Origin of the sequence: Arcticibacter eurypsychrophilus (assembly GCF_001730525.1) — a bacterium.
In the GTDB taxonomy this organism is placed as follows: domain Bacteria; phylum Bacteroidota; class Bacteroidia; order Sphingobacteriales; family Sphingobacteriaceae; genus Arcticibacter; species Arcticibacter eurypsychrophilus.
Genome location: NZ_MDFN01000002.1, coordinates 115,344 through 173,014, shown reverse-complemented (window position 1 = coordinate 173,014; position 57,671 = coordinate 115,344). Strand labels below are relative to the sequence as shown.

The 57,671-nt window shown below is 38.4% G+C and carries 48 protein-coding genes and 1 pseudogene (2 of these 49 cut by a window edge); 40 read left to right on the top strand and 9 right to left on the bottom strand.

The features are described from left to right. The 3 genes from leuS to BFL47_RS02335 all read left to right on the top strand — a co-directional run. On the top strand, positions 1-922 hold the 3' end of the coding sequence (gene leuS / locus BFL47_RS02345; protein ID WP_069658184.1) for a leucine--tRNA ligase. Its footprint begins 1,874 nt before the window's first position; only the last 922 of its 2,796 coding nucleotides appear in the window; the start codon falls outside the window, past its left edge; the stop codon is at positions 920-922. A 180-nt stretch (positions 923-1,102) separates the two neighbouring features. After that, on the top strand, positions 1,103-2,173 hold the full coding sequence (locus BFL47_RS02340) for an outer membrane beta-barrel family protein (protein WP_069658183.1): 1,071 nt from the start codon (positions 1,103-1,105) through the stop codon (positions 2,171-2,173). Positions 2,174-2,205: 32 nt separating this feature from the next. Then, positions 2,206-2,700: a substrate-binding domain-containing protein gene (locus BFL47_RS02335; RefSeq protein WP_069658182.1), complete on the top strand. Its 495-nt coding sequence runs from the start codon at positions 2,206-2,208 to the stop codon at positions 2,698-2,700. Here the strand turns inward: BFL47_RS02335 and BFL47_RS19975 are convergent. After that, positions 2,697-2,849 (bottom strand): hypothetical protein, encoded by a 153-nt coding sequence (locus BFL47_RS19975; protein WP_211480912.1) that lies wholly within the window; start codon positions 2,847-2,849, stop codon positions 2,697-2,699. The genes BFL47_RS02335 and BFL47_RS19975 overlap by 4 nt on opposite strands. Before the next feature lie 161 nt (positions 2,850-3,010). Between BFL47_RS19975 and namA the strand changes: the two genes are divergently transcribed. Beyond that, complete coding sequence (gene namA / locus BFL47_RS02330) at positions 3,011-4,078, top strand: NADPH dehydrogenase NamA (protein ID WP_083256951.1); 1,068 nt, start codon at positions 3,011-3,013, stop codon at positions 4,076-4,078. Here namA and BFL47_RS02325 read toward each other — a convergent pair. Next, the gene (locus tag BFL47_RS02325) at positions 4,075-4,896 is read right to left on the bottom strand and encodes a murein L,D-transpeptidase catalytic domain family protein (protein WP_069658180.1); all 822 of its coding nucleotides are present in this window, start codon (positions 4,894-4,896) and stop codon (positions 4,075-4,077) included. The two genes, namA and BFL47_RS02325, sit on opposite strands and share 4 nt — an antisense overlap. A 138-nt stretch (positions 4,897-5,034) precedes the next feature. Next, positions 5,035-6,513, bottom strand: coding sequence for a glycine--tRNA ligase (locus BFL47_RS02320; protein WP_069658179.1), 1,479 nt, complete (start codon positions 6,511-6,513; stop codon positions 5,035-5,037). A 66-nt stretch (positions 6,514-6,579) separates the two neighbouring features. Here BFL47_RS02320 and BFL47_RS02315 point away from each other — a divergent pair, with 66 nt between their 5' ends. From BFL47_RS02315 to BFL47_RS02275, 9 genes are all read left to right on the top strand, one after another. After that, positions 6,580-7,299, top strand: a complete 720-nt coding sequence (locus BFL47_RS02315; protein WP_069658178.1) for an ATP-binding cassette domain-containing protein — start codon at positions 6,580-6,582, stop codon at positions 7,297-7,299. A gap of 411 nt (positions 7,300-7,710) precedes the next feature. Then, entirely contained in the window at positions 7,711-8,220 is a 510-nt protein-coding gene (locus tag BFL47_RS02310; RefSeq protein WP_069658177.1) for an outer membrane beta-barrel protein, read from the top strand. A gap of 8 nt (positions 8,221-8,228) precedes the next feature. Continuing rightward, entirely contained in the window at positions 8,229-8,957 is a 729-nt protein-coding gene (gldF, locus tag BFL47_RS02305; RefSeq protein ID WP_069658176.1) for a gliding motility-associated ABC transporter permease subunit GldF, read from the top strand. After that, positions 8,951-10,630 carry a gliding motility-associated ABC transporter substrate-binding protein GldG gene (gldG, locus tag BFL47_RS02300; protein ID WP_069658175.1) on the top strand — a complete coding sequence of 560 codons (1,680 nt, stop codon included), beginning with the start codon at positions 8,951-8,953 and terminating at the stop codon, positions 10,628-10,630. Before gldF ends, gldG begins: the two co-directional genes overlap by 7 nt. Positions 10,631-11,078: 448 nt before the next feature. Further along, positions 11,079-12,203: a DNA polymerase III subunit beta gene (dnaN, locus tag BFL47_RS02295; protein ID WP_069658174.1), complete on the top strand. Its 1,125-nt coding sequence runs from the start codon at positions 11,079-11,081 to the stop codon at positions 12,201-12,203. A 284-nt stretch (positions 12,204-12,487) separates the two neighbouring features. Continuing rightward, entirely contained in the window at positions 12,488-13,180 is a 693-nt protein-coding gene (locus tag BFL47_RS02290) for a DUF4397 domain-containing protein (protein WP_069658173.1), read from the top strand. Positions 13,181-13,321: 141 nt separating this feature from the next. Continuing rightward, positions 13,322-14,047, top strand: coding sequence for a DUF4397 domain-containing protein (locus tag BFL47_RS02285; RefSeq protein ID WP_069658172.1), 726 nt, complete (start codon positions 13,322-13,324; stop codon positions 14,045-14,047). Positions 14,048-14,150: 103 nt separating this feature from the next. Next, entirely contained in the window at positions 14,151-14,849 is a 699-nt protein-coding gene (locus BFL47_RS02280; RefSeq protein WP_069658171.1) for a DUF4397 domain-containing protein, read from the top strand. 81 nt (positions 14,850-14,930) lie between these two features. Continuing rightward, positions 14,931-15,548 (top strand): DedA family protein, encoded by a 618-nt coding sequence (locus BFL47_RS02275; RefSeq protein ID WP_394332400.1) that lies wholly within the window; start codon positions 14,931-14,933, stop codon positions 15,546-15,548. Here the strand turns inward: BFL47_RS02275 and BFL47_RS02270 are convergent. Further along, positions 15,519-16,406: a zinc dependent phospholipase C family protein gene (locus tag BFL47_RS02270; protein WP_245681277.1), complete on the bottom strand. Its 888-nt coding sequence runs from the start codon at positions 16,404-16,406 to the stop codon at positions 15,519-15,521. The two genes, BFL47_RS02275 and BFL47_RS02270, sit on opposite strands and share 30 nt — an antisense overlap. A gap of 160 nt (positions 16,407-16,566) precedes the next feature. Between BFL47_RS02270 and rpsT the strand changes: the two genes are divergently transcribed. Then, entirely contained in the window at positions 16,567-16,821 is a 255-nt protein-coding gene (gene rpsT / locus BFL47_RS02265; protein WP_016197073.1) for a 30S ribosomal protein S20, read from the top strand. A gap of 121 nt (positions 16,822-16,942) precedes the next feature. On the opposite strand, the gene BFL47_RS02260 is transcribed toward rpsT, so the two are convergent. Next, positions 16,943-17,701, bottom strand: coding sequence for a GntR family transcriptional regulator (locus BFL47_RS02260; protein WP_069658170.1), 759 nt, complete (start codon positions 17,699-17,701; stop codon positions 16,943-16,945). 342 nt (positions 17,702-18,043) lie between these two features. Here BFL47_RS02260 and BFL47_RS02255 point away from each other — a divergent pair, with 342 nt between their 5' ends. From BFL47_RS02255 to BFL47_RS02175, 17 genes are all read left to right on the top strand, one after another. Next, the gene (locus BFL47_RS02255) at positions 18,044-19,816 is read left to right on the top strand and encodes a class I mannose-6-phosphate isomerase (protein WP_069658169.1); all 1,773 of its coding nucleotides are present in this window, start codon (positions 18,044-18,046) and stop codon (positions 19,814-19,816) included. Continuing rightward, positions 19,813-21,198, top strand: coding sequence for a sugar porter family MFS transporter (locus BFL47_RS02250; RefSeq protein WP_170827249.1), 1,386 nt, complete (start codon positions 19,813-19,815; stop codon positions 21,196-21,198). The genes BFL47_RS02255 and BFL47_RS02250 overlap by 4 nt, the downstream gene beginning before the upstream one ends. A 113-nt stretch (positions 21,199-21,311) precedes the next feature. Next, on the top strand, positions 21,312-24,338 hold the full coding sequence (locus BFL47_RS02245) for a SusC/RagA family TonB-linked outer membrane protein (protein WP_245681276.1): 3,027 nt from the start codon (positions 21,312-21,314) through the stop codon (positions 24,336-24,338). Between the two features lie 48 nt (positions 24,339-24,386). Further along, the gene (locus BFL47_RS02240) at positions 24,387-25,976 is read left to right on the top strand and encodes a RagB/SusD family nutrient uptake outer membrane protein (protein ID WP_069658167.1); all 1,590 of its coding nucleotides are present in this window, start codon (positions 24,387-24,389) and stop codon (positions 25,974-25,976) included. A gap of 80 nt (positions 25,977-26,056) precedes the next feature. Further along, the gene (locus BFL47_RS02235) at positions 26,057-27,376 is read left to right on the top strand and encodes a glucosidase family protein (RefSeq protein ID WP_069658166.1); all 1,320 of its coding nucleotides are present in this window, start codon (positions 26,057-26,059) and stop codon (positions 27,374-27,376) included. Then, positions 27,373-30,540, top strand: coding sequence for a GH92 family glycosyl hydrolase (locus tag BFL47_RS02230; protein WP_069658165.1), 3,168 nt, complete (start codon positions 27,373-27,375; stop codon positions 30,538-30,540). Before BFL47_RS02235 ends, BFL47_RS02230 begins: the two co-directional genes overlap by 4 nt. A gap of 77 nt (positions 30,541-30,617) precedes the next feature. Then, positions 30,618-32,981: a GH92 family glycosyl hydrolase gene (locus tag BFL47_RS02225; protein WP_069658164.1), complete on the top strand. Its 2,364-nt coding sequence runs from the start codon at positions 30,618-30,620 to the stop codon at positions 32,979-32,981. A 142-nt stretch (positions 32,982-33,123) separates the two neighbouring features. Next, complete coding sequence (gene radC, locus BFL47_RS02220; protein ID WP_069658163.1) at positions 33,124-33,822, top strand: RadC family protein; 699 nt, start codon at positions 33,124-33,126, stop codon at positions 33,820-33,822. Positions 33,823-33,876: 54 nt separating this feature from the next. Continuing rightward, positions 33,877-36,276, top strand: coding sequence for a phenylalanine--tRNA ligase subunit beta (gene pheT / locus BFL47_RS02215; RefSeq protein WP_069658162.1), 2,400 nt, complete (start codon positions 33,877-33,879; stop codon positions 36,274-36,276). A gap of 49 nt (positions 36,277-36,325) precedes the next feature. Next, positions 36,326-36,634: a hypothetical protein gene (locus BFL47_RS02210; protein ID WP_069658161.1), complete on the top strand. Its 309-nt coding sequence runs from the start codon at positions 36,326-36,328 to the stop codon at positions 36,632-36,634. Positions 36,635-36,657: 23 nt separating this feature from the next. Then, on the top strand, positions 36,658-36,948 hold the full coding sequence (locus tag BFL47_RS02205) for a cell division protein ZapA (RefSeq protein WP_069658160.1): 291 nt from the start codon (positions 36,658-36,660) through the stop codon (positions 36,946-36,948). Between the two features lie 232 nt (positions 36,949-37,180). Continuing rightward, positions 37,181-38,734, top strand: a complete 1,554-nt coding sequence (rny, locus tag BFL47_RS02200) for a ribonuclease Y (protein WP_069658159.1) — start codon at positions 37,181-37,183, stop codon at positions 38,732-38,734. 49 nt (positions 38,735-38,783) lie between these two features. After that, positions 38,784-39,293 carry an Mpo1-like protein gene (locus tag BFL47_RS02195; RefSeq protein ID WP_069658158.1) on the top strand — a complete coding sequence of 170 codons (510 nt, stop codon included), beginning with the start codon at positions 38,784-38,786 and terminating at the stop codon, positions 39,291-39,293. Between the two features lie 103 nt (positions 39,294-39,396). Continuing rightward, positions 39,397-42,240, top strand: a complete 2,844-nt coding sequence (locus BFL47_RS02190; protein WP_069658157.1) for a TonB-dependent receptor — start codon at positions 39,397-39,399, stop codon at positions 42,238-42,240. A gap of 81 nt (positions 42,241-42,321) precedes the next feature. Continuing rightward, on the top strand, positions 42,322-43,674 hold the full coding sequence (locus tag BFL47_RS02185; protein ID WP_069658156.1) for a hypothetical protein: 1,353 nt from the start codon (positions 42,322-42,324) through the stop codon (positions 43,672-43,674). A gap of 1,444 nt (positions 43,675-45,118) precedes the next feature. Then, the gene (locus tag BFL47_RS02180) at positions 45,119-45,436 is read left to right on the top strand and encodes a hypothetical protein (RefSeq protein ID WP_069658155.1); all 318 of its coding nucleotides are present in this window, start codon (positions 45,119-45,121) and stop codon (positions 45,434-45,436) included. Positions 45,437-45,466: 30 nt separating this feature from the next. Continuing rightward, positions 45,467-46,354, top strand: coding sequence for a hypothetical protein (locus tag BFL47_RS02175; RefSeq protein WP_069658154.1), 888 nt, complete (start codon positions 45,467-45,469; stop codon positions 46,352-46,354). A gap of 352 nt (positions 46,355-46,706) precedes the next feature. On the opposite strand, the gene BFL47_RS19685 is transcribed toward BFL47_RS02175, so the two are convergent. Further along, positions 46,707-46,967, bottom strand: a complete 261-nt coding sequence (locus BFL47_RS19685) for a hypothetical protein (RefSeq protein ID WP_170827248.1) — start codon at positions 46,965-46,967, stop codon at positions 46,707-46,709. Between the two features lie 151 nt (positions 46,968-47,118). On the opposite strand from BFL47_RS19685, the pseudogene BFL47_RS02170 reads away from it, so the two are divergent. Then, positions 47,119-47,394 (top strand): annotated as a pseudogene (locus BFL47_RS02170) (ATP-binding protein); the annotation flags it as partial. A gap of 62 nt (positions 47,395-47,456) precedes the next feature. Here BFL47_RS02170 and BFL47_RS02165 read toward each other — a convergent pair. Next, positions 47,457-47,693, bottom strand: a complete 237-nt coding sequence (locus BFL47_RS02165) for a hypothetical protein (protein ID WP_069658153.1) — start codon at positions 47,691-47,693, stop codon at positions 47,457-47,459. A gap of 374 nt (positions 47,694-48,067) precedes the next feature. Here BFL47_RS02165 and BFL47_RS02160 point away from each other — a divergent pair, with 374 nt between their 5' ends. Genes BFL47_RS02160 through BFL47_RS02150 form a run of 3 tightly spaced genes read left to right on the top strand, consistent with a single transcriptional unit; the run spans position 48,068 to position 50,688 of the window. Then, positions 48,068-48,901 (top strand): LiaF transmembrane domain-containing protein, encoded by an 834-nt coding sequence (locus BFL47_RS02160; protein WP_069658152.1) that lies wholly within the window; start codon positions 48,068-48,070, stop codon positions 48,899-48,901. A 9-nt stretch (positions 48,902-48,910) separates the two neighbouring features. After that, the gene (locus tag BFL47_RS02155) at positions 48,911-49,948 is read left to right on the top strand and encodes a sensor histidine kinase (protein WP_245681275.1); all 1,038 of its coding nucleotides are present in this window, start codon (positions 48,911-48,913) and stop codon (positions 49,946-49,948) included. Then, positions 49,945-50,688, top strand: coding sequence for a LytR/AlgR family response regulator transcription factor (locus tag BFL47_RS02150; RefSeq protein WP_069658151.1), 744 nt, complete (start codon positions 49,945-49,947; stop codon positions 50,686-50,688). The genes BFL47_RS02155 and BFL47_RS02150 overlap by 4 nt, the downstream gene beginning before the upstream one ends. 136 nt (positions 50,689-50,824) lie before the next feature. Here BFL47_RS02150 and BFL47_RS02145 read toward each other — a convergent pair whose 3' ends face one another. Beyond that, positions 50,825-51,349, bottom strand: coding sequence for an NADPH-dependent FMN reductase (locus BFL47_RS02145; protein ID WP_069658150.1), 525 nt, complete (start codon positions 51,347-51,349; stop codon positions 50,825-50,827). Between the two features lie 168 nt (positions 51,350-51,517). Here BFL47_RS02145 and BFL47_RS02140 point away from each other — a divergent pair, with 168 nt between their 5' ends. Genes BFL47_RS02140 through lepB form a run of 5 tightly spaced genes read left to right on the top strand, consistent with a single transcriptional unit; the run spans position 51,518 to position 56,132 of the window. After that, positions 51,518-52,324, top strand: coding sequence for a ParA family protein (locus BFL47_RS02140; RefSeq protein ID WP_069658149.1), 807 nt, complete (start codon positions 51,518-51,520; stop codon positions 52,322-52,324). After that, positions 52,321-53,223 (top strand): ParB/RepB/Spo0J family partition protein, encoded by a 903-nt coding sequence (locus BFL47_RS02135; protein WP_069658148.1) that lies wholly within the window; start codon positions 52,321-52,323, stop codon positions 53,221-53,223. Before BFL47_RS02140 ends, BFL47_RS02135 begins: the two co-directional genes overlap by 4 nt. Positions 53,224-53,259: 36 nt before the next feature. Next, positions 53,260-53,916 (top strand): DUF5683 domain-containing protein, encoded by a 657-nt coding sequence (locus tag BFL47_RS02130; RefSeq protein WP_139125729.1) that lies wholly within the window; start codon positions 53,260-53,262, stop codon positions 53,914-53,916. 25 nt (positions 53,917-53,941) lie between these two features. Beyond that, positions 53,942-54,685 carry a 4-hydroxy-tetrahydrodipicolinate reductase gene (gene dapB / locus BFL47_RS02125; protein ID WP_069658146.1) on the top strand — a complete coding sequence of 248 codons (744 nt, stop codon included), beginning with the start codon at positions 53,942-53,944 and terminating at the stop codon, positions 54,683-54,685. A 10-nt stretch (positions 54,686-54,695) separates the two neighbouring features. Then, positions 54,696-56,132, top strand: a complete 1,437-nt coding sequence (gene lepB, locus BFL47_RS02120) for a signal peptidase I (RefSeq protein ID WP_069658145.1) — start codon at positions 54,696-54,698, stop codon at positions 56,130-56,132. A 503-nt stretch (positions 56,133-56,635) separates the two neighbouring features. Here the strand turns inward: lepB and BFL47_RS02115 are convergent. Further along, a protein-coding gene (locus tag BFL47_RS02115; protein ID WP_069658144.1) for an Ldh family oxidoreductase crosses the window boundary here: on the bottom strand, positions 56,636-57,671 show its 3' portion. The gene runs 53 nt beyond the window's last position; the window shows 1,036 of its 1,089 coding nt (coding positions 54-1,089); its start codon lies off the right edge, out of view; the stop codon is at positions 56,636-56,638.

The following is a 57,671-nucleotide window of genomic DNA, read 5'->3' as shown; positions in this document are numbered from 1 at the left end:
CCAGGGAAGATCTAACTTTATTTATCGCGTTTTAAACGACGACGGTGGGGATACCGACACTTTTGTCTCTCATGGACTAAAAGAGCAGTATAAAACTAAAGCCTTACACGTTGACGTGAATATTGTGGAGAACGATATGCTCGATCTGGAAAAGTTTAAAACATCCAGAGCAGAATACAGCACGGCAGAATTTATCCTTGAAAACGGGAAATATAGTTGTGGTGTAGAGGTAGAAAAAATGTCTAAGTCTAAGTTCAATGTGGTGAACCCGGATGACATCATTGAACGCTACGGAGCGGATACACTTCGACTTTATGAAATGTTCCTCGGCCCGCTTGAACAAAGTAAGCCATGGAATACCAATGGAATAGAAGGTGTGTTTAAGTTTCTGCGTAAATACTGGAAGTTGTACCATAACGATCAGTTTGAGTTTCAGGTATCTGATGCAGAACCTACGAAAGCGGAGCTCAAGGCCTTGCATAAAATTATCCGTAAGGTGGAGGATGATGTGGAACGTTTCTCCTTCAATACCTCCGTTTCCAGCTTTATGATCTGCGTTAATGAACTTACCGATCTCAAATGTAATAAAAGGAGCATCTTACAGGATCTTGTTATCGTGCTTACTTCTTATGCCCCGCATATTACTGAAGAGCTGTGGACCTTATTAGGAAATACAGAAGGAACGCTTTCTTTTGCAAAATTCCCCGAATTTGTTCCAGCTTACCTGGTAGAGGATGAGTTTGCCTATCCGGTTTCTGTGAATGGTAAAATGAGAATGAACCTGACATTTTCGCTATCCCTGGAACCTGCTGATGTAGAACGGTTGGTTTTAGAAAACGCTGATGTTCAAAAATACTTAGCGGGTAAAAGCCCTAAAAAGGTGATTGTGGTTAAGGGAAGAATCGTAAATATTGTAGTGTAATATACACGAGCTGCTGAATCGGTTTCTCTCAGCAGCTCGTGTATTTAAGACCTTCCTTTTAATCCCGCCAATTTGTTTCGCATGTAGCCTTGCATCCTGTACTGTGCGCAAAATGTTACAATTCTTTACATGTAACAAAATCGCCTTTTCAGACTTCTAGCGTTGAATAAAAATTTATTAATGAAACTTCTATCTAACCCTTTATTATCAAACACCTACGTGTACAACCAGGATGTTCTATCAGGCTATGCCGTATTGAGTATTCAGGCAAGTAAAAGCGTAGGTCTGCAAGTAGGTGGAAGAATGGAGCATACCAACATTGATGGTAATTCAGGTGCAGGAAACGCTGAGCAATTATCTGTAAAGAATAATTATACCAACTTTATTCCAAGTTTTGCTATCTCAAAGAACCTCTCTCCAGTGCAAACCTTGCGTTTAAGCTACAGTAAAAGAATTCAACGCCCTAGTTTACAATACTTAAATCCCTTCAAAGATATAAGCAATGACCGTTTCCAAAGACAAGGAAACCCAAACTTATCTCCTGAAATATCTCAAACAGTGGAGCTTGGTTTTTCTACCATGATTAAAAAGTCGATGATCAATACCTCCGTTTATTTCCGCCATACCACGGATATCATCGAAAGTATTGCCCGTCCCGATACCTATGAAGGAAAGCCGGTTACGCTAACTACCTTCGACAATATCGGGAACAATAATTCCATTGGCACCAGTTTATTTGGATCTATTGTTCCGCTTAAAGGGGCAACCCTAAGAGGGAATTTTGATATATTTACCTATAAGCCTAGTACAGGAAGCTCTTTTACCGAACTTGCAGGTGAAGCGAAAACCTATGCCTTATATAAAGCATTCGTCAGTGGTTCATTTACATTGCCTAATAACTTAATTGCGGAGACCTTTTTTATATTGAACTCTCCCCGAAGAACCTTTCAGGGTAGAAATCCTTCCTTTAATATGTGGCAGCTATCATTAAACAGGCAGTTCCTAAACAAGAAAGCGAAGATTGGGATAAACGTAGTGGATCCATTCAATGAAACGAAACATTTTAAGTCGAGTATTAAGAGTGCAGAGCTTACTCAGCAATCAGATTTTGGTATTCCATTCCGTTCCGTAGGCTTAAATTTTAGTTATCAGTTTGGGAAGACTAATTTTAACCCACAGCCCAAAAAGAAAAGAGGTGTTAATAACGATGATTTAAAGCAAGATTCAGGTCAACAAGGTACAGGGAATTGATTTTTTGTACCTTTGGACAAAATTAATTTCTAATGGCTGAGCAAAATATCCTGTCGTATTTACCTGCATCAAATGAGTCTGAATTGGAAGAACTCCAGGATCGTATTGATATAGTGAGACATAAATTGATGTTTGTTGAGCTGAAACCTACAGTGGCTTGCCTGGAGAATCTCGATCCCATGCAGTTAGCAGGTAACTGGATGCCTGAGTTAATCCGTATTGCCGGTGGGACCCCTGTAGAGCAAACGGATTTAACGGGTTCCAATCCCGCTTACATTATTGTGGCCCTAAAAGGACATACCATTGAACAAACGCTCAGCCAAATCAACCTGCTGCTTGATCTTCCCGGCTGCAATGAGCTGGATGCCATTAAAAACGGAAACCTGTACATCGCAGATGCATCACGCTACTTCAATGGGTCTGAAAACGGCGTGGTTGATACAATAGAAATGATTGCTGAAATACTGAATTCAAAGCAGTTTACCTTCGGATACGAAGGTCAGGGTTGGGTTAAGTTTGGACTCTAAAGTCCAAACTCTTTAGCCAGTAACTCATAGGAGTGAATCCGGTCTTTAAAATCATAGGTTATGGTAGCCGCCATAATTTCATTCACCTTATAACGGTCAGCCAGCGCAGTTAATTTAGCTTTTACCTGCTCTGGATTACCATAAACCATGCGCTGCCGATTATAGGCAATATGTTGTTCTTCTGCTTCATTATACGGGTAGTCTTTTATCTCTTCATAAGAACTCGTTCCTTCAGCACTATATTGACAGCTATTTGACTAGGATAAAACAAACACATGTACCTTAGCACTGTTCTTAAAATAAAACTAACATGTCACTTTTATTTCAATCTATAAAAATAAGAAAGATTACCTTTCGTAACCGGATAGTAGTCTCACCTATGTGTCAATATTCCGCAGAAGATGGTTTCGCAAATGATTGGCACCTAGTTCACTTAGGCAGCAGAGCTGTCGGTGGTGCCGGTCTGATCATCACAGAAGCAACTGCTGTATCTCCTGAAGGCCGGATTTCTCCTGGAGACCTTGGTATTTGGTCTGACGAGCATATTGATCCCCTTAAGCGGATTACTGAATTTATTCATGACCAAGGTGCTGTAGCAGGAATCCAACTAGCTCATGCCGGAAGAAAAGCAAGTCGCAGTGCCCCCTGGAAAGGCGGGACTTTCTTATCTGAACATGAACAAGGATGGAAAACGGTAGGTCCTTCTGCACTTCCTTTCTCAAAAGACGATGAATTACCCCATGCACTAAGTCCAACGGGGATTGAAAATATCATTATTGATTTCCATTCCGCCGCTAAACGTGCCGTAAAAGCCGGGTTTAAAGTGCTGGAAATTCATGCTGCACATGGATACCTTTTACATGAGTTTTTCTCCCCCTTGTCAAACTTCAGAACTGACAATTATGGAGGATCGTTTGAAAATAGAATTCGTCTCTTGATTGAAGTGGTTGAGGGTGTACGTCAGGCATGGCCGGAAGAGTACCCCCTATTTGTGCGGATCTCTTCTACGGATTGGGTAGAAGGTGGCTGGAATGTAGATGATTCTGTAAAGCTCTCCCTCATCCTGAAAGAAAAAGGAGTTGATGTCATAGATTGTTCATCAGGCGGAAACGTACCTGACGCTGTTATTCCGACAGGGCCTAATTATCAGGTGCTGTTTGCCGAAAAAATTAAAAAAGAGGCAGATATCATAACCGGCGCTGTTGGTATTATCACTAAGCCTGAACAGGCAGAAGAAATTTTGCAAAAAGGACAGGCTGATTTTATCTTACTTGCCAGGGAAATGTTAAGGGATCCTTACTTTCCTATGCATGCAGCTCAAACATTGGGAGACACGCTAAAGTGGCCTGAACAGTACGAGCGGGCAAAAAGAGGTTAAACGCCTGCTGCAAGAATCTGCTCTTCACTCGGAAGAAACTGATGAAGAGCAGATTCTTCATTTAAATAGTCTGAAGCATAGTTTGTAGATGCAGGGCCATTAATATAAAGAGTTGTTCTATTCTTAATTGTATTGATAATAGCTGGCGTTAATGCTTCAGGTAAGGCAGGACAACCTAAACTGCGTCCTAAACGACCATGTTGATTAACGAATTCCTGACTCACATAGGGAGCACCATGAATTACAACAGCACGGTTGAGTGCATTGCTGTTGAACTTGCGGTCCATACCATTAATGCGCAAGGACATACCATGTTTTCCCGAATACGTATTATCTGTAATATAAAAACCCAAACTGCTTTGGTTAGACTCAGATACATTTGAAAAGGTAGTTGCAAAATTATCACCACTTCCTCTTCCATGCGCCACGAAAGTATTAAATAATAATTTCGCTTCTGCCAGATCAACTATCCATAATCTTTTCTCCGTACTCGGCTTATTGAAATCAACTATAGAAATAATTTGTTTGTCTTTGCTGATCAGACCTGCATTTTTTAAATTATAGTAACCAGTAAACGCTTTTTTAAATACCGCATAATCCAGAGATGTAAGGGCTAATCCTGACTTCGTATAAATACCGGAAATGTATTGATCAAATAAAACAGAGGCTGAATTCGCTTTTGTTTCTTTAGTAAGGCTTTGATTTGTTGTATTCGAATGGTCAAGATGAGAATGATCTGTCTTGAGTCCCCATCCAATTGCCGGAAAGCTAAGTGCTAAAATGATATAAGTTGCTCCTCTTAAAATCCTGTTCTTCATATATCCGTAGGTGATGTTTAAGTAAGTTGTTCTCTATAAAATTCGTTTTATTAAAGTGTTTACGCCTACAAAGATAAAAAAGTTTCTATAAATGTCAAGATTTGAAACAACAGGGTCTAATAATGACCCTGTTATGTTTTAAACGAGCAAGTTTCTCCAGCTCACACGTTTACTAATAATTTGTTCTAAATCAGCAATAGCAACCCGTTCCTGCTCCATGGAATCACGGTGACGGATCGTAACGGTATTGTCCTCTAAACTCTGATGATCTACCGTTAGACAAAAAGGAGTACCAATAGCATCCTGACGGCGGTAACGTTTTCCTATAGCATCCTTTTCTTCATAGATACAATTAAAGTCGATCTTTAAACTATTCATGATTTCACGTGCTTTCTCAGGCAACCCATCTTTTTTAGTTAATGGAAATATCGCTACTTTAATAGGAGCAAGGCAGGGATGCAGACGAAGAAGCGTACGGCTATCTTTCTTTTCTGCTGTACTTAAATCTTGCTCTTCAAAAGCATTGATCATCGTTAACAGAAACATACGGTCTAAACCAATAGAAGTTTCAATCACATAAGGCACATAATTGCCATAAGGCTTACCTTCCTCATTCAGATCATTGTCAAAATATTGCAGTTTCTTACCCGAAAACTCTTGATGTTGCGTTAAGTCAAAGTCTGTACGGCTATGAATACCCTCCACTTCTTTAAATCCAAAAGGGAAATCAAATTCAATATCAGTAGCCGCATTGGCATAATGAGCCAACTTAACGTGGTCATGAAACCTGTATTTCTCAGGAGAAGTACCTAAAGCCGTATGCCATTTTAAGCGGGCAATCTTCCAGTAATCAAACCACTTCTTATCTTCACCTGGACGCACAAAAAATTGCATTTCCATTTGTTCAAACTCACGCATCCGCATGATAAACTGACGTGCAATCACTTCATTTCTAAATGCTTTACCGATCTGTGCAATACCGAAAGGTATTTTCATCCTGCCCGATTTTTGCACATTCAGAAAGTTTACGAAGATTCCCTGTGCCGTTTCAGGACGTAAATAAACTTCTTCACTGCCTTCAGCCATTGCGCCAAACTGTGTGCTGAACATCAGATTAAACTGACGGACATCTGTCCAGTTACGCGTACCCGAAACCGGACAAGCTATTTCATGCTCCACAATCAAGTCACGCAAAGCGGTCATATCCTCAGCTTTCAGCGCAGTATCCATTGCTTCTTGAAGCTGATTCGCTTTATCTGTTTTACCGTCCTTTTCGTAACGGGTAATTTTATCTTCTAAGAGCTGATCGGCTCTATAGCGTTTTTTTGAGTCTTTATTATCGATCATGGGATCATTAAAACCATCCACGTGACCACTTGCCTTCCATACCTTGGGATGCATAAATATTGCAGAATCAATGCCTACAATGTTTTCATGCATTTGTACCATTGATTTCCACCAATAAGCTTTGATGTTGTTTTTTAATTCAGCACCCAACTGTCCATAATCGTAAACAGCGCTCAATCCGTCATATATTTCGCTGGATTGGAATACAAAGCCATATTCTTTGGCATGTGAGATCACATTTTTGAAGATCTCGTCATTGTTTTTACTCATGATGGTGCAAACTTAAATAATTTAACAAAATATATCACTGTGATATATTCAGTAGTTTTGCTAAACATGAGTATAGTAGTCACAAACCTGACAAAAGTTTACAATCATCAGAAAGCAATAGATAACATCTCCTTTACAGCCCATCAGGGCGAGATTCTTGGCTTTCTAGGACCTAACGGTGCCGGTAAGTCTACTACCATGAAAATTCTTTCCTGTTTCATTCCTCAAACATCCGGAACAGCGGAGGTGGCAGGCTTTGATGTGATCAAAAACCCTATGGAAGTCCGCCGTCAGCTTGGTTACCTCCCTGAGCATAATCCCCTCTACCTGGAAATGTATGTAAAGGAGTCGCTTGGTTTTATTGCCGATCTGCATCAGCTCCAAAATAAAAAGGCACGAATAGAAGAAATTATAGCCCTTACAGGTCTCGAACAGGAACAACATAAAAAATTAAATGCGCTTTCCAAAGGATTCAGACAACGGGTTGGCATTGCTCAATCCCTGATCCATGACCCTCAGGTATTGATCCTTGATGAACCTACATCCGGATTAGATCCTGCTCAGTTAGTTGGTATCCGGGCATTAATTCGGGAACTTGGAAAAACCAAAACAATTATCTTTTCAACCCATATAATGCAGGAGGCTGAACAGCTATGTGATCGGGCAATCATTATCAATCAAGGGCATCTCGTATGCGACGAAACTCTTCCTGATTTAATGAAAAAGTATCCTCAGTATACATTAGAAGAGATTTTCTTGAATCTAGTCCAGCCAGTTCAAAAATAAATCGTCAGCAAAATTTAGGAAATAGTGTTAAAACCTGAAAAATATTTTAACATCTAAATTTATTTTTATGAAACATTTATTTTTATCCCTTGCATTATTCTTGTCTATATATTTCGCTTAAGCCCAGATATGTCTGGATTAGGATTAACCCTTGGTTTTAATATCTACCTACCTGGACAACTAAACAGGTATTACTATTTTCCTTCCATGATAGATCTATTAATACTTTTTAGACAATTCGACCACCTGAAGCAAGATTTCAAAATGAACTCAGTCCTGAAACACAACAATTAAAACTTTTAATTATTCAACCCGATTACCATTCCTTGTAATAAAAATAAAATAAACAAATCTCCTATTCGTACTATTAGCAATTAAGAATAAGATTGACTTTCTTTGTACTATAATAATATGAAAAGATTAATCGCAGTTTTGCTGTTCGGATTTTTAGTTTCCCAGGCTCAGGCCCAGGATATACATAAAACCCCTTTTCCTGTACGACCAAGAGTAAATGTAGATCTGGAGATTTCATTACCGGGAGGAGATTATGGAGACTTATTTGGCGTTGGCTTTGGAGGTTCAGGAGGATTGGATATCCCAATTACACGGGCGTTATATGCTACCGGATCAGCAGGGGTAATGTCTTTTTATAGAAAAAACTCCAGTACACGTACCTATATTCCGATGAAAGCGGGTGCCAAGTACTACCTCTCCCGAATGCTTTATGCCCAAACTGAAATAGGTACCAGTGTTGGAATTCAACAAGGTGCCGGTGTAACGTTCATTTTTGCTCCCGGTGTGGGGATCTCTTACCCAATAACGAAACGAAGTTCGATCAACGGAGGTCTGCGTTTTGAATCATGGTCACGCGAAGGTGGCAACATCAACCAGTTGGGCATTAAAGTAGGTTATCAATTCTAAAAAACCTCATGTCCGCTATTTTTATTAAAGAATTATCCGGCTTTTTTAGCTCCCTTGTAGCTTATATAGCCATCGGTTTGTTTTTATTGATGACAGGATTATTCCTCTGGGTGTTTCCTGATTCCAGTATTCTAGAAAATGGATATGCCAGTCTGGATTCCCTGTTTGCCATTGTTCCTTATTTATTTATGTTCCTAATCCCGGCAATAACCATGCGATCCTTCGCCGAAGAACGTAAGGACGGTACTTTCGAACTTCTGGTTACTCGTCCTGTAAGCGACGGACAGATTATTGCAGGTAAGTTTTTTGCCTGTTTCGCATTAGTCCTGTTCTCCCTATTTCTTACGCTCATCTACTATTTCACCACCTCAGAACTAAGTATTCCTTCCGGAAATATTGATTCCGGTGCTATTACCGGGTCTTATATCGGTTTACTTTTATTGGGGGGCTCATTTGTCGCAATCGGAATTTTTGCCTCTTCGTTAAGTAATAATCAGATCATCTCCTTTGCCATTTCCGTTTTCTTGTGTTTTTTCGCTTTTAGCGGATTCGATTCCCTGAGTCAGCTGATATCCCTTCAATTTGTTGATACCTTAGTAAGTGCCATAGGGATCAATGATCATTATCAGTCCATAGGCAGAGGGGTGCTAGATTCACGCGATTTATTTTATTTCCTTTCCTTTACCTCTTTATTTCTCATGCTGACTAAAACTGTACTTGGTGCAAGAAAATGGTAAATAGAAAAAAAACCGATCTTCAAACACTCCTGATCTTTCTGCTGATTATTATCGGTATCAGTTTAGTATCCTCGATCTACTTTACCCGAATAGACTTTACTGCCGATAAACGGTTTACCTTATCCGACATTACCCGTTCAGAAATGAAAGGTCTGGATGACGAAATGCAAGTCACCGTTTACCTTGATGGCGATTTTCCTGCCGGATTCAAACGCCTTCAAAATGCTGTAAGTGACCTTTTATCTGATTATAAAGCCTATTCAGGAAGCAAACTCAATTATAAATTCATCAATCCATCCGAAGGCGGGGAAGAACAGGCTACAACCTTTTATCAGCAACTGAGCGAAAAAGGTCTGTTGGCTACCAACCTGAGTGTGAAAACCGAAGAGGGAATAACGCAGAAAATTATTTTCCCTTCAGCTCTTATATCCTATAAGGGTAAAGAAATTGCAGTCAATTTCTTGCAGTCCCGCATGGGCGCATCCCCCGAAGAGGTATTAAATAATTCGGTTCAAAACTTAGAATATGCCTTTACTACCGCCATCAGGAAGTTGAAAAGAGGCGGGAAGCCGAAAATTGGTTTTACTGAAGGTCATGATGAACTGACGGACCCGCAGCTGGCAGATGCCATGGGCTCTCTGCAAAGTGCCTTTGAACCGGGACGCGTTAATCTGCAAACTATTTCCTTAGAAGGCATCTCCAAACTGAACTTACTCGTTATTCCTAAACCCCAAAAGTCATTTACAGAATTGGAGAAATACAAAATCGACTATTTTATTGCTCATGGTGGAAGTGTGCTCTGGGCAATAGACCAGGTAAATGCCGAGCTCGACAGTCTGCGCGGTGCAGGAACACAACTTGCCTTTGTTAAATCGCTAAACCTGGATGATATGTTATTCCGCTATGGGGTAAAGTTGAACTACAATTTGATTGCTGATTTGAATTGTGCAAAAATTCCTTTAAAGGTTGGAGGCGCAGCCGGACAGGCACAAATGCAAATGGTGCCCTGGATATATTACCCTCTATTTGTTTCAATAAGCAACCATCCGGTAGTTAAAAATATAGATGCAGTACGATCTGAGTTTTCGGGGTCAATCGACACCCTAGCTGTTGCCGGGATCAGGAAAGATGTATTGTTGAGCTCCTCGCCCTACAGCAAACTATTGACTGTTCCGGCACTAATTTCTTTGCAACAAGTGGAACAGGCACCCAACCCGGCTGAGTTTAAAGGACAGCCACAAATAACTGCTGTCGCCATAGAGGGAGTCTTCCCCCAGGTATTTAAAAACAGACCAGTTCCCGAAGGGATTCTGGATCCAATGACGACTGTAGGAGTGTCCAAACCTGCTAAGATGATTGTCCTTTCCGATGGAGATATGCTGAAAAACCAGGTCAGTACTCAGGATGGCTCGCCTTTTCCACTCGGTTATGACCGCTATACCCAGCAGCAGTTTGGTAATAAAACATTCTTTCTCAATGCAGTGGATTATCTGACTGACGATCCTGCTATTATTATGCTTCGAAGTAAGGAGGTAAAAATGCATTTGCTTGACCGCGCAAGGATTAAGGAAGATCACACTTTTTGGCAGCTTATCAATATAGGCTTACCGCTGGTGTTGTTAGTCATTACCGGAGTCTCACTTTACTTCTACAGAAAGAGAAAGTATTCCTGATTTAATCCCGATCATTCCTTCTGATTTTACAAGAATAAATGATTCCTTTCAACTATTTATTCCTTTAATTGATGGATCAGTCTTTGTATTTTTCAAGATAATTACTGTACAATAGATTAATTCAATGGTTACCTTTATTATAATGATGCTAATATGATAGCAATAAGAATCCGGTATTAGTCCGAGTGTAGGGTCTTTAAGTCGGACTTTTACTGGATTCTTACCCGTATAATTTTGCTATAAATAACAATCAGATTAAAGGAAGAACAGTATCCTACTGCTTTTTTTAATTGAATTATTTTGAGTTCGCCCAAGTTCAATGTAAAACACTTTTATGTAAAGAAAATACAAGAGGGTAATAGAATTTATTTCTACTTTTGATAAATACGGGAAACTGAATAATCCTGTAGCTTTTAACCTGAAAATACAAAAGATTTACACACGATATATGAGATTTATAGTTTCGACTTCAACCTTATTAAAGCAATTGCAGGCCGTAAACGGAGCATCAAGCAGTAGTACTGTTCTCCCGATATTGGAAAATTTTCTTTTTGAGATAAAAGACGGCATCTTAACGATCTCTGCTACCGATCTACAAACCAGTATGACTACTACGCTTGCAGTAGAATCAAAAGAAGACGGCAAGATTGCTATACCCTCCAGGATTTTACTGGAAACATTGAAGACTCTTCCCGATCAGCCGATTACATTCAATGTGGATGATACTACATTTGCCATTGAAATTAACGCAGGTGATGGGAAATATAAGTTGAGTGGTGAAAATGGAGATGATTTTCCAAAGATTCCGAGTGTGGAAAACGCTTCGGCGGTTAGTCTTCCAGCAAGTGTATTGGCAGAGGCGATCAATAAAACAATCTTTGCGGTAAGTAACGATGAACTTCGTCCGGCAATGACAGGTGTTTATTGTCAGCTGAACTCCTCAAACTTTACTTTTGTATCTACTGATGCGCATAAATTAGTCCGTTACCGTCGTAACGATGCAAAAGCGGAACAGTCAGCTTCTTTCATATTGCCGAAAAAAGCACTTACTTTACTTAAATCATCTCTGCCTACAGATGACGTATCGGTAGCTATCGAGTACAATAATACCAGTGCGTTTTTCCGGTTTGGAAATATCAATCTGATCTGCCGGTTAATTGATGAGCGTTATCCGGATTATGAGGCGGTCATTCCTCAAAATAATACAAACAGGATGACGATTGACAGGAGCTTGTTCTTAAGCTCACTTCGTCGGGTGGTTATTTTTGCAAACAAGACTACACATCAGGTTCGCCTAAAGATTGCAGGAAGTGAGTTAAATATATCCTCCGAAGATATTGACTTCTCTAACGAAGCGCATGAGCGTCTGAGTTGTCAGTATGAAGGTGATGATATGGAGATTGGCTTCAATGCTCGTTTTCTGATTGAGATGCTGAATAATTTAGGCGGCGAAGAGGTAACTCTTGAAATGAGTACACCGAATCGTGCAGGTTTATTGGTACCGCAAACTAACGACGAAAATGAAGATGTGTTAATGTTGGTTATGCCTGTTATGCTAAACACTTATGCCTGATTTTCTATACATAAATGGATTTTTAAAGTATTAGGAGATGCGGATACTAAGATATTAGCTAGGTTTGTTTTATAATAGCTTGAATTTTAGATTGATAAATATAAAAAAAGAGGAAACATGATTTGTTTCCTCTTTTTTTATGGGGTTGAAAATCAGGCTAAACCAGATTAATGAGAACGGAAATTTAATGGCATGGAGCGATAATTGATCGATATAATCATCAATTAAATCATTGTAATGAACTTCTTATAGGAGTAATCATTCCATTTAAACACACATTAAGTATGAAAAATTCAAACAATTCTTTAGGTAAACTATTCTTATTCGCTGCTGCTGGTCTCACCTTGTCCTTTAGTTCATGTAGTAAAGATGACGGTTTCGAAGCAGGTGGATCTGTTAATATTAAGGTAGTAAATGCCGCAGAAGCATCTCCAGCTCAGGATGTGTTTATTAATGATACGAAACTTAATAGTTCGGCAGTAGCGTATTCTCAATCCACAGGATATATCACTACGCCGAATTCGGGTAACGACAGACGAATTGAATTTCGTACCGCAGGAACGGCTAATGTGTATGAATCAGAAGACACAGATTTAAGGCAAAATAGAAATTACACGGTTTTTTTAACAGGAACAGGTTCTTCAGCAGACATTCAGGTAGCCGAAGATGACCTAAGCGCACCATCATCCGGTAAAGCTAAAGTTCGGTTCATTCATGTAAGTGGTGCCGTTGCAGAAGATATTGATATTTATAATGGAACTGTGAAAATTGCTGGTGATCTGGAAAGAGGGGATGAGATAACAGCCTTTCAGGACGTTAACGCAGGTGTTACAGGATTTGGTATACTTCCCTTCGGCAACATCAATATCACTGCTGTTACCAACATCACGTTTGGTGCTTTAGAGGCGGGTAAAATTTATACTATAGTGATTTATGGCAGTACAACTGCAAGTGCCAATGTAATTGCGCATAACTAAGTGTGAAATTTTAAATTTTTGTAAAAAAAAGTCCGGTCAATTTTTTGACCGGACTTTTGATTTTTTAAAGCATTGTATCGTTTAACCAAATTTATCCGTATGGGTTAAAAGAATAGATTATCTGGCATAAAATTAAACACTATGAAACTCAATTATTTTCTCCCTTTTAAAAATCGTTTTCTTACAGCAGGTTTGATTTTACTTGCGGCTTCCACATTGCTTACATCTTGTTTAAAAGATAATTCTGACGACTATGTTCAGCGGCCTCAAGCACTTATAAGTTTTACTCATGCAGGAGCATCACAGCCATCAGTCAATATATTTGTAGATGGAAAATCTCCATTCAATGCGTTGTTATATTCGCAATTTACACGGTATTATAGTGCCGATGTAGGTAGCAGATTAATTACTACAACGGTTGGCGGGACAACCTCTTCTACTTTAGCGAGCAAAACTATCACGTTAGAAGAGAATCAAATCTATTCTGTTTTTGTAGCAAATATGTTGACTACAAAAGACAGTGTTGCGAATATTTTAGTCAAGGATACTTTGACTGCACCTACTACTGGAAAAGCTAAAGTTCGTTTTGCGCAGTTAAGTCCGGGTATAGGCTCATATGACGTATATAAGCCAGGCATAACAGCGCCGCTATTTACTAACAAAAAGTTCTCATCTGTATCTAGTTATATCGAGGTAGACCCGGGTACCGTAAAATTTTCGGTTAGAGATGCAGGTTCACCAACTGATGTCGCTGTTACAGGGGATGTACCTGTCACAGCAGGCGGTTTCTATACCATTATTTTGAGCGGTCAAAAGAATGCAGCAGGAGACAGGGCTCTAAAGGTATTTGCTACGGTAGCTCAATAGAGACGTTAATAAATATAAAAGAAGGGGCGAAAGCCCTTTTTTTATGAGATAATTTTGCATAATATACCCCTATCATTACCTTTATGCAGAACATACAAATTATATGAAATCGAAAAGGTCATTCCTATATTTCTTTATTTCAGGACTGCTTTTGTTGGGGATATTTTCTTTAACATCATGCCTGGAAGGTGATGATGATTCCTTCAGGACTACATCCTCTGTCTTATTTGTAAATGTATATAATGATGCTGCGCAGGGCGTGAATATTAATGTCGATGACCGGAAATGGACCTATGGATATAGGTTATACGATTCCATCAACACCTACAATGCCTTTTATTCCGGGACGCATTCTTTTTCAGCAATTCCTGAAGGGTTAACATCGGCAGTAGTCAGTGTGAGTCAGGATTTAAAATCAGATACTTTATATACCTGTTTCGTGACAGGGAAGACGGGAGAAGGAAAAATGGCCTTTTTTGTGGATACGATGGCATCGGCAAGGTCAGGCAAGGTAAAGATCCGGTTTGTTAATCTGAGTCCGGATATGGCAAAAATAGATTTTGGTATTGCTGATAGTACGCGGAAGTTTATCAATCTTGAGTATTTAAGTGCTGCCTATTTTACGATAGACACAGGCATGCGCAAGTACAATGTATATAGCGCAAGTTTAAAAACACCATTGAAATCGTTAAATTTTAGGCCATCACCAGGTGTCACTTACACAATGTATACGAAGGGTTTAATTGCGCGCAAAGGCGTTGATTCGGTAGCGATCAGCTATTTTGTACAACCAGTCAAATAAAATAATATCATTCAATATTACTTTTGCTCTATATTTATATTTTTGCTAAAACCCCTTAATGCTTTGGAATTTATTCAAACAATGATTGATTTTGTTCTCCACATTGATAAACATCTTGTCGAGATCGTTAGTGAGTATAGTACCTGGACCTACCTGATCCTGTTTATAATCATATTTGCAGAAACCGGATTTGTGGTGACTCCCTTTTTACCAGGAGATTCTTTATTGTTTGCTGCCGGTGCTATTATAGCCCGTCCTGAGAGTGGCTTAAATATTTTTTTCATGGGTCTTTTGCTGATTGCTGCCGCTGTACTGGGTGACATGGCCAATTATCATATTGGTGATTATATTGGTCCGAAAGCCTTTAGTGGAAAATATAAGTTACTTAAGAAAGAGTACCTGGAAAAGACGCAGCACTTTTATGACAAACATGGGGGAAAGACGATTATTTATGCCCGTTTCGTTCCTATCGTACGCACATTCGCACCATTTATCGCCGGCATCGGCACGATGAGTTATGCGCGATTTGCTTCCTATAATGTAGTAGGCGGTGTTGCCTGGGTAAGTAGCTTTTTGTTTTTAGGCTATTTCTTTGGGGGACTTCCTCTAATCAAGGATAATTTCACTTATGTCATTTTTGCCATTATATTGATTTCTCTTATTCCACCTTTATTTGAGGTGTTGAGGAAAAAGAAATAGGTCTGGTTGTCCGGCATCTACCCATGCGGAAAACCAGAAGCAACCAGTCTTGAAGATGGCTGCCCTCATTTGTCGTTCTACCATGCCATTTAAGGCTTTGTGAAAGGCGTAAGCGTATCCTTCGGAGTATTGCTTCAATACAATTCCTTTGCGCTCTGAATAGCTGTATTTTTTGTCAGAAGGAAAGGTAGCGCTTAGTTGTGCCTCAATAATAAATAGGCTGTCTTTAAAGCTGTGGGAGTTTTTTGCAATTGCCCATGCTTCTTTTAGGGCGTTAGGGATGTACTTTGCCTTGCCTACAAAGAAGTTGTAGTGATCGCAATACAATTCGGGAATCCTGCTTTCCCAAAATCCATGAATGCCGGTTTGTTTGGTAAACTGCCCGTTATAATTTAAGGACATGTGCAGTGGTACAGATGCATCGCTTACATAATGTCCCAGATTTGCCGATAGACGCAGGATAGCTAAGGAGTCTCTTTGTTGAAAAGCTTTAACCAGCGCATAATAGGTCCTTTCGATTTTCCAAGGCACAGTGCCATACTTAATAAGGGTGTCAGCGCTATATTTAAGTACTGCATCAGTCCACTTTTCGGGGATACTATCAAAAGGACTGAGGCCGTAATGTTCGGTATCGAGGAAATGGGTGGGACCTTCCTTTGGATCAGTATAGCGCCGTTTATCAGGGTCAACGGCATGTTCGGAAAGATACTCCACATTGCTTTTATAGAAGCGGATCATGCCTTTAGGGAGGGTGAAAACGGCCATACGATTAATGCGCTGATGGGCGTAAAATCCCCAGGAAGAACAAGTGAGTACAATCAGAATTAATAAGCAGGTTTTCAGGTTCTTATATAGCATTTCATGGGGCTTGATTTGCAGCTTTAGGGTATGCAATAGTACTGATATCCGGAGGGTATAAAAAATTAATAATGATAATAATTGCTCGATCTGTTGGAATATTGAAAATATCGGATTATATTTGCAATCCCAAAAACAGGAACGGAAATAAGCATTACAAATGGCAAATCATAAATCATCGATCAAGAGAATTAGATCAAATTCAGCAAAACGCTTACGTAACCGCTACCAGGCAAAGACTACGCGTACAGCTATTAAAACTTTACGTGGTACAACTTTAAAAGAAGAAGCAACACCTCTTTTGACTAAGGTTATTTCAATGCTTGATCGTCTTGCGAAAAAGAACGTTATTCATAAAAATAAAGCAGCAAACAATAAGTCTAAACTTACAAAATTCGTTAACGGATTAAACTAAGTTTGAACGTATAGTTTACTCTTCTTAAAATATAAGATTGAAATACAAAAGCCTGCAATTTATTTTGCAGGCTTTTGGTGTTTAAATACGATGACATAAATTTTTAAGAAGATCTTTTATTTTATGGGGTGATTATAAAGGTCTTATTCTTGTGTTTGCTTTCAACAGTATAGACGAAGCTGTCGGCCTTATAATAACCTAAATTATATTCAATGGGCCTTTCTTCTATATCATAAACAAATCTTTTCCGAAATAATACAGGGCTCCCTATTTCTGATTCCAGTTTATCGGCTATAAATTTATCCGCTAAACGGGCACTGATCTCTTCCTTTGAAATGTAAGCTATAACTCCATGCTCTTTTTCCAGCATCTCATACAATGGGAGTTTAAAATCTTCATCACCAGTAAGCGCTACCCGCGGGTGAAAATAAGACTCAAAGTAAACAAAAGGGCCATCTACGCGACCTCTTAGACGAACCAGTTTTAGTACCTTAGTATCTGTTTTGATTTCAAAGAAATTAGCAATCCTTTCCTCGGGAAACACCCATTTAACATGAAGTTCAAAGTTTTTGATTGGGATTCCACGGGCTGCCATCTCCTGGGAGAAGCTGAGCCAGTTTTTAGATTTTGAACTGATTGTTTTTGTTTCGGATACTTTGGTGCCTATTCCCTTCTTTCTTACTAATAATCCTTCGTAGACTAATTTATTAAGCGCCTGTCTTAAGGTTGATCTGGCAATGCCAAGTTGTTTTGATAGTTCAACTTCTTTCGGAAAAAGTTTTCCGTCCCGGTACTGAGGAGCTTCAATAAGTTGCCTTAATAGTTCTTCTGCTTGGATATGTAGTGGAACCGGACTTTTATGATCAATTGAAAGCTTCATAGTATTGTTTGATGTACAATTATAATAAAAGATAATAATATAAATCTTTATGTATGTACATTCAAATTATGTATAAAATATAATCAATTGAAAATTAGTAAGTTGATAATATTTAAATTAATTTGGTATTGTTATAAAAAATACTATGTTTGTACATACTAACTTATGTTTCTTTTATTAGCCTTAATTATGGAAAAAGAGCATTTACTATCATCTTCGATACATTTACTTATTCTGCTTTCATCACTGTCTCTTTCAGGATAAAAGTATTTCCTCACCAATGTGTGTAAGAATGGGTGCAAAATAATTAGCACATCATGATATATTTTTAAATAGACTTAAATGCTGACCAGAAAAACAAATATGGCTTTAATGCCTGAACATATTGATGTAGCACATGTGGCGTCTGGGTATACTATTTACCCGTTTCATTCTCTTGGAGAAGGGAAAGTTCTCAGTGGATATGAATCTCTTGCAAATTGGATAATTGAACAAAAAACAGTAGTAATTGATGGATATGGGGGAGTTTTTTGGAATAATATTAAAGCCGGTCTAGCTAATGAATTTGAGAAGAAACAGGTACTGGTACGGTGGTATGAATCAGCGGAGTATTTGAAAGATGAGAGTGAAATAGAGGTATTAACAAACTCTTTTTTAGGTGATCAGCATAGCGTATGGGGAACCAAAACAACGTTGGAACTCCATGATTTCTTTCGGCTTAACGAACTGGAAAAGATAAATCCAGACAATTCGTGTGATATAAATATTGTTATAGGAGTTGGGGCCTATCTTGTAAATTGGGATTTCCCTCTTATTTATATTGATCTCGCGAAGAATGAACTACAATATAGAATGCGTGCCGGGTCTATCACTAATCTGGGAAAAGCCATCGCTGAAAATCCAGTAATCATGTACAAGCGATTCTATTTTATTGATTGGGTTGTCTTAAATAAGCATAAAGAAAGTCTTTTAAGGAAGATGAGCGTAATTGCTGATGCGCAATGGGTAAATTCAATCAATTGGGCCATATCAGCAAATGTGTTTTCCGGACTTCAAAAACTTTCAAAATCAGTATTCAGAGTACGTCCATGGTTTGATGCAGGAGCTTGGGGCGGACAATGGATAAAAAAGCATGTCCAACAATTAAATCAAGATGAAATTAATTATGCCTGGTCTTTTGAATTTATTGTTCCAGAAAATGGTTTAGTTTTTGAAAGTGATGGCAATCTGTTGGAAATTTCTTTTGATTTTTTAATGTTTAGTGCCTATCAGTCAGTACTAGGGCAACACGCAGAGCAATTTAAAACCGAATTTCCGATAAGATTTGACTTTTTGGATACTTTCGATGGGGGCAATCTTTCCATTCAATGTCATCCATCTTTGAAATATATCCAGGAGACTTTCGGAGAAACGATAACTCAGGATGAGACCTATTATATACTGGATTGCAAGGAGGATGCTGTAGTTTATCTAGGTTTTCAGGAGCGTATTGAACCAGATAAATTCAGACAAGTATTGGAGGAAAGTGTTGCCGATGGTAAAGAAGTTGATATTGAGCAATATGTGCAGATTCATCCGGCAAAACGGCATGACCTGTTCTTAATACCTAACGGAACGATTCATAGTGCAGGTACAAACAATCTGGTTCTGGAAATTAGTGCTACCCCCTATATTTTTACTTTTAAAATTTACGATTGGCTTCGTATGGGTCTAGATGGCGAACCCCGGCCTATAAATATTGAACATGCCTTTAAAAACTTGAACTTCGACAGAAAAGGAGCAAAGGTAGTTGAAGAACTGATTTCGAAGCCAGTGATAGTGGAAGAGGGGATAGACTGGAAGTTGATTCATCTCCCTACACATGCTGAACATTTTTATGATATACACCGAATAGAATTTACATCAGAATTTATAGTCGTCAATGAAAATATTTGCCATGTGCTGATGCTGGTTGAAGGATCAAGCATTGCCATAGAAACGGCGGATGGAACCAAAGCTGTGTTCAACTTTGCAGAAACTTTTGTAGTACCTGCAGCAGCAAAGGGTTATAAGTTAATTAATAAAGGAGAAGGAATAGCTAAGGTAGTTAAGGCATTTTTAAAAACTGCAGGATGATAGAGAAAAAAAGGTACATGCTATTCCTGGTATGTTGTATATCAGCACTAGGAGGATTACTTTTTGGTTTCGATATGGCAGTTATTTCTGGCATATTACCCTTCGTTCAAAAACAATTTAACCTTACTGCGGTACAGGAGGGCTGGTTTGTGTCATCCGCCTTGGTAGGTTGCATTGCAGGTGTTGCCATGTCAGGTGAACTAGGTGATCGTCTGGGGCGTAAAAAAATGTTGGTTCTTTCTGCCATCCTTTTCTTATTTGCGGCAATAGGTTGTACGCTGTTTGCTACTTTTTTCTGGATTATAGTTGCCCGGATTTTAGCTGGAATTGGTGTAGGTATTGCTTCTAATATTGTACCCCTGTATATATCTGAAATAGCGCCTTCAAAAATACGCGGACGCTTAGTTACTTATTATCAACTGGCTGTTACCTTCGGAATTCTACTAGCATATTTAAGTAATGCGGCGGTGTTGAAATTTTCGCTGCTTGCTCCAATTGAATCCAGTAACCAACTGCTTCATTTTCTCTTTGTAGAACAGATCTGGAGAGGAATGTTCAGTATTGGTACTGTTCCGGCTTTGTTATTCATTGTAGGCTTAATATTTATTCCTGAAAGCCCAAGGTGGTTAATCCAAAAAAGGCGTCAGGCTGAAGGTGTTAAACTATTAACGGAACTGATAGGTAGAGAAGAGGCGGAAAAAGATGCTGCCAATATAAAAAGCAACCAGGATGAAGGAGAAGGGTCATATAAAGATTTACTTTCTCCCCGCATGAGGCGAGCCTTGCTTTTGGGCTTACTCCTACCTTTGTTTTCTCAATTTAGTGGAATTAATGCCATCATATATTACGGTCCCAGTATTTTGAACAGTGCCGGAATTAGTTTAAGTAATTCTTTTCAAAGCCAGGTGATCTTTGGCTTGGCGAACATGTTGTTTACCTTTATTGCAGTATGGAAGGTTGATGCATTAGGCCGCAGACCACTTTACCTGATTGGAACTGCGGGAGCATCCTTTAGTTTATTTATTACTGGCCTGTTTTTTTATACAGGTGCGACCAATAGTATGTTTTTGCTGGTCGCTGTGCTGGCTTTTCTTGCCTGTTTTGCTTTTTCCATTGGTCCTTTAAAGTTTGTAGTAGCTTCGGAAATATTTCCTGCTAAGATACGGGGTCGTGCCATGGCTTTAAGCATTATGGTGATGTGGATCGCGGATACAATTGTAGGGCAATTAACACCCATTTTCCTACAAGAGCTGGGTGTAGCAAGTACATTCTGGATTTTTGCGATTTTTTGTTGCGTTGCCTTTATTACTGTCTATCTCTTGCTTCCTGAAACAAAAGGGAAATCATTGGAGGACATTGAACATAGCTGGATGAATAAATAACCATTGTTTCTAAATACCAATTATAAATCCGTTAACTAAATCCGTATGAAATGAAAAAAACGTGTTGTACTAATCAAAAGAAAATGCGAGTATGCATTTTTCTCATGTCATTCATGATAATTTCAGGAAGCAGCCTATCAGGCTATACGCAAACACAGTCGGGCATACCAATAAAGGGCGTTGTTTATGATGCGGCCAACCGGTTGGTTAGCTTGCCAGGTGTAGGTATAGCACTTAAAGGTAGCGATAAGCGAACAGTTACTGACGTCGATGGAGCTTTTCAGATCGAGATTACATCTGCTCAATCCGTCCTGATATTTAGTTATATCGGTATGAAGAATCAGGAAGTTACTGTTGGTGAAAGGCGTGAACTGAATGTGTATCTAACTTCTGACAGCAAAGCTTTGGAGGAAGTGGTTGTAACAGGTTATGGAACACAGAAGAAATCTGATGTGACGGGATCTGTTGGAGTGGTTTCTGCAAAAGATTTGCTTAATGCCCCGGTTAATAATCCATTGCAGGGACTTAAGGGTAAAGTTTCAGGAGTAAATGTGTTTTTAAATTCAGGATCGCCAACAGGTAGCCCGAAAGTGCTGATCCGCGGATTAGGTACAATAAATTCATCTTCTAGTCCATTATACGTGATAGATGGGGTGGTGATGGAGGATATACAGTTTCTGAATCCGAATGATATTGAACGAATGGAAGTGTTAAAAGATGCTTCCTCTACCGCAATATATGGTGCCCGTGGAGCAAATGGTGTTGTTCTGGTAACTACTAAAAGAGGTGCAACTCTTGAAGGAGTAACTGTAGGATATGATGGTTACGTAAGTGCGGGTGTTTTACCCAAAAAACTCGATGTCCTTAATTCTAGCGAGTTTTTGGAGGTTATACAAAGAGGTTTTGAGAACTACAGCAAATACAATCCAACAGGGACTCCGCCTATATTTAGTAAAACAGATCCTCGGATATTTGATGCAAGTGGTAATCCGCTTTACGATACCGACTGGCAGGAGGAATCAACGCGTACGGCTATCTCGCACAATCACCAGTTATCTATTTTAGGAAAATCTGAGAAATCGTCATTTGGCGCCTTTATGAATTATGCCAAAACGGAAGGGATCATGCTTAATAGTTGGTTGGATCGGATTAATGGTAAAGTAGCCTATGATGCCAATCCTAAAAAGTGGCTTTCTGTAGGTTTAAATGTTTTGGTTAATAATAATAAAGGGAATGAGGTTCAGGAAGATGGAGGAAACCAGGCACCCAGGAGATCAATGCTAGAAATGCCACCTATATTTCCGGTGAAATTTCCTGATGGTTCATGGGCAAATAGTAGTATGATTACGGATCCATATTCACTGGAGTCTATTGCAAATCCAGTGCATGTGCTTAATACTCAGGATAGGCTTAGGAATAGGAATCAGATTTTTGGTAATACTTATCTTACGTTCCATTTGTTGCCTGGAATGGATTTACGTACTCAATTCGGATTTGATAAGCGTGATAACCTGATACAAAATTACGATCCTACCGATCTGATCAATATATCAGCACCATTAGGTTATGCTTATATTGAAAATCAGCACTCCTTTTATTGGCAGGAAGAGACTTATTTGAATTATAACAAACAACTGGGGGATCATCGTATAAATGCAGTATTAGGATTAAGCTGGCAAGAAAGAACAGCAGAAAATGGCTGGACATCAGCTCAGGGGTTTTCTGATAATTTTTTCAGGTTCAACAGTATCCAGTCAGCTAGTCAGCCCGGAGCTCCAGGTTCTTCTTACGACCGTTGGGCTATGAATTCCTATTTCTTAAGAGGCAGCTATAGTTATAAAAACAAATACCTGGTGACGTTCACTGGTCGGGCAGACGGATCATCACGTTTTGGAGAAAACAATAAATATGGAATTTTTCCATCTTTGGGATTAGGTTGGGTAGTTTCTCAGGAATCCTTCCTGAAAGATGTAACCGCTATTAATGAGTTGAAGTTACGTGCAAGTTATGGTATAACCGGTAACACAGAAATACCTACTTATCAGTCCCTTGGTACTATTTCTTCAGAAACTACATTACTTAACGGGACAAGAGTATCTCAGAGCTTTGTGAACAGGTTGCCCAATCCAAATTTAGAATGGGAAAAATCAAAGCAATTTGATATAGGATTTGATCTTGCCCTCTTTCAAAGAAGATTTACGCTAGGTATAGATTATTATCATAAGCTGACTACTGATCTGTTGTTGGACAAACCAGTTCCGACATCAACCGGGTTTGCATCAGTAAGAGATAATATTGGGTCTGTGTTAAACGAAGGAGTAGAAGTTTTATTTGGAGGGAGCCCTTTTGCCGGCAGGGATTTTAAATGGGAATCAACTTTAAATTTCAGCTACAACAAAAATCGGATAAAATCTTTAGGTGCAAATGGTGAAGATATCTTTCCTGGTCCGAATTTCGTGTCAGGCAGTCAGACCATTTTACGTGTAGGAGAGAGTTTAAGTTCGTTCTATGGATATAAAAGGCTAGGTATTTGGGGTGTAGATGAGGCCGCAGAAGCTGCTTTAGTAGGTGCTGTGCCAGGGACAGCCAAGCGAAGTACTGAACGGAGTGTTATAGGAAAGGGTTTGCCAGATTGGAGCGGAAGTTTTATTAATAATTTTCGATATAAGAACCTTGATCTGAATGTAGATATGCAATTCGTATATAAAGTAGATGTCTTGCAGCAATTTCTTCATTCTACAGAGGACAGGACAGGTTATTCAAATGGATTTGCTTCTACCCTTTATGAAAGCTGGACCGAACAAAATACAAATACGATGATTCAGCAGATTCGTAATGGTCCTTATTCAGGTCAGAGCTCAGAAATTGATGATCATTGGGTGGCTAATGGTTCGTACCTCCGCGGAAGCGCAATTACATTGGGTTACAACCTGGGAGAAAAAGCGATAAACAAGTATAACATAAAAAATATGCGCGTTTATTTTAGCGTTCAGAATGCCTTTTTAATTAGTTCCAAAGAGTTTAAAGGATATGATCCGGAAGCTACTTCATATGGCGATAATCAGTGGGGACAAAATATTTACTTCCATCAATATCCAAAACCACGAACTTTTACATTTGGCACTACTCTTCAATTTTAAGTTCATGAGATCGAATATTGACATTAGTTAAATTTAAAGAACAAGAATATGAGACTTGCAATCATATGTTTATTAGTAGTCATGATGATAACAACATCATGCAAAAAATTTTTAGAAGAAGTACCTAAGGATGAAATAGCCAGCGGCCAGTATTTTACACAACCCGATCATGCCGTGAATGCTGTAAATGCCTTATACAGGACAGGTGCACCTCAATTATATGAATCTAACCTGAGCGCTTATTCCGGTTCGAGAATGATGATCGGCCCTTACATGTCTGGTTATATAGATAATGAATTTAAAGGACAGGAAATACATGTACAGTATGCGCAGAACTTGACTTTAAATGGTACCAATCTTTCATCCTATCTTCAGAGCATTTGGAGTAGTATATATAATGGGATTGCCCGTTCAAACAATGCAATTAAATATATTCCAGTTACTCCAGGTGTTACAGAGGAACAATCGAAACGTCTATCTGCTGAAGCAAAATTCTTTAGAGCATATGCATACTTTCAGCTGGTACGCATGTTTGGAGGTGTACCATTAATTACTGAACCTTACGAAAATCAGGAAAATCTTGAAGTAGCAAGAAGTACAATAGAAGAAGTGTATAACCTCATAACAGCGGATCTTGAATCTGCGGTTAATGAAGGAGGATTACCTAATGTTGCTATGATTAATAATGGTGGACGTATCACTAAGGGAGCAGTTTCGACTTTATTGGCAGATGTATACCTGACCATGAGTGGCTATCCTTTAGAGAAGGATATGTCAGTCAAAGCTGCTTTAAATGCCAGGTCTGTGATTACGTCTAATGTATATCGTTTAACGGCACATAATAGAAATGGAAATGGAGTTGTTGATCTGACAAATACGGCTTATAATAAATTACGTTTGGCTGATAACTCCGCAGATGAGTATATTTATTATTATGAATATGCTGAGGGGATCGCTACCTCTGCCTACTCCGCATGGGCTTTTCCTGCTACTGCAGCAGCAGATACTAAATTCGCCGTTACTGTCAACACCTATGCACCGACACCGAAGTTCTTTCAGGGATATAATCAGACAGAAGATTTAAGGGCACAAGAGAAGCAATTATTTCATTCATCTTTAACTAGAAGCAATGGTACTGTATTAAACTTTGCCCGGGCACCTTACATATGGCAAGATGATAAAGCATCTTTTTCGACTGCTAGCTCAGGCAAAGATCTTCCTATTTATACGTATTCGGATCCTTTACTAATTGGTGCTGAAGCCATAGCGCTTTCAGAAGGCGTTACCACAGAGGCTGTTGATTATTTATCGCAAGTCAAAGAAAGGGCTTATTGGAAAGCTGATCTGGCTACAATTAAATTGCAACTTTCACAATTATCTAAAGATGATTTCATAAAGGAAGTATGGAAAGAGCGCTATAGAGAATTGGTTTTTGAAGGGCGAATATGGTTTGATATTCAGCGTACGAGACTTTTTCCGGTTCCTGTAGGAGATGCAAGCGGTAATATTCTTTTTGAACCTGTTATTGGCCATGTAAACAATGCAGGTGCCGTCATTCAGGAAAAGAACCTGCTTTTTCCAATAGCAACGGATGAATTACAACGTAATGCTAGTTTAATTCAAAATCCAGGCTACTAAGTAATTTAAAATGGACCTCTAAATAAGAGGTTCATTTTAAATTGGTATGTTCTGATACTATCAATTTAAAAATCCAGGTAATGAAGTTGATGTTGTTTTCTATCTTTTCAGCAGTCTATCTAATTCCTTATTTTGTGGGGGCTCAGCAAAAGAATAATTCTGTTCTTGCGAAAGAAATACTTTCTAACATACGCTTAGATTCTGTTCAGGCAAATGCGCTGAAACTTTTGAACGAATTTTCGGCCGGAACTTCTTATGCTGAAGTGTGGATAAGGGATTTCAATACTTTCATAAAAGGATCATTAGAGGTTCATCCTAAAGAAAAAGTAAGAAACATGTTACTTATGTTTTTTAAAATCCAGGGAAATGATGGCAACATCGTTGATGGAGTGGTAGAGCGTGCAAAAGCAAAGGGAGGATACCAATATCGTTATTCCGATCTTCTGCCTGGATGGGCAGCACACAAAAATACGGTGGAAACAGATCAAGAATCATCACTTGTTCAGGCGGTAAAGAAGTATATTGATATAACCAACGACAAATCAATCTTGACAGTGGACGTGGGCGGAAAAACTGTTTTACAACGAATAGAAGATGCTTTCAATTATATAAGAAAAGAAAGGTGGTCACAAAAATACGGGTTGGTTACGGGTGCTACTACAATAGACTGGGGCGATGTGCAACCAGAAACGGGGTGGGGAGTTGCTATTAATGATAAAACCAAAATGGCAATTGATATTTATGATAATGCGATGTATGTGATGGCTATTCACGACTTTTTAGCGATGAAGCCTAAAGAATATCATGCAGGTGAAAATTGGCAAAAAATTGCTGATGCTATAAAAAAAAATGTTCGAAGGTATCTATGGATGCAAGAAGCACAAAAATATAAACCACACATATACTTAAACGGAAGTCCTTTTTTAAAAATGCTTGATGAAGATAATATGCTGTATACGGGAGGATCAATATGTGCCTTATTAGCGGGTTTTAATACCGCTTTAGAAGTTAAAGAGATTAATAGACAGATGGTTGCTGCTGCATCGATGGAGAAATATGCAACTATTGGAATTACGGTTTATCCACCCTATCCAACAGAAGAATTTCCTAATATGCATGCTTATGTATATCAAAATGCTGGTGATTGGACATGGTTTGGTGGACGGATGGTAGGGGCATTATTGAATTTTAATATGCCTAATGAAGCATATGTTGAATTGATGCCGATGATTGACCGTAGTATTGCCAATAACGGCTTTTATGAATGGTATGATGTGCAAACTGGTATTCCAAAGGGATCAGGGAATTTCAGAGGTGAGGCTGGTGTTTTATATGATTCCATTAAACTTTTGAAGCAGTGGGCTGCAAAAGAGGAAGCTTTATCCTTAAATAAAAAATGATGTTTTCGAATCGAATTAATACTGAGACCCTTTTGGGATTACTCCTTTTTATGGTGATCATAACTATTCCTGTTTTTGGTCAGCAGACAACGCATTGGAAAATTGGTGAAAATGATAATTCTTCTAAAGGTATGGCCTTATCGCCGGGAAACTTTAAAGAATTTTTAGCAAATGATTTTGGTTATGAAGATCGCTATTTCTTGATTGGAAGATCGCAGGCGGAGAAAGAGTGGGCTTATGTTTTGCCAGGTCCAACTAACGAATGGGGTGGCACGGGAAATACCGCTGGTATTCGTTCTCATTTTTTTAATATCTATTTTGAATTAAAAAATTTGACAAAGAATGACGATTGGACATTTGTGATAGATTGTCTCGGTACTGATTCGGAACATGCTCCATTAGTTAAAGTTTCAATTAATGGAAAGCCATGGCTCTTTGAACTTGAAAAAGGAAAGGGAAATAAAGATCCTATTGGTCCTTTTGGTGTAAACGATGAGCAAAAAATTAATATCAATATTCCTCATTCTCTAATGAAGGAAGGTTTTAATGAAATTTTGCTAACTACTTTGTCTGGGGGATGGATTGCCTTTGACCAGCTAAAGCTGACAGGGCCTTTAAGTACAAAGTTGGTTGAGACCAAGCAAGCGTTAATAACAACAATTAAACCTGCTAATTATGAGGTTAGGAATGAAATAGACAATTATCAACCTTTATTGATAGGAATTGAAACGTTAGATGCTAATTCAACCCTACTCGTTAAACTGGATGGAAAGCTTATCTTAAAGCAGCAATTAGATAGTGGAAAGGCAATTATAGAAGCTTTAATGCCAGCGGTAAAGAAGCAAAGAGATAGCAAGTATGAAGTGCTTATCAATGGAATTCAATACAAGGCTGGTGATGTGATTCGAAGTCAACAAAAAGTTGCAAGTCCAGCTGATTATGTGAACACGATGATGGGAGCAGCTCACTCCAGATGGATGATTGCACCTGGTCCATGGATGCCATTTGGAATGGTTAAATTAAGTCCGGACAATCAAAATAGTGGCTGGCAGGCCGGATATGACCCCACTTTTGAATCAGTTGGCACCTTTAGCCATATTCATGAATGGACAATGGCAGGATTAGGCACATTTCCTGTTACAGGTTCTTTAATGACCAGGATTGGTGACCAACAGGATAAAAGCAGCGGATATCGCTCAAATATTGATAAGGCAACTGAAATAGCCGCTTTGGGGTATTATAAAGTAGAGCTGACAAATTATGATATAACAGCTGAACTTACAGCAACAACTCGTGCTAGTTTCCAACGATATACCTACCATAAAGGGAATACTGGTCGTATAATGATAGATTTGAAAATTCCGACTGAATACGATTACGATTTAAAGGCTATTGAAATAAAGAAGGTGAGTGATTTTCGTATCGAAGGTTATAGTAAGCAAATATCTAAAAATGTATGGTCGGGAGGGGTAGATCAGGAATATATAGTCCATTTTGTGATTGAATTTGACCAGCCAATTAAACAATATGGTACATGGTTAAACGATAGGGTGACTAATGACCATGATCTCAAATCGGATAGTGCCCAAAATGCGGGTATGTTTGTTGAATTTGATTTGCAAAAAAAACGCGCAGTACAAGTTAGGACTGGAATTTCCTATGTCAGTGTAGAAAATGCGGCTTTAAATCTTCAAAATGAAATAACTACACCTTTTAACTGGTCGTTTGATGCGGTTAAAAATGAACAAAGGTCGGCTTGGAATAAGCTATTAAGCCGCGTTGAAATTAGCACCAATAATCTATTAGAAAAAGAACGCTTCTATACAAACATGTATCGGTCTTTGGCTAGTAGAAATACCTTCAATGATGTAGATGGCAGTTGGCGTTCAGCTGATGAGGTTATTCGGAAATTTAAGGACAAAGAGGATAGAGCTTTGGGAGGAGATGCTTTTTGGAATACTTTCTGGAATCTTAATCAATTTTGGAATTTGGTTACTCCGGAGTGGTCCAATAAGTGGGTTCGGTCGCAATTAGCCATGTATGATGCAAACGGTTGGTTGGCAAAGGGACCTGCAGGTATGGAGTATATACCTGTAATGGTTGCTGAACATGAAATACCATTACTTGTAGGAGCTTATCAAATGGGAATAAGGGATTACGATGTAGAGAAAGCCTTTAAAGCAGTTTATAAAATGCAAACGACAATGCCTTCATCTGTAGAAGGTGGGTTTGCAGGCAATAGAGACCTGAAAACCTATCTTGAGCACAAATATGTTCCTTATGATGAAGGTAGATTCTCGAATTCCCTTGAATACAGTTTTGATGACTGGACTGTATCTCAGTTTGCAAAAGGTTTGAATAAGCAGGCAGAATATTTAATTTTTAAAGATAGAGGAACCTGGTGGAAGAATGCTATAGACCCTGAAACTAAGTTTGCCCGAATGCGGAATGCTAAAGGAAATTGGTTTCCTGATTTTGATCCTTTTAAGTCTGGCGCTAATCACCATTACGTTGAAGGAAATGCTTGGCAGCTTACCTTTTTTGTACCTCAGGATGTACCAGGTTTAGCGAAAATGATAGGGGAAAATACATTTATCAAAAGGCTGGAATCGGGATTTGAAGAGAGCTATAAGTGGCGGTTTAATGGACCGAATGATCAATATTGGAACTATCCTGTAGTACAAGGAAACCAACAATCCATGCATTTTGCCTATCTGTTTAACTGGGTAAAGCAACCATGGCTCACTCAAAAATGGAGTAGGGCTATTTCAGAGAGATATTATGGACATGGTACATCAAATGCCTATCTTGGGGACGAAGATCAGGGTCAAATGAGTGCTTGGTTTGTTATGAATGCATTAGGGTTATTTCAAACTGATGGAGGAACACGAGTAGATCCAATATATGAGATTGGTAGTCCTATATTTAAAAAAGTCGTTATCAATTTGGGTTCTTTATATGGAAGAGGTGAAAAGTTCATCATTACGGCTAACCATGTCAGCCGGAAAAATATCTATATCAAAAAGGCTACACTGAATGGGAAACCGTTGAATAATTTCTGGTTTAAATCATCCGAATTGTTAAAGGGGGGATCATTGATTCTAGAAATGAGTGCTGAACCAAATAGAAACTGGGGTATTGAAGATCTTCCAGTTATGCCATAACTAATTAATGCCTGTTAATTGCTTTAGTCGCCTAAGTCTTGAATATGCGAATTTGTATTTTTTCTAAAAAAAGTAAAATGAACTTAAAAATGATAAAGAGTGCCAGTACTATTATTTTTCTACTAATTGGTATGCTTTCGTCCTGCAGCATAAAACGTGAAAACGTTTTAAAATATGTGAATCCTAATATCGGCACTGCGCACAGCCGATGGTTCTTTTATACTCCGGCAGCATTGCCTTATGGTATGGCTAAGCTTGCTCCCTCCACTAATGCACATTATGGTAATCCACAAGGATGGGAGGCTGTGGGTTACGATACCCGGCATAATTCTATTGAAGGTTTCGTGCATTTTCACGAATGGCAGGCTGGGGGAGTGAGTTTTATGCCAGCTACAGGCGAACTAAAAGTGAAACCTGGAGAGCTTGAGAAACCAGAAAGTGGGTACCGTTCCCGCTTTGACAGAAAAAATGAGATTGCAGAACCTGGTTATTATAAGGTGTTGCTTGATGATTATAAGATCACCGCTGAGTTAACGGCTACTAAACATGTTGGTTTTCATCGGTATACATTTCCTAAGAACAAACAATCAAGAGTCATTTTAGATATTGGAAATACACAAGGTGAAAGTGGAGAGGTAAGAAATGCATCTGTGCGCATGATTGATGCTACGCATTTTGAGGGTTTTGTAACTACATTTCCTAAATATTTAAAGACCAATGATCCGGATGGGCAGGTGTCTATGTACTTTTTCGGAGAAATAAGTAGAAAGCCGGATAATATAGGGTCGTTTACAGCTAGCGGTATTCAAATGAAGGCAAATGAAGCGAAAGGAAAGGGTGCAGGGCTTTTTCTGGAATATGGAACCCATGACAAAGAGGCGATAGAAATCAAAGTAGGACTTTCTTATACTTCAGTGGATAATGCAAAGGCTAATCTGGAGGTAGAGGCAAAGGGTCTTTCATTTGACCAGGCTAAAAAACTGGCTCAAGCGGTATGGCAACGCGAGCTAAGTAAACTTTACGTAGAAGGGGCTGATCAAAATAAGATTAAATTCTATACCGGGTTGTATCACGCCTTGTTGGGTAGAGGTGTTGCCAGTGATGCAAATGGAGCTTTTCCAAAACATGATGGCTCCATTGGGCAGTTACCACTGGATAAAGATGGTAATCAAACACATCACTTTATAAATACAGATGCCATTTGGGGAGGATACTGGAATTTAACTCAGTTGTGGGCGATGTCTTATCCTCAACAGTATAATGATTTCGTTCAAACCCAGTTACAGGTTTATAAAGAAAGGGGCTGGTTTGGCGACGGCATCGTAAACAGCAATTTTGTGTCAGGTGTGGGAACCAACTTCGTTGGTTTAGCCATCGCCGCTGCATATCATGTTGGGATCAGGGATTATGATATAGATTTGGCCTACAAAGCGATCAGGGATAATGAATTAAGCGGAGAAAACAGAAAAGTAGGGGCAGGAAAGACAGATGTCAAGGCCTTTGTGAAATTGGGTTTTGTGCCCTACCTGGAGAACGATAAAAATGATTCAACTGGTGCACATTTTTCTGCATCACATACGTTGGAGTACAGCTTTAGTGCCTTTGCTGCTGCACAACTGGCAAAGTCTTTAAGTAAAGATGAGGATTATAAGAAACTTATACAGTATTCAAACGGCTGGAAAAAACTTTTTAATCCGGAGTCTAAATTGATCCAACCGAAGGATGCAAATGGTAGTTTTATTGACAAATTCGATCCATATGAGCCATGGAGAGGTTTTCAGGAAGGTAACGCAGTGCAGTATACTTTTTTCGTTCCTCAAAATCCTGCATTGCTGGTTGCCACTATTGGTAAAGATGAGTTCAATGACCGGCTTAATAAGATCTTTGAAACTGCTCAGAAAAACAGCTTTGGTGGCGGTAAAGAAATAGATGCTTTTGCAGGTGTTAAGTCTGTTTATAATCATGGCAATCAGCCGAACTTACATATTAGCTGGCTCTTTAATTTTTCGGGTAAACCCTGGTTAACTCAAAAATGGACTCGTGCGATTGGTGATGAATTTTATGGTACTGAAAGTATTCATGGTTACGGGTATGGGCAAGATGAGGATCAGGGACAGTTGGGTTCCTGGTATGTGATGTCATCTCTGGGTTTGTTTGACGTAAAGGGCTTTACTGATTTGAGACCAATTGTAGAACTCGGAAGTCCTGTTTTTATCAAAGCGTCAATTAAACTTGGTAATGGAAAGAATTTGGTAATTGAAACTAAAAATAATTCGACAGAAAACGTTTATATCCAATCTGCACAATTTAATGCCAAAGTGTTAAATAATTGCTGGTTGTATCGTGATGAATTGATGCAGGGTGGAAAGTTGACTTTTGTAATGGGTAGCAGGCCCAATATGAATTGGGGCATCGAAGTACCGCCACCTTCAGTGCAATAATTTGAAAATATTTAATAGGTAATCTTTGGGGGAATTGAACAGTATTAGTGCTAAAATTTTAATTAATTCTTTTTAGTGTTAATATTGTTTCAATAATGCGTTACATCACTTTTTGTTGGCACCTCATTGAGTAGCTTTCCAAATGGAATGCTACGATAAGAAAATTACCATAAAAGCCTGGGCAGAAGAGGATCGTCCGAGAGAGAAAATGCAGCTTCAGGGCAGGAGGAATCTCACGGATGCTGAATTGATTGCTATTCTTATCGGATCTGGAAATCGTACTGAAACAGCAGTAGGGTTAAGCATGCGCATTTTGGCTTCCCTGGAAAATGATCTGGATAAATTAGGCAAGTTGGGGGTGCCGGAACTGTCTAAATTTAAAGGGATAGGGGAGGCAAAGGCGATTAGTATTATTGCAGCATTAGAGCTTGGACGCAGACGCAGGGATGTGTCTACTCCTAAAATGGATCAGGTGACCTCCAGTAAGGATGTTCATAATTATTTAAAGCGGCACTTTACCGATCTGAACCATGAGGAGTTCTGGATTGTGTTGCTGAATAGATCCAATCATATTCTCTCCCGGCATTTGATTAGTAAGGGCGGACAGGCTGGAACGATAGCTGATCCTAAAATCATCTTTCAAACAGCTTTAGAACATCATTCAGCTAGTATTATTCTGAGTCATAACCATCCATCGGGAAGTTTGAAACCAAGTCAGGCTGATTTGCAGCTTACGCGCAAATTGAAAGATGCAGGAACTCTTCTTGATATTGGGGTATTGGATCATTTGATCTTTACGGACACGGCATATTTAAGTTTGGCAGATGAAGGGCTGATGTAATGACGGTTATTTTGCTGTAATTTCTATCTTTGTGCTTTATTAGTCTAAAATTAAATGAAGATATCATACAACTGGCTTAGTCAGTTTATCTATACAACTAAAACTCCGGATGAGATCTCTCTGATTCTGACGGATATAGGTCTTGAAGTGGAGAGTCTGGAAAAAGTACAAGCTATTCCTGGAGGACTTGAGGGTCTTGTTGTTGGTTATGTGAAGACCTGTGTTCAGCATCCAAACGCGGACCGGTTAAGGATTACTCAGGTAAATGTAGGGAACGCGGATGATATTCAGATTGTTTGCGGTGCAGCGAATGTGGCAGCGGGACAAAAGGTTATCGTGGCAACTGTTGGAACTACGGTTTATCCGATTGCTGGCGAGCCTTTTAAAATTAATAAGTCTAAAATAAGGGGTGAAGTATCCGAAGGGATGATTTGTGCGGAGGATGAAATTGGTCTTGGCAACTCTCATGAGGGTATTATGGTGCTGGAAGATACAGCGGTAGCTGGTACGCCTGCTCAGTCGTACTTTCAGTTGAAGGATGATTTCCTTTTTGAGATTGGACTTACACCAAATCGTGCTGATGCGGCTTCTCACCTTGGTGTGGCACGTGATCTTGCGGCATTTTTGCGTATGGATATCACCATGCCTGACCTTTCGGCGTTTAAACCGGATCATCTTCAATTACCTATTCCTGTGGAAGTGATGAATGATGATGCTTGTGTGCGTTATTCGTCCCTGACACTAACCGGGATTACAGTTAAGGAATCGCCGGACTGGTTAAAAGAAAAACTACAAATCATCGGAATCAGGCCTATCAATAATGTGGTCGATATTACCAACTATGTATTGCATGAATTGGGACAACCGCTACATGCTTTTGATTCATCAACTATTACCGGTGGTAAAGTGATTGTTCGTAATGCAGTAGAGGGAGAGGTTTTTGTAACGCTTGATGGTGTAGAAAGGAAACTCAGTATAGAAGATCTGATGATTTGTAATGCAGAAAAACCGATGTGTATTGCAGGGGTTTTTGGAGGTGCTGAATCAGGGGTTAGTTTGAGTACGACTTCTGTGTTTTTAGAAAGTGCTTGTTTTAGTCCGGTTGCTGTAAGGAAAACGTCTAAGCGTTTTGGACTTAAAACAGATGCTTCATTTCGTTTTGAAAGGGGAACTGATCCAGAAATGACTATTTATGCGCTTAAGCGGGCTGCATTGTTGATTAAGGAGATCGCTGGTGGAGAGATTGCTTCAGAGGTGTATGATTATTATCCAAATCCGATCGCTTCGTTCAAGGTAACTCTTTCTTATCATCATGTAAATCGTTTGATTGGAGCCTCGATTCCATCGGAGACGGTTAAGGAGATTATTGAAGCTTTAAATATTAAAGTGCTGGAATCAACTCCTGAAGGTTTGGAGCTTGAGGTGCCTAGTTATAAGGTGGATGTTACTCGTGAGGTAGATGTGATTGAAGAGGTGCTTCGGATTTATGGGTATAACAATATCGCAATACCAACACAGATCAGAGCTTCTTTAAGTTATGGTGCTAAGCCGGATAAAGAGTCTGTAAGAAATCATATTGCTGAGCTGTTGAGTTCAAATGCATTTTCTGAAATTCTAACGAACTCGCTTACTAAGTCTGTTTATTCGGAAAGTCCGGAGACTGCTGTTCGGATTCTTAATCCTTTGAGCAGTGATCTGGATGTAATGCGACAAAGTCTGCTTTACTCAGGATTGGAAGCGATTGTTTATAACCAGAACAGAAGGAATGTAGATTTGAAGTTCTACGAGTTTGGGAAGGTGTATGAAACTAATCTTACTGGATTTAAAGAAACACAACGTTTGTCGGTATTTATGACCGGTTCAAAGGTATCTGCACAATGGAATCATGAGGTGAAAGATGTTGCTTTTTACAATTTAAAGGCAGTAGTAGATGCGGTATTAAAGAGGTTGGCTGTAGCAGGGTTGGTGGAAACTGATTTTAATTCGAGTCAATTCAATCAGGCCTCTCAATATAAAAAGGGTGATAAAACGCTGGTTTATTTTGGAATGGTCTCTAAAGGAATCCTGAAGAAATTGGATATTGACCAGTCGGTTTATTATGCTGATTTCGATTGGGATTTGATTAATAAGAGTATTCGGAAGAACAAGATTACGTATAAGGAGGTATCCAAGTTTCCTGCTGTGCGTAGAGATTTATCGCTTTTGCTGGATAAGGCAGTTACCTTTAGTCAATTGAAACAACTGGCATTCCGTACTGAAAAGAATTTGTTGAAGGAGGTAAATGTGTTTGATGTTTACGAAGGCAAATCGTTGCCAGAGGGTAAAAAGTCATATGCAATCAGCTTTCTTCTGCAGGATGAAGAAAAAACACTTACCGATAAACAAATAGATTCGGTTATGAATAAATTAATCTTTACTTTCGGAAAAGAAGTAGAAGCAGAAGTAAGAAAATAATTACGAATTGATAGCAACTTTGAACTTTATACTTTAAATTTGGAAAAGAATGTCGCTTGCCGGACAATTAAATAGTGTACTTGATAGAACTCATCGATTGATTGAGTTATGTGAGGCTCTACAGGAGGAAAATGACTTGTTAAAGCTTGAAAATCAATCTTTACAGTCGGCGGTGGAAACAGGCAAAAAGAAGGCTGTTGAGATGGATGAAAAGATGAATGTGCTGAAGCTAGCGCGGTCATTGGAGGGGATAACAGCAAAAAAATTAGATCCCAATGAAAAAACGCTTGATATTAAGCAAAAAATTAGCGAATTTGTGCGGGAAATAGATAAATGTATTGTGTTACTGAAAAAGTAGTTCAATTTTGAAATAAAGGCTCAATGGGAGAAATCTCCATAAAAATAAATATTGCTGACCGTGTTTATCCTTTAAAGATAAATATGGAAGAGGAAGAAATAGTGCGGAAGGCAGCTAAAATGATCAATGATCGTATAAAAGAGTACCAGGACAATTATGCGGTCAGGGATAAACAGGATTTGCTATCTATGAGTGTGCTGCATTATGCTACAGCTACATTAAGGGCAGAAAAGAAATTATCAGAGGGAGATATAGAAGCCTCTGATACTGTTTATAAATTGGATCAGTTGCTTGGTAACTTTTTTTCGAAGTAGTAGTATACGTTCTTTATATAAATATGGGCATTACATTAAGACTTAACCGCAGTTAATTCTTGAGTTTCACTATTGTAATAAACTTAACACTTCAATATCAAAAGAGTTAAAAAATGTAAATCACTTAGCTTGTCTACTTGATTATGATTAATACTCTAATCTTTATTTGATGAAGTTTTACAGTACATGGGGTTCAAGTTTTTAACTGCGGTTTTTTTTATTTAAAACAGATATGGATATAGTACTTTACGTTTTATTAGGAATAGCTGCCGGTGTGGTAATTGGGAGATTCATGCTCCGCAAATTATTGAAAGGCCAGGAAGTATCGGCACAGAACAAAGTAAAAAAGATTTTAAAAGACGCTGAAAATAATGCGGAGATTTTAAAGAAAAACAAACTTCTGGAGGCAAAGGAAAAGTTTTTACAATTGAAGGCTGAGTACGATCAGGAAGTGAACACGCGTAACAATACCATCAATCAACGCGAGAATTCGATTAAGCAAAAAGAGCAGTCGCTGAATCAAAAGCTTGAAAATGCGAATAAAAAGGAGCTGGAGTCGGAAACATTGAAGAAGACTTTGGAAAAGCAGATTGAAACTTCCAAGCTTAAACAGGAAGAGGTTGAAGTGGTACGGTTACAGCATCAATCTAAACTGGAAGCTATTGCCGGACTTTCTGCTGAAGAGGCGAAAAATCAACTGGTGGATAGTTTGCGTGAAGAGGCCCGTTCGAAGGCAATGATCCAGATTAAGGACATTGTGGATGAAGCAAAGCTTACCGCTAGTAAAGAAGCGAAAAAGGTAGTGATCCAGACTATTCAACGTACGGCTACAGAATCGGCAATTGAAAATACAGTATCCATATTTAACATTGAAAATGACGAAATAAAGGGTAGGGTAATTGGTCGTGAAGGTCGTAATATCCGTGCGTTGGAAGCAGCAACGGGTGTTGAAATCATTGTAGATGATACGCCAGAGGCAATTATTCTTTCCGGTTTTGATCCGGTACGTCGGGAAATTGCCCGATTAGCACTTCATCGTTTGGTAACGGATGGTCGTATCCATCCTGCCCGTATTGAAGAGGTTGTTGCTAAAACTAAAAAGCAAATTGAGGACGAAATAGTTGAAATTGGTGAGCGTACTGTGATTGATTTAGGTATCCATGGTTTACATCCTGAATTAATCAGGATGATTGGACGGATGCGTTACCGGTCTTCTTATGGTCAGAATCTATTGCAGCATTCAAGAGAGGTTGCTAATTTTTGTGCAACTATGGCTTCTGAACTGGGTTTAAATGTCAAGTTGGCTAAGCGTGCAGGATTGCTTCATGATATTGGTAAGGTGCCGGATGACAATCCTGAATTGCCACATGCTATATTGGGTATGCAACTTGCTGAAAAGTATAAAGAGCATCCTGAAGTATGTAATGCGATTGGAGCCCATCATGATGAAGTGGAAATGACTTCTATGATTTCCCCGATAGTTCAGGCTTGTGATGCTATTTCTGGAGCGCGCCCCGGTGCACGTCGTGAGGTAGTGGAAAGTTATATCAAACGACTTAAGGATTTAGAGGCATTGGCGCTTTCTTATCCTGGGGTTGAAAAAACGTTTGCGATCCAAGCGGGTCGTGAGTTACGTGTTGTTGTTGAAAGTGAACGGATCACTGATGCACAGTCTGAGATTCTAGCTGCCGATATTTCTAACCGGATTCAAACGGAGATGACTTATCCGGGACAGATTAAAGTAACAGTAATTCGTGAGACACGTTCTGTGTCTTACGCGAAATAAATTTATTGACCTATCTCTTCTTTTGAAGGGATAGGTTTTATTTTTTTACATGAGCCAAAAGACGAGTTCGCCCAATCCAATAGGAAAAATTTTAGGTCAATTTTCAGCGAGTCATTCTACTGCTGTAAACAAGCTCATCCATTATATTACTATTCCTCTTGTCAGTTTTTCGGTATTAGCGCTTGTTTGGGCTATCCCTTTTCCTTCGCTTTCTTTTTTGGGACGGTATAATGGGTTTATTAATTGGGCATCGATCCTGATCGGGTTTGCGGTTTATTATTATTACAGGGTGTCTCCTTTATTATCTTATGGGATATTAATAATGATTTTTGCTTTTTCAGGGCTCATTGTTTCTTTGGAGAAATTCCATATTCAGGGAGGCGGTCCACAAATGCATATTATTCCTCTATTGATTTTGCTACCTGCGCTTTTGGCTCAGGTTGCTGGTCATCGTTCAGAAAGGGCTATCCCTTCTGCTTCATCGAGTATCCGATCGTTAATGGATGGCCCACTGTGGGTTATGAATGCTCTTTTTAGAAGATTAAGGATAATAAAATAGCGGGTAACATTAAGTTAACATTTAAGTGATGTATTGTTGATGGGTTGTTAACCTCATGTTAACACTGTGGTAATACTTTTGTGGTTAGTTAAACGACGCAAAAGTGAAAAACTATTTTATTTTAAAGATTACAGGATTACTTATATTCTTAACGCTTCACCTATTTACAGTTTCAGCACAGTCTGTTGGAAAAATAACTGGTAAAGTAACTGATAAAAAAACGGGTGAAACATTAATAGGATTAACTGTAAAAGTACAAGGAGCTGTTAAAGCAACCTCTACCGATGTGGAAGGCCGCTATACCATATCCGGACTTGCAGCTGGGAAATACACATTGGTTTTCTCTTATGTAGGATTTTCTACTAAAAATGTATCTGACATTATAGTAAGAGAATCTCAGGTAACTAACGCAGATATTGTGATGGAAGAAGCAGAGGGAGGACAGAGCCTATCTGAGGTAGTTATTACTGCTACTGCAAGACAAGAGAGTGTTGGTGCGTTATATGCGATACAAAAAGCCAGTGTCCGGGTTTCTGATGGTATCTCTGCTGAACAGATTCGAAGATCGCCTGACAGGAATACCAGTGATGTATTGAAAAGAGTGAGTGGCGCGAGTATTCAGGACAATAAATTTATTATCATCCGTGGATTGAGTGACCGATATAACACTACATTATTGAACAATGCTCCTTTGCCAAGTTCAGAGCCAGATAGAAAGGCATTCTCCTTTGATATTATTCCAGCAAATCTAGTTGATCAAATCGTTATTAATAAAACGGCAGCTGCGGATCTTCCTGGAGATTTCGCTGGTGGTGTGATTCAGATCAAGACACGCGATTTTCCAGAGAAAAAAATTATTAGCTTAAATTATAGTACAACTTACAATACAGAATCAACTTTCAAAGATTTTAAGGGAAGTGAAAGAGGAAAGTACGATTTTCTGGGCTTTGACGATGGAACAAGAAAATTACCATCTTCGTTTCCTTCTAACCGGACAAATTATACGAATTCATCGATAGACCAAAGAGTTGCATATTCAAAGGCTTTTAAGAATACATGGGCTGTTCAAGACCTTGGCCAGGCACTACCAAATCAAAGTTTTCAATTTACGTACGGTAATTCTTATCAGAAAGAGAATAATAATAAGTTTGGGTTCATCGCTGCTTTAACATACCGTGATGGAATGAATATAACGGATCAAACCAGAGCAGATATCGAAACTGTTGGTGATGAATCCTTTAATTTTCAGGATGACGTATATAGGCATAGTGTGAATATAGGTGGATTAGCCAATTTCGCTTATGCTTTTAAGAATTCAAAAATTGCTTTTAAGAATATTTATAATCGTGTATTCGAAGACTCCTATACAGACAGAACTGGTTTTGCATTGGAAGAACCTAATCAAGAAAATATAAATTCTCAATTCCAATTGTTAGAGAAATCACTTTTAAGTTCTATACTAGAAGGAGAGCATTCATTTGAAAATAAAAGTAAATTAGACTGGAGCACCTCCTTTAGCTCAAGTAGTCAGGATCAGCCGGATTTGCGAAGAATTTATTATTCAAGACCAGTAGGCTCGACTGATCCTATAAAGGCAAGTGTCAGTAGTGGATCAGCAAGTACAAAAAACGCAGGTCGTTTTTATTCGGAGCTTCAGGATTATATATATGCTGGAACGGTCAATTATACAAAACCTTTTAAGTTCAAGGACCTAAGCCATACCATTAAAGTTGGATTATGGTCTCAATACAGAACCCGTGATTTCAGTGCTAGAGAACTAGGATATGCTAGGGCTCAGCCAAATCAAGAAAGTGAAGACTATCTATCCCTCCCTCAGGGTGAGATATTTTCGTCTCCATATATTAGTAGTACGGGGTTTATATTCGATGAGATATCGAATCCAGGAAATTTTTATGATGCTAATGTATTTTTGAATGCAGGATACATGATGTTAACGAATGAGTTATCATCAAAATTGAAGTTTAATTGGGGGCTAAGAGTTGAATCTTATCAGGAAAAATTAAACTCTAGGAATTTGCAGGGTACTGCTGTACATGTAGATAATAATTACTTAGACCTGTTACCTTCTGCAAATTTGATCTATAGTTTGAATGATCAAACTAATTTGCGTGCTAGTTACTCCAATACAGTAGGGCGCGCCGAGTTTAGAGAATTGGCTGCATTTCCATTCTATGATTTCGAAAGTGGCAATGTTATAATAGGAAGTAATACTTTAAAAAGATCAAGAATAAATAACTATGATCTCCGTTTTGAACATTTCTCCCCGGGAGGCCAGATTATATCCTTTACTACTTTTTACAAGCAATTTAAAAATCCTATTGAACAAGTATTTCAGGAAGGTTCTGTAGCTGCAAGTAAAACTGCAACGTATAAAAATGCAACGAAATCTACTTTATTTGGGGTAGAAATGGAACTTAGGCAGAAGCTAAGTTTTATAGCTCAGACTGATTTTCTTTCTAATCTTTCTGTTTATACTAACCTGGCATTTATGAAATCGGATGTAACGCTTGAGGGAGATGATTTTGACAATGTAAATTCTAGTCGTGCACTTCAGGGACAATCGCCTTATGTAATTAATTCAGGTTTTCAATATAACGATAACAAATGGGGCTTTAATGTATTGTATAACCGAATAGGCAGACGTATTAACATAGTAGGCTTCGGATCATACATAAACGATGTCTTCCAATCTGATTACCCTGATATTTATGAAAATCCACGTGATGTGATTGACTTACAGGTTTCCCGTAGATTGTTTAATAGTCGTGCTGAGATAAAATTCAATTTTGGCGATATTCTTAATCAGGAGTCTATCCTTTACCAGGATACAAATAATGATAAGAAATATAATAAAGGAGTGGATCAATCCAATAGAAGCATTAAGTACGGATCTAATTATATGTTGTCCCTGGGATATAATTTTTAATTAACAATTACTTAATACTGTCTTTAATCTAAGGCAATATTGGGACGATATTTTTACAAAGTAATACAAATACAGAAAAAGATGAAAAAATTAAATTTTCTTGCAATAGCAATGTTGTGTCTAGCGACAATTGTTACTTCATGTAGCAGTGATGATAGTGATGAGCCTATTGTTTTAGCTCCGGAAACCCTTACGGGTAATATTACAACTACTACTAACTTGACAGCAGATAAAGTTTGGATCTTGAGTGGTACAGTAAGAGTGATGGATGGTGGTGTTCTTAATATAGCAGCTGGTACTACAATTAGAGGAGACAAAGCATCTAAAGCAGCTTTAATTATTGAAAGAGGTGGAAAAATTAACGCTATTGGTACAGCAAATGCGCCTATAGTATTTACATCTAACCAAGCAGTAAATACACGTGGTATTGGAGATTGGGCCGGTGTGGTTATTTGTGGTAAAGGAATTATAAATCAAGCTGGTGGAACATCACAATATGAAGGTGGTATTTTAGGAGCAGATGTGGCTAATTACGGTGGTACTGATGCTGCTGATAATTCAGGAACAATGAAATATGTTCGTATTGAATATGCAGGTATTGCTTATGCTGCTGATAAAGAAATTAACAGCTTAACTTTAGCAGCTGTTGGATCTGGAACTACTTTAGAAAATATTCAGGTTTCTTATGGTGGTGATGATGGTTTTGAGTTTTTTGGTGGCTCTGTGAATGCTAAGAATCTAATAGCTTACAGATGTACTGATGATGATTTTGATTTTGAGTACGGATATTCTGGTCACATACAATATGCAGTGTCTATTAAAGATCCATTAATCTTTGATAACTCTTCTAGTGGTGCATCAAACGGTATTGAGTGTGACAATGGAAGTACTGAAGTAGTAACTCCGGTTAATAAACCGTTACTATCTAACTTTACTTTTATTGGTCCAGGTGTTGGTGCAAATGCAAAACACAATTCAGGTGTACTTTTCAGAAAAGGTACAGCATTTGTATTGCGTAATTCAATCATAGTTGATCATTTGAAAGCTGGTTTTGAATTGACTACTTCAGTAGCAAGTGACCGTTTAGCTACTGGTGAATCAGATTTTAAAAACAATCTTGTTTTTGGAAATGAAATGCCTTACAAGGTAAGTGGTACACTTGGAACTACCTTTACTACAGCAGCTATTCTTACTGCATTTGCAACTAATTCAACAAATGCAAATGTGACTTTAGCTAATACAGCTGCAGCTGGAATTACAAGTACAATTCTTACTGCTCCTAACTTGCTTTTGACTTCTACATCTCCTGCTAAAACAGGTGCAAGTTTTACAGGATTAACAGGATTTGATGTTGTAACTTATCGTGGTGCGATGAATACAACTGACTGGTCAACTGGTTGGGCTAGCTGGACTCCAGGAACTAATGTTTACTAAGATTTTTTAGAAAAAATCATTTACTTAAATGGACCTATCTGTATTTCTATACGGATAGGTCCATTTTTTATTTATAAATAGTTTCTTTCGAGACTAATTATGTTTAAAAAAAATGTTTCTCGATAAAGGGCTATTGCTTTATGGGTCATTAGATAGTTTATTCTTGCACAAATTTTTAAGATGAGTTATCAATTAACGTAATTCGAATAAACTAAATTTTTTATGAAAAGTTAGAAACTTATCTTAATCGTAAGCCTTTACCCCTTTTTTTATTCTTCTTGCTCAGAGAATAATGATTGCAATATTGATAAATATTAGCTAACTGCATGTGAGAAATACGTTGAATTTAAACTAAATTTTATAACAAAGCGGATATTAGGGATTCATTTACTGTAATTAAAAAATAGTTTCTTGTGTTTTCTTTAACCAGAGTAAAACATTGAATATTGTGACGTAGTGGATGAGTTATTAATAAAGGCGCCATTAGAGAGTCGTTCGTTTTCATTGAATAAACAAAATATCCAAGATGGAAGTATTGTATTTCATAATTCTTGTGCTTGCAGTAATTTGGTTCCTATGATATTATTGACGGCTTAATTAAAGGTGTAAAAGAAGAATATGGAAAATGGATGTTTAACACTAATTGTATCAATAGGTACTGTAGATGATATACCTATTGATACAATTAGTGTTAAACAAAATTTTACTGAAGCTTTCTATTGCAAAATAACCTAAACTTTTTATCCCTTCGGGTTGATATATACAATCACTTTGTAGAACACCTGTGGATCGATAGTAAATTGGAGGTAAGTTTTACCTAAAAATAAATTGTTGTCCATTATGCAATTCATAACATTAAGCTTAGGTTCTAAAGAATATCTATTTGTCTGAGGGCATATAAGCCCAACGTTACCAATCCATTTATAAAATTAAACTCAACGTTCGGCATCTTGAAGTGAATCAGGTGAATCTTCTGCTTTCTATTGATAGACTTTATGGCTGTTAGTTTGTTGCATAATAGCTACTTTATATTCTAAGCTTTGCTTGATCTTTCTACTCATAAAAAGGACCTCATAAGTGCCTACCTTTTGTCGGCATTGCATACTTGTTTCTGATGACTTAGAGTGGTAAAAATTTCCCGCCTTATAATTTCATTATCCAATATTTTAATACGGTTTAGCGTATGTGATCATTTAAATAATTGTGTTTATTGGTTGGAAAACACGAATTTGCGTCGGGTTTGCTTGCTCATCTCTTTAGTTTAATTAAGAATTTTTTAATTAAACTAATGGCCCTGATTTAGGGGAGTGTTATAGTTATCAAAGTTTTTTACGACATAAATACAACTAAGGTTAAGCATCCGAAGTGTTGATAAAAAAATTAAGTATAACAACACAGTGTAAGGTATATTAAGTATTATTGACGCACTAAATTATTAAAAAAAATGAAAAAAAAATTTAAAGTAGCGCAGGCCATCAGATGGCTTTTTCCCATTGTAATAACAGTTATGACTTTAAGTTGTAAACGAGAAGATGTAAACCCTGAGGGTGATCAATCTCCAAAGGATCTCAAAGTTGAGTTGTTAGTAAATTATCTAAGTGATTTGACCGGAACCGATGCTGCAGCCATATCTTATAATGCAGTTACTCAAATGTATCAAATAAATGGGGTAGACCAAATAAGTAGAGAAAAGCTAGAGGAGCTTTCTGAAAATCATCCAGTCCTTCATTATAAAAATGGTGTGCCTGTATCAAATAAATAATACCTTTCCCATTTAATATTGAATAAAAAAATGAAAAATATCTTCTTAATATTCGGCTTTATTTTAAGCTTCCTTTTCACTGATAAAGTTAGTGCGCAAACTATCGGCTTTTCGGGGCCGACAACAGACGTAGCGTCTGGAACAAGATTTGTTTTTACCGCGACAGGTGAAACTGCAAGGAAATTCATTGGAACTGTTCCTAGAAATCCGGACGCCACTGTTAACAACTCGCTTGAATCTGGTGTACAATGCTGGCTGTATACCACCAATTATTTTAATGAAAATCATGTAGGGGGGCAATTTACTTATACATTAACAAACACTAATTCAGTAGCTAAAACTGTGGTGCTGAAATTTCTATTGACCATGTCGATATATGATGCGAAAGGAAATTTATCAAATGTACTTTCTGAATGGAAGTACGTTACAGTGACGATTAATCCTGCGCCTGCGACTCCTCAATCGGTGCCTATTTATCTTGTTCAAGGAGGCGTATATAATTCTGAAACTTATTTGTCAACCGATGGATCAACGTCAGGCGGTTGGTCAAATAGAGGGATTGCATTTAAAGCTTACAACCAACCATGGGTTTCGCTCGGTATAATCCCAATTTATGAATTTACTGGTAAAGCATTCGATTCAGATGGAACTCCAGGACTCCAAGGTGTAGTTCGGCATTATTCACGTTCAAATCAACTTCCAACTGTTCCGTTGTATAATGCAGGAAGTCTCTGGGATACAACACCACCGAAAGTTGCTTTCTACGCCTATGCAACTCAAGTACCAGGTACTGTTCCCTTATATAGATATAGCTATGACGATACTTCTAAAAATATGTTTACCTATTCTGCTACAGGAGACGTTGCAAGTTCGTTTATACAAAACGAGATCGTATGCTATGTATATCCAAACCAATAAGAATATAGTATTTTATTAGCTTGTTATTTTATTTTAAAAGAACAGCTAATAAAATACTCGTACTGGCAAGTATCGGCTCAGATCGTCATTTTGTTTATGCGGGCTTAGGCAATACTTAGTCTCCTTGTAAAAAATGTACTGTGTATGGGAAGCTTCCGACAGTACCACAAGCTTGAAGCGGTAGATCTTTTAGATTTGGTTTCGTATAATTTTTTCACGTTGTCAGGTAAAGGAAAATGTAGGCGCTATGCATTGAGGGTGTATCATAAATTATGATCACCCTCTTTTTGTGGTCCAGGCATGGCGATCAGCTATAGGGAGGAAGTCCCGAACCCACTTTGCAGTAGAAGGGTTAGCCAGGAGTAAGGGTGTCGCGGGCGGCTGCGAATCTGAAGGAAGCTGGCGGCAAATATGTGGGCTTACGAACAGAAACACTATATAAGGCGGGATGATGTGGGTGATGTTGCACAACAAACAAAAACCCGATACTGCACAAAACATCAACACGTAAATACAGAGGCCACATCCTTAGAAAGCGGATTGTCTTACCCTGGGAGTCTGCTTTCGTAAGATTGTCAAAAAACTTATAAATGGTACCGTCAATACGGCTCATCTTAGTTTTCAATAGCAACTTTTGAAGATTATGATAAACTACTTTTTATCCCTGAGAACAGGCATGATGACCCAAAGCAGAACGAGAAAAGTTTTTAGCGGCAGGACTCTACAGGGATGCTGTTAAAGCGGGATACGATGCTTACTTCAGCAAGATGGATGACATGGTCAACATGTTCAAGACAAAAGAATATTTAAAAACGCAGCAGAATGAATATAAAAGGCTTCTCAAAGCTAATCTGATTGTGATTGATGACATCATGCTATTCGCCCTGGAAAAGAATATGGCTGTAGCTTTCTTTAACTTTATTAACCAGATCTATGAATCTACATCAATTGTGATCACGACAAATAAAAAACCTAAAGATTGGAGTAAACAACTTGATGATGAGGTTATTGCTACTGCGCTGCTCGACCGGTTGCTCTAGCATTGCATAAGTTTTTCCACTTACAGTACTGCATAGAACTCAAAACCTTAATCACTACCTTTCTAAGAAACTAACTTTTCCAAAACGGTACCACTTCCTACTGAATAAGATGAAAAAGCATCGTGTTCTTTATTGTTTGTAGTAATGATCTGACCGGCATACTCAACTCTCGCGTATTTTAATGAACCACCATTATGAGCAGTATTAGAACCACCATAAGTCAATGGCTGACGATCTTCAGATACAGCAGTTTGAAGAGCAGCAGTCGCTGAATTTAAGACTGGCGCATCACCATACATGATGACACCACCTCTTTCTATTTAAGTGCCTTCTTTTTTATCATAAACCATGCTTTCCATATATATTGAGGTATACTATAGCAAATACACCTAGCTCTAGCAACTATAATTATGACTATACGAGTATGTGGAATGGGCGATAAAATACATATGGAATTCATCTAATATATTCAATAAGAATTCTAGCATATCTTAAATGTTTGATTGCTTTATAGATTAACATTTGTTTTTACTAAATTTCAGAAGTGAAATAATATCAAATAATAAATTTTCACCGACCCTTTACCGCTGTTTACCGAGTTTTCGTTATGTTCAGCCTAATAGCTGTTGCCGGGATGCCTGCATCGGTATATATTTGATAAAAAGAATAACAAATGGAAAACTCAAATCCCATATATAATAAAAGACAAGGTTCCGGGAAAAAGTGGGCTGGACTAATTTTCTTGTTCATAGGTGTTGTACTTCTGGTAAGATCACTTGGCGTGCTCATACCCGATTGGCTAACGAGCTGGCCAATGATTTTGATTGCAGTTGGTATTTTTACTGGTAACCGTCAAAATTATCGAAATCCAACTTCTGTCATATTAATTGTAATAGGAGTGGTCTTCTTGGTAGCCAGGATTATCCCTGGAGTAGATCTGGGTAACTTTGTATTTCCTGTGTTGGTTATGGCAATTGGTCTTTATCTGATTTTAGGTAAAAAGAAGTTTAGCAAGCAATTTTTAAACAAAGATATAAAAGTAGTGAAAGACCCTATTGTATGGGATAAACGTGTTCCTACAGAGGAGGATGGTGAGCCTATTATACTTGAAAAAGAAACGGGGGAATCGTCTTCTGATCAGAAGGAACAACATACTGGGGGAGCAGAGGACTATCTGGATACGGTATCTATCTTTGGAGGTATCAAAAAGAACATTGTTTCTAAGAATTTTTTAGGTGGTGAAATCGTTACGATAATGGGTGGGGCAGAAATCAATCTTACTCAGGCCGATATAAATGGTACTATTGTGATTGATATTACCCAGGTATTTGGTGGAACTAAATTGATTGTTCCTCCGCAATGGAAAGTTTCTTCTGATCTGGCTGCTATTTTTGGCGGGATAGAGGATAAACGGCCTTTGGTACAGTCTATCAATTTGGCCGACAATAAGGTTCTTATATTGAGGGGAACTTCGATATTTGGAGGAATTGATATTCGAAGCTATTAATTTGTAATTGTGTCAGTATCCTTATTCTCATCAACGCGCATTATTTCTTATATCGGGGCAGCCTGGTTGGTGTGGATTTCTATGCATGCGGCTTCCCTTTACATGTTGGGCTTCAACCTTGAAGTATCCGTTACAGATGCATTAATCAGTAACGTGCTCTTGCTGCTCGCTTCTCTGGTTGTAAGTAATACCTTGAGGTTTTATCAACCAGGAAAAGCACAATACCTGAATGTGGTGGCATGGTGTGTATTGCTAACCGGTATGTGGCTGTTTCTTTCCAGATGGACGCTTTTGTATATGCTACACGGTGAAGCTTTTTATGCCAGGGTGTTGAACACATCCTTATTGGTGAGAGGCAGTATAGGTTTTCTGCTGATTTGTGGAACGGCACTGATTAGTATGTTATGGTACACGCAACAAGAGCAGAAAGCAAATGAGAAAAGAAAACAGGATGCCGAAAAGCTGGCCAGAGAGGCTGAGCTTTTTAATCTCAGACAGCAGCTTCAACCTCATTTTTTGTTTAATAGTTTGAATTCGATCAGTGCTTTGATTGGTCGCCGTCCTGAAGAGGCCCGTACAATGATTTATCAGCTTTCTGATTTTCTACGCGGTACTTTACGCAAAGTAGAAAATGAAGTGGTTTCGCTGGAAGAGGAGTTTCAGCATCTGCAGTTGTATCTGGATATTGAAAAGGTGCGTTTTGGTCATCGTTTAAATACAGAGATCGTGCTGGAAGATAATTGTGGAAAATTAGTTTTGCCCGCTATGTTGCTTCAGCCGCTTGTTGAGAATGCAATTAAATTTGGTTTATATGACACTACCGGACAGGTAACCATCAGTATAGAAGCGCGTTGTGTTGATCGTTATTTGGTGATAGTGATACGTAACCCTTATGATGTACATACAGTAAGGCCTAAAAGCGGTACTGGCTTTGGAATTACAGGAATAAAAAGAAGACTTTATTTGCTCTTTGCACGTACTGATTTACTTGAAACACAAGGAGAAAATGATATTTTTACAACAACAGTAAAAATTCCGCAACTATGACAAGGGCAATTTTAATAGATGACGAACCATTAGCAAGAGAAGTGGTAAAGGAATATTTGGAAGACTACCCGGATATTGAAGTGGTTGCTGAATGTAATGATGGTTTCGAGGGCGTTAAGGCCATTGGCTTGTTTCAACCTGATCTTATATTCCTGGACATTCAAATGCCTAAAATAACCGGTTTTGAAATGCTTGAGCTTGTTGATCCTCGTCCGGCTGTTATATTTACATCTGCTTTTGATGAGTATGCGATCAAGGCTTTCGAAACGCATGCGGTCGATTATTTGCTGAAGCCTTTTGCCAAAGTCAGGTTTAAACAAGCGGTTGATAAATGGTTAGAAAAGCAACATCTGGAAGAAACGAAGCTGCATGTGCAGTCTTTACTGGATAATAGTGTCGCTTCGCCAATTTATAATGAACGTATTGTAGTCAAAGCAGGAAGTACGATTAAGATCATCCCGGCAAGTGATATCATATTTCTGGAAGCGTATGATGATTATGTAAAGATAAATACACCGGACGGTACTTTTTTAAAGAATAAAACCATGCAATTTTTTGAGAATAATCTGGATGAAAGGCAGTTTGTGAGGGTCCATCGTTCGTTTATCGTGCAGGTTTCTCATATCACAGGATTGGTTCCTTATGAAAAGGATGCGTATAAAGTGATCTTAAAGTCGGGGGATAAACTGCCGGTAAGTAAGACTGGTTATGTGAAATTAAAAAAGCTTCTGCAAATCTAATTCCCTTTAAAACTTCAGCTTATTTTATGTATTGAATGTTTCGGGTTGAAGTTTTGACTTATTTTCTAAAATCAGTCGTACTCACAATTACAGAAGAATCGACCTTTCACGGAATGACATCTTTATGATTGTTCTATCAATAAGCAATGAATCGACTGATTTGTTGATTTGTAAATTTAAGTGTATCCGCCTGAAAAACGTTTCCTTCATCATCAAGTTCTTTACTGATGAGAGGGATGTGAATTTTTAAAGGCAGCACTTCCATATTTAGATAGTGACAAATACCTGTGAAATGGTCAATACCCCTGATATTACCATATTTGCCTGTTGAGATACCTACGAGGCATGCTTTTTTGCCGCTAAAGCTATCAGGGAAAGTGCAGGCGTCAATCATGATCTTTAGGATGCCAGGGAAACTTCCGTTATATTCTGGAATGATGAAGATAAACTTCTGAGTGTTGGTGATAATCTGCTGGAAGGGCTCGAAGCTTTTGGGTTTTATCTTACTGTACATATCCGCGTGAATGATATCTTCCGGCAACTTTTCCAAAGATAAAATGGAGGCCTCCTGTCCCATTTGTTTCATCACTTTTTGGTAATATAGAGCGGTTTTGAGGCTATAGCTGTTTATACGGTTCGTGCTGGCAATAATAGTGATCATCTTTCGGTAATATGTTTAAAACGAGATACTAGCCTATCTTATTAAATTGTTTAAAGTTCGTATCTTAGGCGATTGATAAGAAAACGAGACAAAGGGCAAAAGTAAGGATTTAAAAATCTATTTTCCAAGTAAGTAATTGTAAATAAAAGGTTAGAACAGGGATAAGGAATGAGTAAGATTATAGCTTTAGCTAATCAAAAAGGAGGCGTCGGCAAAACCACATCATCCATAAATCTTGCAGCTAGTTTAGCTGTGCTGGAATATAAAACGTTGCTGGTAGATGCAGATCCACAAGCCAACTCCACATCCGGTATTGGTTTCGATCCACGTACAATAAAATCAAGTATATACGAGTGCATTATTAATGATGTAGATCCGCATGATGCCATTCAGGCTACTCAAACGCCTAATCTGGATCTATTACCTGCGCATATCGATCTGGTAGGAGCAGAAATAGAGATGATCAATCTTACTGACCGCGAGTTTAAGATGCGGGCTGTGCTGGACAAGATCAGGGATGATTATGATTTCATTATCGTTGATTGTTCTCCTTCTTTAGGGTTGATTACCATTAATGCTTTAACAGCAGCTGATTCCGTGATCATTCCTGTTCAATGTGAGTATTTCGCCTTAGAGGGGCTTGGTAAACTATTGAACACCATCAAGATCGTGCAAACCAGACTGAATCCTAATCTTGAAATTGAAGGCATACTGTTAACGATGTATGATGTTAGATTAAGGCTTTCTAATCAGGTAGTTGAAGAGGTAAAAGTTCATTTCCATGACCTTGTTTTTGACACGATTATACAGCGTAATACGCGTCTGAGTGAGGCTCCCAGTTATGGGATCTCTGTGATCATGCACGATGCAAATTGCAAAGGGTCCATTAATTATCTTAATTTAGCTAGAGAGATTATCAAGAAAAATGGTCTTGTTAGTGGAAAAGGCGTTAAAAAAGCAATAGTTAATTCATGAGCCAGATAAGAAAAACAGGGTTAGGGAAGGGATTAAGTGCGCTATTGGATGATAGTGACCGCATAATGCCTATGCGTTCGGCACCTGCTACTGATGGAGTGACTTCCCCGGGTAATATAGCTCATATACGCATTAGTCAAATAGAAGTAAATCCATTTCAACCCAGGTCTGAATTTGATCAGGCTTCACTTCAGGAGCTTGCTGATTCTATTAGCACACAAGGCTTGATCCAGCCAATTACCGTTAGGAAATCAGGTTCAGGTTCGTATCAGTTAATATCAGGTGAAAGGCGTCTTAGAGCTTCCAGGATTGCTGGTCTAACAGAGATTCCTGCTTATATCCGTACTGCTAATGACCAGCAAATGCTGGAAATGGCACTTATTGAAAACATCCAACGGGAAAATTTGAATGCTATTGAGGTAGCTTTAAGTTTTCAACGGATGATTGAAGAGTGCAATTTAAAACAGGAAGAGCTTAGCGATCGTGTGAGTAAAAACCGGTCGACGGTGACTAATTATATTCGTTTATTGCGGTTGCCACCTGTAGTGCAGGCGTCTATCCGTGATAATAATATTTCGATGGGACATGCCAAAGCAATTCTTGGACTGGAAGAGGTCGACAAACAACTCTATGTTCACAAAGAGATTCTGAAAAATGGACTTTCTGTTCGTAAGGCTGAAGAGCTTGTTCGTGCTATACAGCAAATGGGAATTCCCAAAACAGGTGCAGGGAAGGTTGAGCCGGTTTCTTTTCAGTTTCAAAAGATCCAGGACGATCTGGCATCTAAGTTTGCTACTAATGTGCGTTTAAGAGTTCAGGGAAAAGGAAAAGGTTCTATTGAAATTCCTTTTATGTCAGATGATGATCTGAGCCGTATACTTGAATTATTAGACTGGTAAATGATTTCTTTAAAATATTTTCTGTTTATAGGGATTATGACATTCACCTTATCCGTGTTTGCACAAACGGATACAGTTGTTGTTAAAGTAGACTCAGCTATGTCTAATCCTGATTCTAAGATGCCTAAAACTACTGTTCAGAAAGATACTGTTGTTTCTGTAAAGGGAAAAGGACTTGGATCAGGGAAAGCATCGGTAGTAAAGGATTCTGCACGCCTTGCTATCGAAAGAATGCCTGGTCAGGCTGCCAGAAGATCTGCAATTGTACCTGGTTGGGGTCAAATCAATAATAAAAGATGGTGGAAAGTTCCTTTTATTTATGGAGGTTTGGTAGGTGCTGGATTGGTATTTGAATTTAATCAACGCTATTATAAGGATATTTTAACTGAACTGCAATACAGGGAACTTCGAGCTGAAGACCAACCGGAAACACAGAATCCTCTATATGCTAACCTGGATAAGGCCGCTCTACTGAGTGGGCGTAATTATTATAGAAGAAGCCGCGATTTAAGTGTATTAGCTGGATTGGGCGTATATGCGATAAATATCATTGATGCTTATGTAGACGCCAAATTTTTTCGGTGGGATATATCAGATGAATTAGCCATTAAAATTAAACCATCTTTACAAAGTTTTCCAGTTAATGCCTCTTTGGTTCCGGTACCGGGGATAAAAATCTGCTTTGCTCTGTAATGTATATTAACATAAAAATATTTCAATGAAGATAGCTCTTTTAGGTTATGGTAAAATGGGACGTATTATCGAGCAATTTGCTGAAAATCGTAATCATGAAATAGTATTAAAAATAGACGAGAACAGTCTTCATTTACTCACCAAAGAGAATCTTCAAAAAGCAGATGTGGCGATTGATTTTAGCACGCCTCATTCTGTAATGCAAAATATCAACGCCTGTTTTGATGCCCAACTTCCTATAGTAGTGGGGACGACGGGTTGGTACAATCAACTGCAGGAAGTAAAAGATCTTTGTATTTCAGGTAACAATACCTTACTATATGGCTCTAACTTCAGTATTGGCGTAAACATCTTCTTCTTTGTAAATAAGATGCTGGCTAAAATTATGAATCCCTATTCTCAATACGATGTGCAGGTAGAAGAAATACATCACATACAAAAGCTTGACGCACCAAGTGGTACGGCAATAACAATTGCGGAGGGGATTTTAGAAGGTCTTAATCGTAAAAGTGAATGGATTAATAATGTGGTTGACGAAGGAAAACAAGTTATTAATCAACCTAACCAGTTATTGATAGAGTCGCTACGAATTGAAGACGTTCCTGGAACACATACGGTGATCTATAGTTCGGAAGTGGATGAAATTGAGCTGAAGCATACTGCACATAGTAGGGCTGGTTTTGCGTTGGGTGCTGTAATCGCGGCTGAATGGCTTAAAAATAAAAAAGGTTTCTATTCGGTAGAAAGTATATTTGATTTTAATAATTAATAATAATTACATGGAAAGTACTGGAATTTGGTTAGTAATAGGTATTCTAACCATTTCAACATTGGTCGGAATGTGGATGCTCTTTGAAAAAGCCAATCGTAAAGGTTGGGAAGCTCTCATTCCCGTCTATAATATGATTGTTGTTCTGAAAATTACAGGAAGACCTCTATGGTGGATTATTCTGCTGTTAATTCCCGTTATAAACTTAATTGTAGCATTGGGTTTGATTGTTGATTTTGCAAAAAGTTACGGTAAGACTTCTTTTCCGGAACATGCAGGTGCTGTGCTTTTGTCCTTTGTGATTTTCCCTTACTGGGGTTTTGATCGGAATACAATCTATCGTGGACAGTCTGCAACAGAGGAATTTCATATAAAATATCCTTATAGAAAATCTGCAGCAAGAGAATGGGGTGACGCAATTATCTTTGCAGTAGTGGCTGCAACCCTTATCCGTAGTTTTCTTTTGGAAGCATATACTATTCCTACAGGTTCCATGGAGAAATCGCTTTTGATAGGAGATTTTCTTTTTGTGAGTAAAGTGAATTATGGTGCACGAATTCCGATGACCCCTATTGCCTTTCCTTTTGCACACCATACCATGCCTCTTATTGGTACAAAAGCTTATTGGGATGGATTAGTGTTAAAATACAGAAGACTTCCCGCACTAGAGGAAATTGAACGTAATGATGTAGTGGTATTCAATTATCCTATGGAAGCGGATGCTCCCTTTAATCGTCCGGTTGATAAGCGCGAAAATTATATCAAACGCTGTATTGCTATTGGTGGAGATACCTTAAGGATTATAAATGCCCAGGTATACGTGAATGGTAAAAAGGGTGTTAATCCTAAGTTTGCTCAAAAGTACAATACGGTAGTTTCGGATGGTACTGATTTTAATCCACAGAAGCTAACGGACATGAATATCGATGCACAGCGACGGTCTGACGTTGATTATTTATTTAATATGACTAAAGGTCAGGCTTTGGAAATTAAAGCTTGGGCAAATGTAAAGGAGGTGAAACCTTACATTCAATCCGCGTCTATGTATGATACAGAGATTTTTCCTAAAGATCCTGCCTTTAAATGGAATGTAGATAACTTTGGGCCAATAATTATACCTAAAAAGGGCTGGACAGTTAAGCTAGACAGTACAAATATTCCACTTTACAAAAGAGCAATTGAAGTTTATGAAGGAAATAAGGTAGAGGTAATCAACCATAATCAAATCAGTATTAACGGTCAGCCTGCTAATTCATATACTTTTAAAATGAATTATTATTGGATGATGGGAGATAATAGAGACAACTCACTTGATTCCCGGTTTTGGGGATTTGTTCCGGAAGATCATATCGTTGGTAAGGCTTTATTTGTTTGGATGAGCTGGAATACAAATGGTACTTTCCTAAGTAAAATTCGTTGGGACAGATTGTTTATGGGCATTAAATAAATTTTATTTGTTGCTGGTTTGTTAAGGTTAATAAATGATTTTTATAAATAGATTTAGGCAATTTATATAGCTGGAGTTTTAGGGAATTGCCAGTACTAAATAAAAAGCACTGTAACCTTTGTTATAAAGATACAAGAAAGGGGTTGTTTTGATTTTCAAAACAACCCCTTTCTTGTATTCTATCCGAATAACTAATGCATTAGTTATTTAGATAGATATCTCCAATTAGGAGATATGAAATAATATTCCATCGAATTAATATTGAATCAATTTATTCTGCATGGATAGAATATTGCTTTCAAACCTAATCCCTTTAAATCCTCCAAAAGAGTATTATTCAATATAAATATTTTTCTATCTAATTTTTAAATTGAATAAAATAATAACTATTAACAAATCAAGAAGGTTGGATTCTTCCAGCTATATCTTGATCCCAACGCTGTGCAGTCGCTGAGTGATAATTCCTTTAAAGCGAAAGGGAAAGTATTAATTATAATTCGATATTACTTTTGCAATTTCTCTATTCCAAGCAATTCAGCTAAAGCTTCCAAGTCTTTCACTACGGGTTCAGATAAAGGAATCCCTTCAACACGTCGGATCTTTTCTGCTTCTGCTTCTGGTTCTCCTGGTATAATTACCGGTTGATTTGGATCTATTGGAACTGCGGCTTTAAAACGTTCAATCCAGCGATCCATGTGTGATTTAAAATCGGCAGTAGGTCTGAAGCCATCAATACGCATTGCGCCATGGAAATGACCAATTCCTTCACCTGGCAAATCGGGTAGTGGATCTAAAAAAGCAACAAAAGGAGGGACCCATGGACCATAATTAGCACCAGATAAAATAGAAGTAAGAATATCCACCGTTGCACTTAATCCAAAACCTTTGTGACTGCCATGATCGCGATCACTTCCTAAAGGTAATAGTGACCCTCCAGTTTTAAGTGCATGTGCATCAGAAGTTGGCAATCCTGTGTTGGTTTGAACCCAACCTTCAGGAATATGTTTACCTTCCCGCTGTGCTATTTCCAACTTTCCATTGGCCGCTGTTGCGGTTGCCATATCCACGACTACCGGGGGATATTTACCTGCAGGGAATGCGTAACACATCGGATTTGTACCCAGTAAACGTTCTGTCGTAAATGTAGGAGCAACCAGCGGACTCGCATTAGTCATCGCAATGCCAATCATATCTTTACTCACAGCCTGCATCGCATGATAACCAGCTATACCAAAATGATTGGAATTTCGTACAGAAACCCAACCCGAGCCATATTTCTCTGCTTTTTCCATAGCCAGTTTCATTGCGAATGGAGCTACAATTAACCCTAATCCGCCGTCACCATCTACAGTTGCAGTACTTGCTGTTTCGTGAATAATTCTGATATTTGGATTAGGATTAATCCGTTTTTTTTTCCAGAGACGGATATAACCGCTTAGTCTTGCTACTCCATGCGAATCGATTCCTCGCAGGTCAGAGGTTATTAATACATCAGCAGCAAGAACAGCATGTTCCCGACTGCAGCCCATTGCATGAAAT

Coding starts and splice junctions, on each gene's coding strand:
- BFL47_RS02340 (WP_069658183.1), top strand. CDS start 1,103: ATGAAACTTCTATCTAACCCTTTATTATCAAACACCTACGTGTACAAC.
- BFL47_RS02335 (WP_069658182.1), top strand. CDS start 2,206: ATGGCTGAGCAAAATATCCTGTCGTATTTACCTGCATCAAATGAGTCT.
- BFL47_RS19975 (WP_211480912.1), bottom strand. CDS start 2,849: ATGGTTTATGGTAATCCAGAGCAGGTAAAAGCTAAATTAACTGCGCTG.
- namA (WP_083256951.1), top strand. CDS start 3,011: ATGTCACTTTTATTTCAATCTATAAAAATAAGAAAGATTACCTTTCGT.
- BFL47_RS02325 (WP_069658180.1), bottom strand. CDS start 4,896: ATGAAGAACAGGATTTTAAGAGGAGCAACTTATATCATTTTAGCACTT.
- BFL47_RS02320 (WP_069658179.1), bottom strand. CDS start 6,513: ATGAGTAAAAACAATGACGAGATCTTCAAAAATGTGATCTCACATGCC.
- BFL47_RS02315 (WP_069658178.1), top strand. CDS start 6,580: ATGAGTATAGTAGTCACAAACCTGACAAAAGTTTACAATCATCAGAAA.
- BFL47_RS02310 (WP_069658177.1), top strand. CDS start 7,711: ATGAAAAGATTAATCGCAGTTTTGCTGTTCGGATTTTTAGTTTCCCAG.
- gldF (WP_069658176.1), top strand. CDS start 8,229: ATGTCCGCTATTTTTATTAAAGAATTATCCGGCTTTTTTAGCTCCCTT.
- gldG (WP_069658175.1), top strand. CDS start 8,951: ATGGTAAATAGAAAAAAAACCGATCTTCAAACACTCCTGATCTTTCTG.
- dnaN (WP_069658174.1), top strand. CDS start 11,079: ATGAGATTTATAGTTTCGACTTCAACCTTATTAAAGCAATTGCAGGCC.
- BFL47_RS02290 (WP_069658173.1), top strand. CDS start 12,488: ATGAAAAATTCAAACAATTCTTTAGGTAAACTATTCTTATTCGCTGCT.
- BFL47_RS02285 (WP_069658172.1), top strand. CDS start 13,322: ATGAAACTCAATTATTTTCTCCCTTTTAAAAATCGTTTTCTTACAGCA.
- BFL47_RS02280 (WP_069658171.1), top strand. CDS start 14,151: ATGAAATCGAAAAGGTCATTCCTATATTTCTTTATTTCAGGACTGCTT.
- BFL47_RS02275 (WP_394332400.1), top strand. CDS start 14,931: ATGATTGATTTTGTTCTCCACATTGATAAACATCTTGTCGAGATCGTT.
- BFL47_RS02270 (WP_245681277.1), bottom strand. CDS start 16,406: ATGCTATATAAGAACCTGAAAACCTGCTTATTAATTCTGATTGTACTC.
- rpsT (WP_016197073.1), top strand. CDS start 16,567: ATGGCAAATCATAAATCATCGATCAAGAGAATTAGATCAAATTCAGCA.
- BFL47_RS02260 (WP_069658170.1), bottom strand. CDS start 17,701: ATGAAGCTTTCAATTGATCATAAAAGTCCGGTTCCACTACATATCCAA.
- BFL47_RS02255 (WP_069658169.1), top strand. CDS start 18,044: ATGCTGACCAGAAAAACAAATATGGCTTTAATGCCTGAACATATTGAT.
- BFL47_RS02250 (WP_170827249.1), top strand. CDS start 19,813: ATGATAGAGAAAAAAAGGTACATGCTATTCCTGGTATGTTGTATATCA.
- BFL47_RS02245 (WP_245681276.1), top strand. CDS start 21,312: ATGATAATTTCAGGAAGCAGCCTATCAGGCTATACGCAAACACAGTCG.
- BFL47_RS02240 (WP_069658167.1), top strand. CDS start 24,387: ATGAGACTTGCAATCATATGTTTATTAGTAGTCATGATGATAACAACA.
- BFL47_RS02235 (WP_069658166.1), top strand. CDS start 26,057: ATGAAGTTGATGTTGTTTTCTATCTTTTCAGCAGTCTATCTAATTCCT.
- BFL47_RS02230 (WP_069658165.1), top strand. CDS start 27,373: ATGATGTTTTCGAATCGAATTAATACTGAGACCCTTTTGGGATTACTC.
- BFL47_RS02225 (WP_069658164.1), top strand. CDS start 30,618: ATGAACTTAAAAATGATAAAGAGTGCCAGTACTATTATTTTTCTACTA.
- radC (WP_069658163.1), top strand. CDS start 33,124: ATGGAATGCTACGATAAGAAAATTACCATAAAAGCCTGGGCAGAAGAG.
- pheT (WP_069658162.1), top strand. CDS start 33,877: ATGAAGATATCATACAACTGGCTTAGTCAGTTTATCTATACAACTAAA.
- BFL47_RS02210 (WP_069658161.1), top strand. CDS start 36,326: ATGTCGCTTGCCGGACAATTAAATAGTGTACTTGATAGAACTCATCGA.
- BFL47_RS02205 (WP_069658160.1), top strand. CDS start 36,658: ATGGGAGAAATCTCCATAAAAATAAATATTGCTGACCGTGTTTATCCT.
- rny (WP_069658159.1), top strand. CDS start 37,181: ATGGATATAGTACTTTACGTTTTATTAGGAATAGCTGCCGGTGTGGTA.
- BFL47_RS02195 (WP_069658158.1), top strand. CDS start 38,784: ATGAGCCAAAAGACGAGTTCGCCCAATCCAATAGGAAAAATTTTAGGT.
- BFL47_RS02185 (WP_069658156.1), top strand. CDS start 42,322: ATGAAAAAATTAAATTTTCTTGCAATAGCAATGTTGTGTCTAGCGACA.
- BFL47_RS02180 (WP_069658155.1), top strand. CDS start 45,119: ATGAAAAAAAAATTTAAAGTAGCGCAGGCCATCAGATGGCTTTTTCCC.
- BFL47_RS02175 (WP_069658154.1), top strand. CDS start 45,467: ATGAAAAATATCTTCTTAATATTCGGCTTTATTTTAAGCTTCCTTTTC.
- BFL47_RS19685 (WP_170827248.1), bottom strand. CDS start 46,967: ATGAGCCGTATTGACGGTACCATTTATAAGTTTTTTGACAATCTTACG.
- BFL47_RS02165 (WP_069658153.1), bottom strand. CDS start 47,693: ATGTATGGTGATGCGCCAGTCTTAAATTCAGCGACTGCTGCTCTTCAA.
- BFL47_RS02160 (WP_069658152.1), top strand. CDS start 48,068: ATGGAAAACTCAAATCCCATATATAATAAAAGACAAGGTTCCGGGAAA.
- BFL47_RS02150 (WP_069658151.1), top strand. CDS start 49,945: ATGACAAGGGCAATTTTAATAGATGACGAACCATTAGCAAGAGAAGTG.
- BFL47_RS02145 (WP_069658150.1), bottom strand. CDS start 51,349: ATGATCACTATTATTGCCAGCACGAACCGTATAAACAGCTATAGCCTC.
- BFL47_RS02140 (WP_069658149.1), top strand. CDS start 51,518: ATGAGTAAGATTATAGCTTTAGCTAATCAAAAAGGAGGCGTCGGCAAA.
- BFL47_RS02135 (WP_069658148.1), top strand. CDS start 52,321: ATGAGCCAGATAAGAAAAACAGGGTTAGGGAAGGGATTAAGTGCGCTA.
- BFL47_RS02130 (WP_139125729.1), top strand. CDS start 53,260: ATGACATTCACCTTATCCGTGTTTGCACAAACGGATACAGTTGTTGTT.
- dapB (WP_069658146.1), top strand. CDS start 53,942: ATGAAGATAGCTCTTTTAGGTTATGGTAAAATGGGACGTATTATCGAG.
- lepB (WP_069658145.1), top strand. CDS start 54,696: ATGGAAAGTACTGGAATTTGGTTAGTAATAGGTATTCTAACCATTTCA.